At 44.2% G+C, this 50609-nt stretch carries 58 protein-coding genes; 49 read left to right on the top strand and 9 right to left on the bottom strand.

Annotated features, from left to right (window positions below; all coding sequences use genetic code 11):
• Positions 1 to 667: 667 nt before the first annotated feature.
• Entirely contained in the window at positions 668 to 1810 is a 1143-nt protein-coding gene (queG, locus tag ACED48_RS18400; protein WP_017055699.1) for a tRNA epoxyqueuosine(34) reductase QueG, read from the bottom strand.
• 247 nt (positions 1811 to 2057) lie between these two features.
• Here queG and tsaE point away from each other — a divergent pair, with 247 nt between their 5' ends.
• From tsaE to hflC, 8 genes are all read left to right on the top strand, one after another.
• Entirely contained in the window at positions 2058 to 2522 is a 465-nt protein-coding gene (gene tsaE, locus ACED48_RS18405; RefSeq protein WP_017055700.1) for a tRNA (adenosine(37)-N6)-threonylcarbamoyltransferase complex ATPase subunit type 1 TsaE, read from the top strand.
• On the top strand, positions 2516 to 4231 hold the full coding sequence (locus ACED48_RS18410; RefSeq protein ID WP_017055701.1) for an N-acetylmuramoyl-L-alanine amidase: 1716 nt from the start codon (positions 2516 to 2518) through the stop codon (positions 4229 to 4231). The genes tsaE and ACED48_RS18410 overlap by 7 nt, the downstream gene beginning before the upstream one ends.
• A gap of 51 nt (positions 4232 to 4282) precedes the next feature.
• Positions 4283 to 6511 carry a DNA mismatch repair endonuclease MutL gene (gene mutL / locus ACED48_RS18415; protein WP_017055702.1) on the top strand — a complete coding sequence of 743 codons (2229 nt, stop codon included), beginning with the start codon at positions 4283 to 4285 and terminating at the stop codon, positions 6509 to 6511.
• A 96-nt stretch (positions 6512 to 6607) separates the two neighbouring features.
• The gene (gene miaA / locus ACED48_RS18420) at positions 6608 to 7540 is read left to right on the top strand and encodes a tRNA (adenosine(37)-N6)-dimethylallyltransferase MiaA (protein WP_017055703.1); all 933 of its coding nucleotides are present in this window, start codon (positions 6608 to 6610) and stop codon (positions 7538 to 7540) included.
• A 193-nt stretch (positions 7541 to 7733) separates the two neighbouring features.
• Complete coding sequence (hfq, locus tag ACED48_RS18425; RefSeq protein ID WP_017055704.1) at positions 7734 to 7997, top strand: RNA chaperone Hfq; 264 nt, start codon at positions 7734 to 7736, stop codon at positions 7995 to 7997.
• 44 nt (positions 7998 to 8041) lie between these two features.
• Positions 8042 to 9349: a ribosome rescue GTPase HflX gene (gene hflX, locus ACED48_RS18430; RefSeq protein ID WP_017055705.1), complete on the top strand. Its 1308-nt coding sequence runs from the start codon at positions 8042 to 8044 to the stop codon at positions 9347 to 9349.
• Between the two features lie 27 nt (positions 9350 to 9376).
• The gene (hflK, locus tag ACED48_RS18435) at positions 9377 to 10579 is read left to right on the top strand and encodes an FtsH protease activity modulator HflK (RefSeq protein ID WP_017055706.1); all 1203 of its coding nucleotides are present in this window, start codon (positions 9377 to 9379) and stop codon (positions 10577 to 10579) included.
• A gap of 2 nt (positions 10580 to 10581) precedes the next feature.
• Entirely contained in the window at positions 10582 to 11562 is a 981-nt protein-coding gene (gene hflC, locus ACED48_RS18440) for a protease modulator HflC (RefSeq protein WP_017055707.1), read from the top strand.
• A 145-nt stretch (positions 11563 to 11707) separates the two neighbouring features.
• On the opposite strand, the gene ACED48_RS18445 is transcribed toward hflC, so the two are convergent.
• Positions 11708 to 11896 (bottom strand): DUF2065 domain-containing protein, encoded by a 189-nt coding sequence (locus ACED48_RS18445; RefSeq protein ID WP_017055708.1) that lies wholly within the window; start codon positions 11894 to 11896, stop codon positions 11708 to 11710.
• 172 nt (positions 11897 to 12068) lie between these two features.
• Between ACED48_RS18445 and ACED48_RS18450 the strand changes: the two genes are divergently transcribed.
• Together ACED48_RS18450 and ACED48_RS18455 are read left to right on the top strand one after the other, a co-directional pair.
• Positions 12069 to 13385 carry an adenylosuccinate synthase gene (locus ACED48_RS18450; RefSeq protein ID WP_017055709.1) on the top strand — a complete coding sequence of 439 codons (1317 nt, stop codon included), beginning with the start codon at positions 12069 to 12071 and terminating at the stop codon, positions 13383 to 13385.
• Between the two features lie 460 nt (positions 13386 to 13845).
• Entirely contained in the window at positions 13846 to 14481 is a 636-nt protein-coding gene (locus ACED48_RS18455) for a tetratricopeptide repeat protein (RefSeq protein ID WP_017055710.1), read from the top strand.
• A 161-nt stretch (positions 14482 to 14642) separates the two neighbouring features.
• Here the strand turns inward: ACED48_RS18455 and ACED48_RS18460 are convergent, their stop codons facing one another.
• Positions 14643 to 16052, bottom strand: a complete 1410-nt coding sequence (locus ACED48_RS18460; protein WP_017055711.1) for an amidohydrolase — start codon at positions 16050 to 16052, stop codon at positions 14643 to 14645.
• A 247-nt stretch (positions 16053 to 16299) separates the two neighbouring features.
• Between ACED48_RS18460 and rnr the strand changes: the two genes are divergently transcribed.
• The 5 genes from rnr (at position 16300) to rplI (ending at position 21280) form a co-directional block, all read left to right on the top strand.
• Positions 16300 to 18798, top strand: coding sequence for a ribonuclease R (gene rnr, locus ACED48_RS18465; protein ID WP_017055712.1), 2499 nt, complete (start codon positions 16300 to 16302; stop codon positions 18796 to 18798).
• Between the two features lie 155 nt (positions 18799 to 18953).
• A complete protein-coding gene (gene rlmB / locus ACED48_RS18470; protein WP_017055713.1) occupies positions 18954 to 19694 on the top strand; it encodes a 23S rRNA (guanosine(2251)-2'-O)-methyltransferase RlmB in 741 nt (246 codons plus the stop codon).
• 321 nt (positions 19695 to 20015) lie between these two features.
• On the top strand, positions 20016 to 20429 hold the full coding sequence (gene rpsF, locus ACED48_RS18475) for a 30S ribosomal protein S6 (RefSeq protein ID WP_004735855.1): 414 nt from the start codon (positions 20016 to 20018) through the stop codon (positions 20427 to 20429).
• Positions 20430 to 20561: 132 nt separating this feature from the next.
• Positions 20562 to 20789 carry a 30S ribosomal protein S18 gene (rpsR, locus tag ACED48_RS18480; RefSeq protein WP_000090472.1) on the top strand — a complete coding sequence of 76 codons (228 nt, stop codon included), beginning with the start codon at positions 20562 to 20564 and terminating at the stop codon, positions 20787 to 20789.
• Positions 20790 to 20827: 38 nt separating this feature from the next.
• Complete coding sequence (gene rplI, locus ACED48_RS18485) at positions 20828 to 21280, top strand: 50S ribosomal protein L9 (RefSeq protein ID WP_017055714.1); 453 nt, start codon at positions 20828 to 20830, stop codon at positions 21278 to 21280.
• A gap of 162 nt (positions 21281 to 21442) precedes the next feature.
• Here rplI and ACED48_RS18490 read toward each other — a convergent pair whose 3' ends face one another.
• On the bottom strand, positions 21443 to 22384 hold the full coding sequence (locus tag ACED48_RS18490) for a DUF481 domain-containing protein (protein ID WP_077679893.1): 942 nt from the start codon (positions 22382 to 22384) through the stop codon (positions 21443 to 21445).
• A gap of 106 nt (positions 22385 to 22490) precedes the next feature.
• Between ACED48_RS18490 and ACED48_RS18495 the strand changes: the two genes are divergently transcribed.
• Complete coding sequence (locus ACED48_RS18495; protein WP_017055716.1) at positions 22491 to 23882, top strand: replicative DNA helicase; 1392 nt, start codon at positions 22491 to 22493, stop codon at positions 23880 to 23882.
• Between the two features lie 6 nt (positions 23883 to 23888).
• Positions 23889 to 24974 (top strand): alanine racemase, encoded by a 1086-nt coding sequence (gene alr, locus ACED48_RS18500; protein WP_017055717.1) that lies wholly within the window; start codon positions 23889 to 23891, stop codon positions 24972 to 24974.
• 111 nt (positions 24975 to 25085) lie between these two features.
• On the opposite strand, the gene ACED48_RS18505 is transcribed toward alr, so the two are convergent.
• Complete coding sequence (locus tag ACED48_RS18505) at positions 25086 to 25505, bottom strand: secondary thiamine-phosphate synthase enzyme YjbQ (protein WP_017055718.1); 420 nt, start codon at positions 25503 to 25505, stop codon at positions 25086 to 25088.
• Between the two features lie 326 nt (positions 25506 to 25831).
• On the opposite strand from ACED48_RS18505, the gene pgi reads away from it, so the two are divergent.
• Positions 25832 to 27484: a glucose-6-phosphate isomerase gene (pgi, locus tag ACED48_RS18510; RefSeq protein WP_017055719.1), complete on the top strand. Its 1653-nt coding sequence runs from the start codon at positions 25832 to 25834 to the stop codon at positions 27482 to 27484.
• A gap of 148 nt (positions 27485 to 27632) precedes the next feature.
• Here the strand turns inward: pgi and ACED48_RS18515 are convergent, their stop codons facing one another.
• From ACED48_RS18515 to ACED48_RS18525, 3 genes are all read right to left on the bottom strand, one after another.
• The gene (locus ACED48_RS18515; RefSeq protein WP_017055720.1) at positions 27633 to 28094 is read right to left on the bottom strand and encodes a chemotaxis protein CheX; all 462 of its coding nucleotides are present in this window, start codon (positions 28092 to 28094) and stop codon (positions 27633 to 27635) included.
• 17 nt (positions 28095 to 28111) lie between these two features.
• Positions 28112 to 28570 (bottom strand): zinc uptake transcriptional repressor Zur, encoded by a 459-nt coding sequence (gene zur, locus ACED48_RS18520; protein WP_029626897.1) that lies wholly within the window; start codon positions 28568 to 28570, stop codon positions 28112 to 28114.
• 441 nt (positions 28571 to 29011) lie between these two features.
• Positions 29012 to 29617 carry a S24 family peptidase gene (locus ACED48_RS18525; RefSeq protein ID WP_017055722.1) on the bottom strand — a complete coding sequence of 202 codons (606 nt, stop codon included), beginning with the start codon at positions 29615 to 29617 and terminating at the stop codon, positions 29012 to 29014.
• A gap of 134 nt (positions 29618 to 29751) precedes the next feature.
• Here ACED48_RS18525 and ACED48_RS18530 point away from each other — a divergent pair, with 134 nt between their 5' ends.
• From ACED48_RS18530 to ACED48_RS18645, 24 genes are all read left to right on the top strand, one after another.
• Positions 29752 to 30006 carry a pyocin activator PrtN family protein gene (locus ACED48_RS18530; protein ID WP_017055723.1) on the top strand — a complete coding sequence of 85 codons (255 nt, stop codon included), beginning with the start codon at positions 29752 to 29754 and terminating at the stop codon, positions 30004 to 30006.
• Positions 30007 to 30017: 11 nt separating this feature from the next.
• A complete protein-coding gene (locus ACED48_RS18535) occupies positions 30018 to 30212 on the top strand; it encodes a hypothetical protein (RefSeq protein WP_017055724.1) in 195 nt (64 codons plus the stop codon).
• A 2-nt stretch (positions 30213 to 30214) separates the two neighbouring features.
• Positions 30215 to 30391, top strand: coding sequence for a hypothetical protein (locus tag ACED48_RS18540; protein ID WP_017055725.1), 177 nt, complete (start codon positions 30215 to 30217; stop codon positions 30389 to 30391).
• Complete coding sequence (locus ACED48_RS18545; RefSeq protein WP_017055726.1) at positions 30388 to 30579, top strand: hypothetical protein; 192 nt, start codon at positions 30388 to 30390, stop codon at positions 30577 to 30579. Before ACED48_RS18540 ends, ACED48_RS18545 begins: the two co-directional genes overlap by 4 nt.
• 18 nt (positions 30580 to 30597) lie before the next feature.
• A complete protein-coding gene (locus ACED48_RS18550; RefSeq protein WP_017055727.1) occupies positions 30598 to 30792 on the top strand; it encodes a hypothetical protein in 195 nt (64 codons plus the stop codon).
• Between the two features lie 46 nt (positions 30793 to 30838).
• On the top strand, positions 30839 to 32704 hold the full coding sequence (locus ACED48_RS18555; protein ID WP_017055728.1) for a replication endonuclease: 1866 nt from the start codon (positions 30839 to 30841) through the stop codon (positions 32702 to 32704).
• Between the two features lie 64 nt (positions 32705 to 32768).
• Positions 32769 to 33077, top strand: a complete 309-nt coding sequence (locus ACED48_RS18560) for a hypothetical protein (RefSeq protein WP_017055729.1) — start codon at positions 32769 to 32771, stop codon at positions 33075 to 33077.
• On the top strand, positions 33070 to 33579 hold the full coding sequence (locus ACED48_RS18565) for a hypothetical protein (protein WP_017055730.1): 510 nt from the start codon (positions 33070 to 33072) through the stop codon (positions 33577 to 33579). The genes ACED48_RS18560 and ACED48_RS18565 overlap by 8 nt, the downstream gene beginning before the upstream one ends.
• Positions 33572 to 34009 carry a hypothetical protein gene (locus tag ACED48_RS18570; RefSeq protein WP_017055731.1) on the top strand — a complete coding sequence of 146 codons (438 nt, stop codon included), beginning with the start codon at positions 33572 to 33574 and terminating at the stop codon, positions 34007 to 34009. The genes ACED48_RS18565 and ACED48_RS18570 overlap by 8 nt, the downstream gene beginning before the upstream one ends.
• A complete protein-coding gene (locus ACED48_RS18575) occupies positions 33984 to 34733 on the top strand; it encodes a hypothetical protein (protein ID WP_017055732.1) in 750 nt (249 codons plus the stop codon). Before ACED48_RS18570 ends, ACED48_RS18575 begins: the two co-directional genes overlap by 26 nt.
• A 139-nt stretch (positions 34734 to 34872) precedes the next feature.
• Complete coding sequence (locus ACED48_RS18580; protein WP_017055733.1) at positions 34873 to 35001, top strand: hypothetical protein; 129 nt, start codon at positions 34873 to 34875, stop codon at positions 34999 to 35001.
• 3 nt (positions 35002 to 35004) lie between these two features.
• Complete coding sequence (locus ACED48_RS18585; RefSeq protein WP_017055734.1) at positions 35005 to 35835, top strand: major capsid protein P2; 831 nt, start codon at positions 35005 to 35007, stop codon at positions 35833 to 35835.
• 11 nt (positions 35836 to 35846) lie between these two features.
• Positions 35847 to 36179, top strand: a complete 333-nt coding sequence (locus ACED48_RS18590) for a hypothetical protein (protein WP_017055735.1) — start codon at positions 35847 to 35849, stop codon at positions 36177 to 36179.
• Positions 36179 to 36304: a hypothetical protein gene (locus tag ACED48_RS18595; RefSeq protein ID WP_017055736.1), complete on the top strand. Its 126-nt coding sequence runs from the start codon at positions 36179 to 36181 to the stop codon at positions 36302 to 36304. The genes ACED48_RS18590 and ACED48_RS18595 overlap by 1 nt, the downstream gene beginning before the upstream one ends.
• Position 36305: 1 nt before the next feature.
• Positions 36306 to 36497, top strand: a complete 192-nt coding sequence (locus ACED48_RS18600; RefSeq protein ID WP_017055737.1) for a hypothetical protein — start codon at positions 36306 to 36308, stop codon at positions 36495 to 36497.
• On the top strand, positions 36494 to 36868 hold the full coding sequence (locus tag ACED48_RS18605) for a hypothetical protein (protein WP_017055738.1): 375 nt from the start codon (positions 36494 to 36496) through the stop codon (positions 36866 to 36868). The genes ACED48_RS18600 and ACED48_RS18605 overlap by 4 nt, the downstream gene beginning before the upstream one ends.
• Positions 36869 to 36871: 3 nt before the next feature.
• A complete protein-coding gene (locus tag ACED48_RS18610) occupies positions 36872 to 37303 on the top strand; it encodes a hypothetical protein (RefSeq protein WP_017055739.1) in 432 nt (143 codons plus the stop codon).
• Positions 37300 to 37905 (top strand): hypothetical protein, encoded by a 606-nt coding sequence (locus ACED48_RS18615; RefSeq protein WP_017055740.1) that lies wholly within the window; start codon positions 37300 to 37302, stop codon positions 37903 to 37905. Before ACED48_RS18610 ends, ACED48_RS18615 begins: the two co-directional genes overlap by 4 nt.
• A 1-nt stretch (position 37906) precedes the next feature.
• Positions 37907 to 38548, top strand: coding sequence for a hypothetical protein (locus ACED48_RS18620; protein WP_017055741.1), 642 nt, complete (start codon positions 37907 to 37909; stop codon positions 38546 to 38548).
• Positions 38549 to 38568: 20 nt separating this feature from the next.
• The gene (locus ACED48_RS18625) at positions 38569 to 39039 is read left to right on the top strand and encodes a hypothetical protein (protein WP_017055742.1); all 471 of its coding nucleotides are present in this window, start codon (positions 38569 to 38571) and stop codon (positions 39037 to 39039) included.
• A 95-nt stretch (positions 39040 to 39134) separates the two neighbouring features.
• Complete coding sequence (locus tag ACED48_RS18630) at positions 39135 to 39338, top strand: hypothetical protein (RefSeq protein WP_017055744.1); 204 nt, start codon at positions 39135 to 39137, stop codon at positions 39336 to 39338.
• A 2-nt stretch (positions 39339 to 39340) separates the two neighbouring features.
• Entirely contained in the window at positions 39341 to 39517 is a 177-nt protein-coding gene (locus tag ACED48_RS18635; RefSeq protein WP_017055745.1) for a hypothetical protein, read from the top strand.
• 104 nt (positions 39518 to 39621) lie between these two features.
• Positions 39622 to 40884 carry a hypothetical protein gene (locus ACED48_RS18640; protein ID WP_017055746.1) on the top strand — a complete coding sequence of 421 codons (1263 nt, stop codon included), beginning with the start codon at positions 39622 to 39624 and terminating at the stop codon, positions 40882 to 40884.
• Positions 40885 to 40910: 26 nt separating this feature from the next.
• Positions 40911 to 41960 (top strand): hypothetical protein, encoded by a 1050-nt coding sequence (locus ACED48_RS18645; RefSeq protein WP_198928334.1) that lies wholly within the window; start codon positions 40911 to 40913, stop codon positions 41958 to 41960.
• A gap of 43 nt (positions 41961 to 42003) precedes the next feature.
• Here ACED48_RS18645 and ACED48_RS18650 read toward each other — a convergent pair whose 3' ends face one another.
• Complete coding sequence (locus ACED48_RS18650) at positions 42004 to 43077, bottom strand: site-specific integrase (protein WP_017055748.1); 1074 nt, start codon at positions 43075 to 43077, stop codon at positions 42004 to 42006.
• Between the two features lie 104 nt (positions 43078 to 43181).
• Here ACED48_RS18650 and dusA point away from each other — a divergent pair, with 104 nt between their 5' ends.
• From dusA to ACED48_RS18685, 7 genes are all read left to right on the top strand, one after another.
• Positions 43182 to 44186: a tRNA dihydrouridine(20/20a) synthase DusA gene (dusA, locus tag ACED48_RS18655; protein ID WP_017055749.1), complete on the top strand. Its 1005-nt coding sequence runs from the start codon at positions 43182 to 43184 to the stop codon at positions 44184 to 44186.
• 237 nt (positions 44187 to 44423) lie between these two features.
• Complete coding sequence (gene pspG / locus ACED48_RS18660; RefSeq protein WP_017055750.1) at positions 44424 to 44645, top strand: envelope stress response protein PspG; 222 nt, start codon at positions 44424 to 44426, stop codon at positions 44643 to 44645.
• Positions 44646 to 44779: 134 nt separating this feature from the next.
• Positions 44780 to 45448 (top strand): TIGR04219 family outer membrane beta-barrel protein, encoded by a 669-nt coding sequence (locus ACED48_RS18665; RefSeq protein WP_017055751.1) that lies wholly within the window; start codon positions 44780 to 44782, stop codon positions 45446 to 45448.
• A gap of 190 nt (positions 45449 to 45638) precedes the next feature.
• Positions 45639 to 45869: a hypothetical protein gene (locus ACED48_RS18670; protein WP_017055752.1), complete on the top strand. Its 231-nt coding sequence runs from the start codon at positions 45639 to 45641 to the stop codon at positions 45867 to 45869.
• A 122-nt stretch (positions 45870 to 45991) separates the two neighbouring features.
• Positions 45992 to 47857 carry an assimilatory sulfite reductase (NADPH) flavoprotein subunit gene (locus ACED48_RS18675; RefSeq protein WP_017055753.1) on the top strand — a complete coding sequence of 622 codons (1866 nt, stop codon included), beginning with the start codon at positions 45992 to 45994 and terminating at the stop codon, positions 47855 to 47857.
• On the top strand, positions 47857 to 49584 hold the full coding sequence (cysI, locus tag ACED48_RS18680; protein ID WP_017055754.1) for an assimilatory sulfite reductase (NADPH) hemoprotein subunit: 1728 nt from the start codon (positions 47857 to 47859) through the stop codon (positions 49582 to 49584). The genes ACED48_RS18675 and cysI overlap by 1 nt, the downstream gene beginning before the upstream one ends.
• Entirely contained in the window at positions 49577 to 50353 is a 777-nt protein-coding gene (locus ACED48_RS18685; protein ID WP_017055755.1) for a phosphoadenylyl-sulfate reductase, read from the top strand. The genes cysI and ACED48_RS18685 overlap by 8 nt, the downstream gene beginning before the upstream one ends.
• Positions 50354 to 50609 lie beyond the last annotated feature (256 nt).

Consider the following 50609-nt stretch of genomic DNA (forward strand, 5'->3'; position numbering starts at 1 on the left):
GAGCGCAACCTTGCCAAGGTTGAGGTCATCGGTTCGAACCCGATGTATCGCTCCAGCTTTCTTCTAAAAAAGCTAATAATATTCTTTGAACCACTGCGTTTAAAGGCGACCTTGAAGGTCACGCTCTTTCTTTAATGCTGCGAAGCATAATTCCCCAAAAAAGCAAATAATCCTCCATCACGGTGGATATTTTTTTGTCTTAAATTTTCCTTAGCAACTGGAATGCTAGTAAACATCAGGTCTCTGAAGCAGCTACTTGAGGTTTTTCATATCTATAAACAGACTTATCCACAAATTCTTCCATGTGGATAACTTGGTTGATAAAGTTATTTCAGGCTTGATTCTTTATATATATCAAAAAGATCTTTCTTGTTTTTAAGACAATGCTCAAATTGAATATCTATTAAGCTATTGTTTTATATGGATTTTCTAGTGTTTGTTTGAATTTATAAAAGATCGTTAACTTGTTGTTTTTTGATCTTAATCATTTATCGGTACTGTGTTTAACTTTGTGTAGGTGTCGGATGTTTACGAGAGATCTGAATTTTTTCCACATTGTTAAATTGAGAACAAGGTCAAACATTGTTCGAAAATTATGTGCAACTAGTTGTGTCGAATATTGGACTATTGATATGAGTTTGTTTGTTAAGTGTTGATGCACAAAGGGCTAGGCGTCTCTTGGTAAGCCTTTTTCAACAATACGAATAAGTCGGTGCTTTTTGGTAGACACTTTGTTGTGACCTTCTTGTTCCCTGTTAGCGTTCGGTAACTGTTGTAGTTGTTTTCCCAAAGCCCACTCAATATGAACATCCAATAATTCACTTTGACCGCGATACGATTCTAATGATTCAACAATGCGTTGTTGAAAAGGCGCATTGCCCATGGCGACAAAAATGTTTCGCAGCCATTGGGTGTGTCCAATACGTCTGATCGCTGAACCTTCCATTCTTTTGAGAAAAGTAGCCTCATCCCAGCTTGAAAGAGCAACCAGATCGGACTCTTCGAAATCTTCTCGACGGTGGAAATCTTTTTGGTCGGTAATATCGGCATGACGATTCCAAGGACATACGAGTTGGCAATCATCACAACCGTAGATACGGTTACCAATCGCTTCTCTGTACTCTTCCGGAATAATACCGTCGAACTCGATGGTTAAGTAAGAGATACACTTGCGAGCATCCACTATGCCATCATCAATAATGGCACCGGTTGGGCAGGAGGTGATACAGGCGGTACATTTTCCGCATTCATCGACACTGGGTTCATCGACCGGAAGAGGGATGTTAACTAACAGTTCTCCTAAGAAAAACCAAGAACCGGCCTCTTTATCTAGGATTAGTGAGTGTTTGCCTGTCCAACCCAGCCCAGCCTTTTGAGCAAGAGGCCTTTCTAAAATTGGTGCAGAGTCGACAAATGGGCGTGAATCTAAACCTTCGACTTCTTTCTCAATTTTTTGGCCCAGCTTTTTCAATTGGTTACGGAACAATTTGTGATAGTCACGGCCCAATGAATAACGACTGATATAGCCTTGAGTGGTATCGCTGAGATTAGAAGCAAACTGCGCTTCTGGTGGTAGGTAGTTCATTCGGGCGCTGATCACTCGAATCGTTCCAGGATGAAGCTCATCAGGACGTGCTCGCATCATTCCATGCCGAGCCATCCAATCCATTTCGCCGTGATTACCCGCATCTAGCCATGCTTGAAGAGGAGCTTCGTGTTCACTTAAATCAACATCGCAGATGCCAACTTTTTGAAAGCCTAACTCTTTTCCCCAAATTTTAATTTTTTCAGCAAGATGGTCTAGGTTCATGGCTTGATTCTTAATTCTTATTTTCTCTGTTTTACAATTAGAGATAAGGCTAATTAAAATTAGGTTCGGCAAAAATGGGGGCGGATCTTAACGGATCTTAGCGGTATTGACCAGAACAGACGTATTTTCGTCAGTATTTTTCACAGAACTTACACTTGAGTGCTTGTTTCCTAAAAGCATCACGGTTTACTATTCTTGTTCTTTTGATTTTTATATAGTCAACGATCGATTTTTAGAGAACGTATTCATGAGCATTAAGCAATTTACTTTGAAAGATGAACAAGCAACGATTCAATTAGGAACGGAGCTTTCTAATCTTTGCTCACAGCAGACGACTATTTATCTGCACGGTGATCTTGGCGCCGGTAAAACGACTTTCAGTCGCGGTTTTGTAAAAGCACTTGGCCATCAAGGAAATGTAAAGAGCCCAACGTATACTCTAGTTGAACCTTATCAACTTGCAGACTGGCAGGTGTATCACTTTGATCTCTATCGCTTAGCCGATCCTGAAGAGTTAGAGTTCATGGGAATTCGTGACTACTTTACTCCAGATGCTATCTGTTTGGTGGAGTGGCCAGAGAAAGGCTACGGGATGCTACCGGAAGCTGATTTGGATATTGAGATTCGTTACCAAGACGATCACCGTATTGTTTCTTTAACCGCTAACAGTGAATACGGACAGCGCTTACTTAATCAGTTGGATTTATGTTGATTTCTAAACGCCTTTTTTCTACAGCAGCCATGATGGCTGCTATTTTATCTTTACTGTTTTCTTCACTTTCTTTTGCTAATTCACTTAAAGGTTTGCGGGTTTGGCCTTCTCCTGAAGAAACTCGTGTGGTGATCGATCTGCAATCGGAAGCTGATTTTAGTTATTTCACTCTGAGTAGCCCGAGTCGTTTAGTTGTCGATTTAAAAAATACCAACCTTGCGACCCAGTTGCCTGTCGTGGTGAAAGATAGCCCTATTCTGTCGAAAGTCCGTAAGAGTTCCCCACCAGAGAAAAACACTTATCGCTTGGTGTTTGAGTTGAAAAGGTCGTCTGAAGCCGATTTGTTTAAACTCAGCCCAACGCCAGGTGGTCAATATGGTCACCGTTTGGTGATTGACCTCCCTCATGGTGCTATCAGTAAAGATAAGTCCACGCCGAGTAAGTCAACGATAAGTAAAAACATTAATCAGGTTAAGCGCCAGAAAGATATTCTGATCGTGATAGATCCTGGCCACGGTGGTGAAGATCCAGGCTCGATTGGCCCAACTCGTAAGTACGAAAAGAATGCGACTTTGAGTATATCTCGTAAGCTTGCAGCCCAGTTGAATGCGGTGCCAGGAATCACGACGCGCTTAACACGCAATGCCGACTACTTTGTGAACTTGAACCGACGTGTTGCGATTGCTCGTGAGAATGAAGCTCACCTGCTGATCTCTATTCACGCGGATGCCTTTACGACACCTCAACCCAGAGGGGGATCGGTGTTTGTGTTGAATACTCGACGTGCGAATACCGAAATATCACGTTGGATTGAAAACAAAGAGAAACAATCCGAATTATTGGGTGGTAGCGGCGCGGCTTTCACTAGCAATATGTATGATAAGAATGTCAACCAAACCTTGCTTGACCTGCAGTTTAGTCACTCTCAAAAAGAAGGCTATAAATTGGCAGCGGCGATTCTGTCGGAAATGGGTAAGGTCGCAAGGCTGCATAATAGGAAGCCGATTAATACTAGTTTGGCAGTATTGCGTTCCCCACAAATTCCATCGGTATTGGTCGAGACAGGCTTTATTTCTAATCCGACGGAAGAGAAGCTTCTTTTCCAACGTTCGCACCAAGATAAACTTGCGCGTGCTGTGACCAAAGCGGTCGTTAAGTATTTGAAAGCGAATCCGCCTGAAGGGATTATCTTGTCGAATGCCACATCCTCAACGGGTAGCGTTAGTCAACACAAGGTGTCTCGTGGCGAGTCGCTATCTGTGATTGCCAGCAAATATGGCACGTCGACGCAGGCCTTGATGAAACTCAATAACCTGAAATCGAGTAGCCTAGCAATCGGCCAAGTGCTTAAGATCCCAAGCAGCGCTTCAGGCTCATCATCTAGCAGTGTAGTCAAAACCAAGACCATAACGCACACGGTTAAGTCTGGAGAATACCTCGGCAAGATAGCCAGCCGTTATAAAGTTTTGGTCGCGGACATTAAGCGCGAGAACCGTTTGAAGTCTGAAACCCTGAGAGTGGGCCAAAAGTTACGTATTACGGTTGAGGTGAAAGATGTACCCTTACGTAAGCATAAAGTCGTACGAGGGGATTATCTTGGCAAGATTGCTTCTAAGTATGGCGTGAGCGTTAACAGTATTCGCCAAGCGAACAATCTACGATCCGATGGTTTAGCCGTCGGCCAAGTGCTGATTATTCCGCACAAATAAGCTTTTTAACGCAGACATGTTTCCAACAATGGCAGTAAGGTAGCTATGAATATGACGATCAAAATACTGCCAGCTCGGTTAGCTAACCAAATCGCAGCGGGTGAAGTGGTAGAAAGGCCTGCCTCTGTTGTCAAAGAGTTGGTAGAGAACAGTTTGGATTCAGGTGCCACACGTATCGATATCGATATCGAGAAAGGTGGCGCCAAGATGATCCGCGTTCGTGACAATGGCAAGGGGATCGTTAAAGATGAGCTTGCGTTGGCATTGAGCCGTCATGCTACCTCCAAAATCCATACCCTTGATGACCTTGAGGCGATCGTCAGCCTTGGTTTTCGTGGTGAAGCGTTGGCGAGTATTAGCTCTGTCGCACGCTTAACCATGACCTCTCGCCCTGCAACTCAAGATCAAGCTTGGGCTGCACACAGTGAAGGGCGAGAGATGCAGGTTAAACTACAGCCTGCTGCGCACCCTATTGGTACCTCGGTTGAGGTGTTGGATCTGTTCTTCAATACACCAGCACGGCGCAAGTTCTTACGTACCGAGAAAACCGAATTTACTCATATTGATGAACTGCTTAAGCGAATTGCGCTAAGCCGCTTTGATGTGACGATCAACCTGCGTCACAACGGCAAGATGATTCGTCAGTACCGTGCGGCCAAAACCGATGTTCAGGCTGAAAAGCGTATTGCAGCCGTGTGTGGTAATGCTTTTGTCCGTCATATGCTTAAGATTGAGCTCGAACATCAAGGGTTGAAACTTCATGGCTGGATCACCACGCCTGAAGGAGCAAGGCAGCAAAGCGATCTGCAATACTGCTATGTGAACGGCCGTATGATGCGCGACAAATTGATTAACCATGCAATCCGTCAAAGCTATGAAACTAGCCTTCGACCAGACCAATTTGCGACGTATGTGTTGTTCATTGAGCTAGACCCGCATCAAGTCGACGTCAATGTGCACCCTGCCAAGCATGAAGTGCGTTTCCATCAAGCACGTCTTGTGCATGATTTTATTTACCAAGCATTGAGTGATGGTCTTGCGCAAAGCAAACAGATCGACGCTGCGCCAATTAATCAGTCGGCTTTTCATCAATTAGACGTCGATCATTATCAGCAAGACGGTGCTGTTTCTGAATCTAGCGATGCGTCCAATGTTTCCGAACAAGAAGACACTGTGCCTGCCGATTCAGAGCAAAACTTAGTGTCAGAAAGGGTGCGACAGGCTATTGAGCAAACGCCAGCTTACCCAAGAAAATCAGAACCTGAACGAGCTTCTAACCGGTCTCAAGATCGTGTTAATGACGGCGGGCAAGACTATGCTTCATCAACTAACTCCAGTTCATCAACCAGCCCAAATTCATCAACTAACGTAAGCTCGTCCACTCACCTCAGCTCGCTTGAGCGTGAAACCAATTTTACCGGCTCTCCTCGTCAAGAATGGATAGAGTCTCGCCCTGCACCGCAGAAAGAAAAAGAGTCGCACCAACACCATGCTGATCCCGCGCCTTCTAAGCGCGAAGTGAAAGCTTACAAAGAGCTTCTAAAAACCCCTGATTTTGATGAACAAGCCGTTGTGGATAGGCAAGTCGTTGTGGATAGATCAGAGGCAAACGTTGCGCCTTTGCAGAGGAATTCGATTTCGAATACTCCTGACGATATTAAGCCCGTTGATACGAAACCAAGAGCTCCGGTAACTGACTTGGGGAAGGCGGTTACCGTTGTAGAGCGTCAGTACCTCGTGATGGGCAATAAAAATGGCTGTGTATTGGTTTCTTTAGCCAAGGCTGAGTTGTTGCGTGTTATTGGTCAGATGGATACTCAAAGTGGACCGTTGAAAAGCCAACCGTTGTTAGTGCCTTTATCTATTAAGCTTGGTAGTGAACTTGTCGAGGTAGCGAAAGCATTAAGCCAAACACTGACGCTACTTGGTATTGAGCTTAAGGCTCGCAACAGTGAGACGGTGATGGTGATGGGCGTGCCTTCGCCCTTGAGACAGCAAAACTTACAAATTTTGATCCCAGATCTGTTATCTTACGCGGCTTCAATAAACGGCCAGATTGTAGAGCATCACGCGGCTAATGTTGCTAACGACCTGTTGCCATCACTGGCTTCCTGGATCGGGATTCAAACCGCGCAAGTAAAAAGCGACTACACTTTATCTGAAGCGGTTCAGCTCGTTGGGGAACTTGAACAGCTTTGGCATGGTCTACTTCCATTAGATGATCCTGAGTTTGTTCATCCTATCGATTTTTCAGCGACCATAGCCGCGTTTTCGGTTTAACTTTTTCGCGACCACATTTATCTTTTCAGCTGAATGTATCGCGACATAAAGCCCTTTGCTATAAAGGCTCTAACAGAGAAAATTATACTAAATATCATGACTGAAAAATTACCTTTAGCGTTGTTTTTAATGGGCCCAACGGCATCAGGAAAAACAGATTTAGCTATCCGCTTACGTCAGAAGTTCCCAGTAGAGATCATCAGTGTCGATTCGGCATTGATCTACAAAGATATGGATATTGGCACCGCTAAACCGGATGCGGAAGAGCTCGCGCTTGCGCCTCATCGCTTGATTGATATTCTGGATCCCAGCGAAGCGTATTCGGCGGCAGATTTTCGTCGTGATGCGATCAATGAAATGAATAAGATTGTAGCGGAAGGCAAAATCCCGCTACTGGTCGGTGGCACAATGCTGTATTACAAGGCCTTGTTGGAAGGTTTATCGCCATTACCTGCCGCGGATCAAGAGATTCGTAAGCAAATTGAAGCGGAATCTATCGAGCAAGGTTGGCAAGCACTGCACGATCAATTAAGAGAGATAGATCCCGTCTCAGCTGAAAGAATACACCGAAATGATCCACAAAGGCTTTCAAGGGCATTGGAAGTTTATCGAATTTCGGGTAAAACATTAACTGAGCTCACTCAAACGAAAGGCGATAGCCTGCCATTTCGTGTAAAACAATTTGCTATAGCTCCCAAGGAAAGGACAGAACTCCATCGCCGTATTGAGCTGCGCTTCGAGAAGATGATAGAAGCGGGTTTTGAAGAGGAAATGAAGGCGTTGTACGCCAGAAAAGATCTTCACCCAGAGCTCCCATCGATCCGATGCGTTGGCTATAGGCAGATGTGGGATTATTTAGACGGGAATTGTGATTTAGACGAAGCGGTTTTCCGTGGTGTCTGTGCAACCCGTCAGTTGGCCAAGCGACAAATCACCTGGTTGCGCAGTTGGGATGATTTAACTTGGTTAGATAGCGAAAACATTGAACAAGCGTTAGAAACTCTTTCAGATGCAATAGCATCTGATTAGTATTGCTGTGTATAATGTGATCGCTTTTGCGTGAATATACTCTGGAAAGGATCCGTTATTGAGGCTTTTAAAAAATCACAGCCTTTCAATAACAACGGAGTTTTTTTATTCATTTAGCTCAGATGCAAAGGCCGCACCTTTTTGTGCACCACTAGCTAAATAATTACAACAAAATACAAATAAGGAAAATAAAATGGCTAAGGGGCAATCGCTACAAGACCCATTCCTAAATGCACTCCGTCGTGAGCGCATTCCAGTCTCTATCTATCTTGTTAACGGCATTAAGCTGCAAGGTCAGATCGAGTCTTTCGATCAATTTGTGATCTTATTGAAGAACACAGTAAACCAGATGGTTTATAAGCATGCGATTTCTACTGTGGTTCCTGCTCGTGCGGTTAGTCACCACAACGGCGAGCAACGTGCGCCATCTGATCGTCCAGAGAAGACTGAAGATTAATTATTTAACGAATACAGCACATGCTGTAATAAGGAGTTGGTTGCTTGTTTGACCGTTATGAATCCGGCGAGCGAGCCGTACTTGTTCATATCAACTTCACGCAAGAGGGAGAATGGGAAGACCTAAGCGAATGTGAAATGCTGGTCTCCTCTGCGGGGGTAGAAACGCTACAAGTGATTACTGGTAGCCGCCAATCCCCACTCCCTAAATACTACGTTGGAGAAGGTAAAGCCCTAGAAATCGCTCAAGCCGTTCAGCTGACCGGTGCTGAAATTGTGATTTTTAACCACTCTCTCTCTCCTGCCCAAGAGCGAAACCTCGAGCAATTGTGTAAATGTCGTGTGATTGATCGCACGGGCTTGATCTTAGATATCTTTGCACAACGTGCGCGAACTCATGAAGGTAAGCTACAAGTTGAGCTCGCTCAACTTCGTCATATCTCTACTCGACTGATTCGTGGTTGGACTCACCTTGAAAGGCAGAAAGGTGGTATTGGTCTTCGTGGTCCAGGTGAAACTCAGCTGGAAACTGATCGACGTTTGTTGCGTGACCGTATAAAGGCAATACTGCGTCGTTTAGCAAAAGTAGCTAAACAACGTGAACAAGGACGACGTGCTCGTCATCGAGCTGAAATCCCAACAATTTCTTTGGTTGGTTATACCAACGCAGGGAAATCAACACTTTTCAATCGTATTACTAGTGCAGGTGTTTATGCGGCAGACCAACTGTTTGCAACCTTAGACCCAACACTACGTAAGATTGATTTGGCAGATGTCGGGCCTGCAATTCTCGCAGATACCGTAGGTTTTATCCGTCATTTACCACACGACTTGGTCGCTGCGTTCAAGGCTACGTTACAAGAGACGCAGGAAGCTGACATTTTGTTACATGTTGTTGATGCCAGTGATGACCGCTTTCGTGAGAACATTCAGGCGGTTCATGAAGTATTAGAAGAAATTGATGCTCATGAAGTGCCAACCCTTGTAGTCATGAATAAAATTGACTGCATGGAAGACCAAAAACCTCGAATTGAAAGAGACGAAGAGGGCGCACCTCGCGCTGTTTGGGTTTCTGCAATGGAAGGAGAAGGTATTGAACTGCTGTTTGAAGCTTTAACTGAGCGTTTAGCTAGCCAGATGGTTCAATTCCGGTTGTGTATTCCACATCAACATCAGGGCCGTATTCGCAGCTTATTCTTTGAGATGAAATGTATTCAACAAGAAGAGTATGATGAAAATGGTAACTTGTTGATAGATATCCGAATGCAACAAATAGATTGGTCTAAACTTGAAAAAAGAGAAGGGGCGCTCTTAGGTGACTTTATCGTTACCAAAGAGACTGCTACAGTATAACGTCATATCAAATGATGGAGCTTTCTAATGGCGTGGAATGAGCCTGGAAATAATAACAACGGTGATAATAACGGCCGCGATAATGACCCTTGGGGTAATAAAAATAATCGCGGCGGCCGAGATCAAGGACCGCCAGATCTAGACGAAGTGTTTAATAAACTAAGTCAAAAGTTAGGTGGCAAGTTTGGTAAAAAAGGTGGTGGCGGTAACGGACCATCTATTGGTGGAGGCGGTGCAATTGGCTTTGGTGTCATTGCCGTTATTGCCATTGCTATCTGGTTCTTCGCTGGTTTCTACACGGTTGGTGAGGCAGAAAGAGCCGTCGTGCTTCGACTGGGTCAGTTTGATCGTATCGAAGAACCTGGCCTTAACTGGCACCCACGTTTCATCGATGAAGTTAAAGCGGAACAACTGGTAAACGTTCAAGCGATTCGTTCGCTACGTGCTTCAGGCACTATGCTGACAAAAGACGAAAACGTTGTGACCGTTGAGATGGGCGTTCAATACCGTGTTTCTGACCCATACAAATACTTGTATCGTGTAACGAATGCGGACGATAGTTTACGTCAAGCAACCGATTCTGCGCTTCGTGCGGTAATTGGTGATTCACTGATGGATAGTATCCTAACGAGTGGCCGTCAACAGATTCGTCAAAGCACTCAAGAAACGCTAAATCGTATTATCGATAGCTACGACATGGGTATTCTGATTGTTGATGTGAACTTCCAATCAGCACGTCCACCAGAGCAAGTGAAAGATGCATTTGATGATGCAATCGCGGCTCGTGAGGATGAAGAGCGTTTCGAACGTGAAGCTGAAGCATACCGAAATGACATTCTTCCAAAAGCAACAGGTCGTGCTGAGCGTTTGAAGAAAGAAGCGGTTGGTTATTCAGAGCGCATCGTAAATGGTGCTCTAGGTCAAGTGGCTCAGTTCGAGAAATTGCTACCGGAATACCAAGCAGCGCCTGAAGTAACACGTAACCGTATGTACTTAGATACAATGGAAAAAGTGTACTCAAGCACATCGAAAGTGCTGATTGATTCAGAATCAAGCGGTAACTTGCTATACCTACCAATTGATAAGCTAGGTGCTCAAGGTGAAGGTCAGTCGGGTAAGCGCTCGACAAAAGCCCCATCGACTTACGATCAAATTGAGTTAGAAACTCAAGCGGATCCAAAGTCTAGCACTCAAACTCGTTCAGATAGTTCACGTCAAGGGAGATACTAATAATGCGTAAGTTAATGATCCCTGTATTGGTTGTGACGTTGGCTTTACTACTAATGTCAGTATTTGTGATTCCTGAAGGCGAGCGCGGTATCGTGATTCGTTTTGGTCGTGTATTGAAAGATAACAATGATATCTCTCAGATCCACGAACCGGGTCTGCACTTTAAGTTGCCATTGTTCGACCGTGTGAAAACACTTGATGCGCGTATTCAGACAATGGATGGTCGTTCAGACCGTTTCGTAACGTCAGAGAAAAAAGACGTCATCATTGATTCATACGTTAAGTGGCGTATCCAAGACTTCGGTCAATACTACTTGGCAACAGGTGGCGGTAATGCATTGACGGCTGAAGCGCTACTTGAGCGTAAAGTGACGGATGTATTACGTTCTGAGATCGGTTCGCGTGAAATTAAGCAAATCGTGTCAGGTCCTCGTAATGAGGATATTCTGCCAGACTCTGCTGATAGCGAAGTGGTGACAACGGTAGCGGCTGCAGAAGCGCTAGAGGTTGATGGTGAACGCGATAAGATCATGGCAAACGTATTGTCTGATACTCGTGAGAGTGCGTTTAAAGATCTTGGGGTTGAAGTTGTTGATTTCCGAATGAAGAAAATCAACCTTCCAGACAACATCAGTGACTCTATCTATAAGCGTATGCGTGCCGAGCGTGAATCGGTTGCCCGTAAGCACCGTTCACAAGGTCGTGAGAAAGCAGAAGTTATTCGCGCTCAAGCTGAGCTAGAAGTAGCGACTGTGCTTGCTGAAGCGGATCGTACCGCTCGAATCACGCGCGGTGATGCCGATGCAGAAGCAGCGAAGATCTACTCAGATGCTTTCAACAAAGATCCTGAGTTCTATGGTTTCATGCGTTCACTGCAAGCTTATGAGACATCATTTAGCGATAAGAGCGACATTCTAGTACTGGATCCGAAGACAGACTTCTTCCGTTACATGAATCAAGCAAGCGGTATTCAAGCAAAATAAGCGGATTCGTGAGTTAATGACTAGCAGAATGCGTTAAAAATCAAAAGGCTCCCATCATGGGAGCCTTTTTGTTTTCTGGCAGCTGAGAATTCACTGTTTTGGAACTTCAGGGAGGCAGCTCAACCGCGTTGTGCTTTGAGAAAGCCTAACGATAAGTCATGAACGCGATAACTGCTCCGGCGACAACAAGACAGCCTCCAATGCGACGTAGCTGGGTGTCTGGTTGCTGGCTAAGTTGGGCAACCATATTTCTCCACCCGTTTGGTGCCACTAAGGGCCCAAGCCCCTCGACGATAAGAACAAGCCCAATAGCGAGCCAAATTGAATGGGACATCATGCTGCCTTATATTTATAAAAAGATAATGATATCAGCATCTTTAAAGCTACGCCCTGAGTTATCGCAGATTTGTTTTTGAATGGCCTTGATGATTATGAACAAAAAGTGACTGCAAGAAGCGTGATTCAGTGCTAGAATCCATTTTTAATTAGCAACAGAAATTGGAAAGATGGGAAATAACGTAGTCGTTCTAGGCACCCAATGGGGTGATGAAGGTAAAGGTAAAATCGTTGACCTTTTAACTGAAGATGCAAAATATGTGGTTCGCTACCAAGGCGGTCACAATGCAGGTCATACACTTGTAATTGACGGTGAAAAAACCGTTCTTCACTTAATTCCATCAGGCATCCTACGCAATAACGTTAAATGTGTTATCGGTAACGGTGTAGTTTTATCGCCTGACGCACTTCTAAAAGAAATGAAGCCTCTTGAAGATCGCGGTATCCCTGTACGTGAACGTCTTTTCATTTCTGAAGCTTGTCCTCTAATTCTTCCGTACCACATTGCTATCGACAACGCGCGTGAAGTCGCTCGTGGCGCGAAAGCTATCGGTACAACGGGTCGTGGTATCGGTCCAGCTTACGAAGATAAAGTTGCTCGTCGCGGTCTACGCGTTGGTGACCTTTTCGATAAAGAAGCCTTTGCTGAAAAGCTAAAAGAAGTCATGGAATTCCATAACTTCCAACTAGAGCATTTCTACAAAGCCGAAACAGTAAGCTACGAAGAAGTACTTGAGCAAGCGATGAGCTACGCAGACATGCTAACTGCGATGGTTATCGATGTAACTGACGAACTAGACGCAGCACGTAAGCGCGGCGACAAGATCATGTTCGAAGGTGCTCAAGGTACGCTACTTGATATCGACCACGGTACTTACCCATACGTAACGTCTTCTAACACGACGGCTGGTGGTGTTGCTGCAGGTTCTGGTTTCGGTCCTCGTCACATCGGTTACATCCTTGGTATCACTAAGGCTTACTGTACTCGTGTTGGTTCAGGTCCATTCCCAACTGAGCTATACGATGGCCTTGAGAAGCAAGATCCAATTGGTAAGCACTTAGGCGATGTTGGTCACGAGTTTGGCGCAACAACAGGTCGTCTACGTCGTACAGGTTGGTTCGATGCGGTTGCTATGCGTCGTGCAATTCAAATCAACTCTCTATCTGGTATCTGTCTAACAAAACTAGACGTTCTAGATGGCCTAGAAGAACTGAAAATCTGTACTGGTTACAAGATGAAAGATGGTTCTATCCTAGAGGTTTCTCCAATGGCTGCTGAGTCATTTGAAGAAGCAACGCCAATCTACGAAACTATGCCTGGTTGGACTGAGAACACATTTGGTGCTAAATCAATTGATGCGCTTCCACAAGCTGCTCTTGATTACATCAAACGTATCGAAGACCTAACTGGCGTGCCAATTGATATTATATCAACTGGCCCAGATCGTAACGAAACTATCATCAAGGTTCACCCATACAGCGCGTAATGCCTGTCTGAGTGATTCAGCACATAAAGTGTTGTGATAATTAAATCGTTTCTAAAAGCCGACTTTGTTAAGTCGGCTTTTTAATACCTGCAATTTGAGAGTCGAATACCAATCACAGTAAGTAAGTGATCAAAAATAGCGCCGGAAAAATGCTTGAGAACAAGGCAGAATTTTTCGATAAGTAGTTATTCTACAATCAAAAATTCTAACGAAGTTATCGAGTATTTTAACAAGCTAGAGTGAGCAGTTATTTACTACGATTGGTATATAGCTTTGGGTGGTGATATTTTGCACGCCATCTGGCAAAATATTGCCCGTTAGCGGCAAGTTTTGTCTAAAGCCGTCAAGGTTATTGCCGATACAGATATCATGGAAAGTGAAGTTCACCCTATTTTGTGCGCGTAGAAATCCTCTGTCGCCCTCAATAGATAACTTTAACGACAGATAATAGAGTGCAGGTATGAGGCTACGAATTGTAGCAGCTTCATTGATAATGGCGCTGAGCTCACCCTTGAGTCATGCAAATTTGGCTGATGTGGGAGAGCCCGTTCCAATATATACAGAAGCTGAATTGATTAAATTAATTGAGAATAATCAACACCTAGAGCGCGTGAAAGCTGATAAGTGCCAGTTAGTTGAAGATATCGTTGCGCGTGCGACGCGTATTAGCTTGCCTTCTTATGAGTTTTTATATGGTGATATGTTGGCGTGGGGTGTGTGTGTTCCTCAAGACGTAGAGCTTGGTTTGTATTATATGGAAAACGCAGCACATCAAGGTTTACCCACCGCGTTAGAGCAACTGGGACGTTATTATTCTCGTGGTACTTTGGTTCAACAAGACAAAGAACGTGCGATTCCGTATCTACGTGAAGCGGCTGCTATGGGGAACCTAAGTGCGAGTATTCATTTAGCTGAGCTGTTGCTACGTGACTATGGTAGCCCGCTAGATTACGAAGATGCTTATCGCTGGTTATATAACTCGGTAACGGCAGACCAAAGGCAACACAAGCGCATTACTGTGCTTAGAAGTGGGTTAGAGCAGAGGATGCCTGAAAACATTATCGCTCGAGCCAAGCGCCGAGATGTATTCTGGTAACCACGAATACTATTTTAGGTTGATGATTAACTCCTGCACTCGTTACTCATCAATATTAAGGTAGATAGAAACAGAAAGGCCTCGCCGGTGAATACCCGCGAGGCCTTTTTGATCTGCACTGTTTTTTATTTTTAAAAACCGTAGCGAGCTAGTGTTCGTCGTTACTGCACAACCTCACCAGACTCAATGACCGTTTCACGAACCACTTTGGTGAAATCGAGCGCTTCTTGGCGAATCTTATCTTCGTCTACTGTCAGCATGTTGCGGTCTTGCATGATGATCTTGCCATCCACGATGGTGTGGCGAACGTTCCCCGAGTTTGCAGAGTACACTAAGGCTGAATATGGGTTGTACACAGGAACCATGTTTGGTGCCTTGGTATCGATCACTATGATGTCGGCGAGCTTACCTGCTTCAAGAGAACCAATTTTATCTTCCATGTGCAATGCTTTGGCTGCGCCCATTGTTGCCATGTCGATCACTTTGAGCGGCGGCATTGCGGCACGATCTTTATTAACCAGCTTGTGAACCTTAGCCACTTGGTTGAACTCATCAATTGTGCTCAATGTGTTACCAGACATCGGCCCGTCAGTACCTAAACCGATACGTATGTTCTCGTCATACATCTTAAGGGCAGGGGATACGCCTTTTGCTGATTTGATATTGGCACTCATGTTATGAGCAACGCCCATGTCTGACTTTTTCACGAGTTCGATATCTTGATCATCCACTAAGATCATGTGTGCGCCAACGAGGTTTTTGTTGAGTGCACCAATGCTGTCCATGTATTGAACTGGTGATAGTCCATTTGAACGTTCTGCGATTTTCTCTTCTTCACGGTGTGATTCTGCAAGGTGAATCATCACTGGCACATCTAGCTCTATAGAGAGTTTAGAAATTTTATGCAGGATCTCAGTCGTATTTGTGTAAGGCGCATGTGGGGCAAACGCTGGAGTAATTCGAGGATGATCTTTGTATTCTTCGATGAAGTTCAGTGCGTACTTAATCCCTTCTTCGGCATTGGCCGCATCGGCGACTGGGAACTTAATCACGCTTTCACCTAAAATGGCACGCATCCCGATCTGGTCGACAGTTTTCGCGACTTCATCCTCAAAGTAGTACATATCGGCGTAAGTGGTTACACCGCCTTTCACCATTTCAACGTTACCTAGGTTAGCACCAATGCGGACCATGTCTCGCGAAACCAGTTTCTTTTCTAGTGGGAAGATGTAGCGATGGAGGCGATCGGGCACATCATCGGCGAGTGAACGGAAAACCGTCATCGATACGTGAGTATGAGTATTAATGAGACCGGGCATGACGATATCGCCATCCACATCGAGTACTTGCTTAGCTTGGTATTGCTTCTCTAATGAAGCATCGCCTACCGCAATGATTTTGTTGTTTTTTACGACAACAGTACCGTTCTCATAAACCGTTTTGTCTTGGTTCATCGTGAGAACCATAGCGTCGGTAATCATCAGATCTGCTTTTTCCATCGCTGAACTGGCGAATGAAAATAGGGCTAGGCTTGTCATTGCAGAAGCCAATAAAGTGCGTTTAAGTTTCATATCAATACTCGAAACAGAAGTGGGAAAAGTATCAGAATCATAGAGTATTTCATTTATCGAGCAAACGTTTGTTTTATCGTTTGCTTGAGGTTCTGATGATAGATAATGGCGATGAAGTCATTTTTAACAAAGGGAAATATGCATCAATTTGAGGTTATTTTAGGCTTTTCCAAAGCATATCTGTAGGTTACCTCTAGCATCAGATATACTAGGGGTATATACATTCCTTGCTTAAGCAGGCCCGCCTATGTCAAAAAAAACACCGATGCCAGAAAATACCACCACGACAACCAATATTGATCCCTTTGCAGACCGAGAGTCTAAAAATTACGACAACCCAGTACCAAGCCGAGAGTTCATTTTATCGTTTCTAACAAAAGCGAATATTCCAATGAACCGTAACGATCTATTCGAAGCTTTGGGTCTTGAGGGTGAGGAGCAATACGAAGGCTTGCGTCGTCGTTTACGTGCAATGGAGCGTGATGGACAGCTCATCTTTACTCGTCGTCAGTGCTATGCATTGCCTGAGAAGATGGAACTGATTAAAGGCTACGTGATTGGTCATAAAGACGGTCATGGTTGGGTTCGCCCAGATGGCAGTGTCGGTAAAGATAACGATATCTTGTTGCCGCATCACCAGATGAAAACCATCATGCACGGTGATTACGTGCTGGCTCAGCCGACTGATAATAGTAAGCGCGGTCGTCGTGAAGGACGTTTGGTTCGTGTTCTTGAAGAGCGCAAAACGCCACTTGTTGGTCGTTTTTTCCTAGAGTATGGCCACTCTTATGTGGTCGCCGATGATTCACGGATTAGCCATGACATCCAGATCCCTACTGAGCATAAAGGCGGTGCTCGAATGGGTAATGTGGTTGTGGTTGAAATTACGGATCGCGGTGGTCGTTCTCGTAACATGATGGGTAAAGTCACCGAAGTTCTCGGTGAGAACATGGCACCGGGTATGGAAACGCAGATCGCGATCCGCACTCACCAGATCCCAAATGAGTGGCCTGAAGCGGTTGATAAGCAAATCGCAAACCTAGGCGAGCATGTGCCTGAAGAAGCAAAAGAAGGACGTGTTGATCTACGTAAACTGCCATTGGTCACGATTGATGGTGAAGATGCTCGTGACTTTGATGATGCGGTTTATTGTGAAGCGAAAAAAGGCGGGGGCTGGCGCCTATGGGTGGCCATTGCAGACGTAAGTTACTACGTTCGTCCAGATACAGCGCTAGATAAAGAAGCGATTAACCGAGGTAACTCGGTGTACTTCCCATCGCAAGTCGTACCAATGTTGCCAGAGATATTGTCCAATGGCCTATGTTCATTGAACCCTCAAGTCGACCGCTTATGTATGGTGTGTGAGATGACTATCTCAGACAAAGGCACACTATCAGGCTACAAACATTACGAAGCTGTCATGAACTCTCATGCTCGTCTGACTTACAACAAAGTAGGCGCGATCTTAGATGGCAATGAAGAGCTTCGCGAGCGTTACGAGCCAGAAGTACCGCATCTTGAAGAACTGCACAAGATGTACAAAGTGCTTAAGAAAACGCGTGATGAGCGTGGTGCGATTGAGTTTGAAACGGTAGAAACGAAGTTTATCTTCAATGCGGATCGTAAGATCGACCGTATTGAGCCGGTAGTCCGTAACGATGCACACAAGATCATTGAAGAGTGTATGATTCTCGCGAACATCGCATCGGCGTCTTACGTAGAAAAAGCGAAGGAGCCTGCTCTATACCGTGTTCACGAAACACCGGGAGAAGAGCGTTTAGTTGGTTTTAAAAGCTTCTTAAGTGAGTTAGGTCTAACGTTGGAAGGAGGGTTATCTCCATCACCAACAGATTACGCCGAATTAATGCAGAAAATTCATGAGCGTGAAGATCGTGAGCTAATTCAGACCATGTTGTTACGCTCGATGAAGCAAGCGGTATACAACGCAGATAATGCGGGTCACTTTGGTTTGGCACTGGAGCGTTATGCGCACTTTACTTCACCAATTCGTCGTTACCCTGATCTATTGTTACACCGCGCAATTAAGTACTTAATCGCTAAAGAAGAAGGTCGCAGCAGCGAACGTTGGACACCAACGGGTGGATACCACTACACGTTCGATGACATGGATTTCTACGGTGATCAGTGTTCAATGACTGAGCGTCGTGCGGATGATGCAACACGTGAAGTGAACGACTGGCTGAAATGTGAATACATGCAAGATCATGTCGGCGAAGTGATGGATGGTGTTATTGCCAACGTGACTGGCTTCGGTTTCTTTGTTCGTCTAACTGAACTGCACATTGATGGCCTAGTTCATATCTCTGCGCTAGCGAATGATTACTACCAATTTGATGCTGTTGGTCAGCGCCTAGTGGGTGAGAGCTCTGGTAATATCTACCGCTTGGGTGATTCGGTTAAAGTGAAGGTTTCTGCGGTTAACTTAGAAACTCGTCAAATTGACTTTGATTTGGAAGACACTGAGCGGCAGCCGCGTGGTAAGGGCAAAACGGCCAAGAAACGCGCAGCAGATGCGATGAAAAAGGCAAAGAGCAAGAAACGCTCGGCAGTAAAGAGCAATCAACCAGGAACGTCTGCGAAGCCTTTGGTTGAGCCAACTAAGCGACCAGACGGTAGTACTCAAGAGTCTGATAAGAAGAAGTCGGCGAATAAAACCGGTGCTGCTAAAGCTCGCGCTAAGAAAAAACGGGCAGCAAGTCGTAAGCCAAAAGCGGATAAGTCTTAATATTTAGGTTTACAAGGACCAGCACGGTTTAGCGTTTCACTAATTGAATGCGAGAGTAACAGGCGAAAGACGCATACTCTCGAAATAAACAACACAGAGAGGGAGGTGTCGGAATGGATGCACTCTTCTCTGAGCAATATGAGTAACTTGAGATAATGAGTAACGAATTTATTTACGGTATTCACGCGGTGAAAGCCGTACTAGAAAAAGATCCAGTACGTTTTATTGAAGCGTATGTACTGAAAGGTCGCCAAGACGAGCGTCTTCTTCCATTGCTGAACCAACTGCAGCAGTTTGGTGTATCGATCCAACAGATGGGCCGTAAGCCGCTTGATGAAAAAGCACAAGGTGCGAATCACCAAGGTATTATCGCGAAGGTAAAGCCTGCTAAGCCGCTTAATGAAACGCACCTAGACGATATTCTAGCGCAACATGAACAGCCATTACTGTTGGTTTTAGATGGCGTAACAGACCCTCACAACCTAGGTGCTTGCCTTCGTAATGCCGATGCGGCTGGTGTGGCTGCGGTTATCGTTCCGAAAGACCGCTCTTCGCCGTTAACGGCAACGGTAAGCAAGGTAGCATGTGGTGCGGCTGAAACGGTTCCTCTAGTACGTGTAACCAACTTGGCTCGCACAATGCGTGCATTGCAAGAGCAGGGCGTATGGTTTGTGGGAACGGCGGGTGAAGCAACGCATGATATTTACCAAGCGAAGCTAACTGGCCCATTGGCTGTAGTGATGGGCGCGGAAGGTGATGGTATGCGCCGTTTAACGCGTGAAACTTGCGATGATTTGATTAAGATTCCAATGGCAGGCAGCGTGTCTAGCCTGAATGTTTCTGTAGCGTCAGGTATCTGCCTATTCGAAGCGGTAAGACAGCGTTTAGCTCAATAACGCCTACTCAGTAATACTGGGGGTAGTGATGCTTTACGACATAAAGCATTAGAACTATTCTAAGTCTATGAATTTATTAACGCTCACCCGAGTTGGTGAGCGTTTCTTTTTCTGGCTCAAGAGAGAGAATATTTCACTTTCTTGGATGGCTAGATGGCGGAAGGAAAACTGTTTCATTATTAGCCAAATACCGCTTGCTAATACCGGGTTCTTTCTATAATATTTGCCGTCCTTAAAACTCGGTCATTTTTCTTTAGTTCCTTGCTTCCCTTGGACGACCGAGCCTTTCGTGGAAGCTAATAATCCGTAAGGAGCAACCAAATGCGTCATTATGAAATCGTATTCATGGTTCACCCTGATCAAAGCGAGCAAGTTGCTGGCATGATCGAGCGTTACACTGGTTCAATCACTGAAGCTGGTGGTACTATCCACCGTCTAGAAGACTGGGGCCGCCGTCAAATGGCTTACCCAATCAACAAACTTCACAAAGCTCACTACGTTCTTATGAACGTTGAAGCTGGCCAAGAAGTGATGGACGAGCTAGAAACTGCTTTCCGTTTTAACGATGCAGTTCTACGTAACATGATCATGCGCACAAAAGGCGCTGTGACTGAGCAATCTATCATGCTTAAGCAAAAAGAAGAGCGTGCAGAGCGTGCTCCTCGTCGTGATGACCGTGAAGAACGTGCACCACGTCGTGAAGAAGAAGCTAAGCCAGAAGCTGCTGCTGAGTAATTCTTTTTTGACCCTTTAGGTCATTAAATTTTATTCAACTCGTTTAGGTATTTTCACTTCAAGCATTTGCTTACGCTTATTTATAAGCTTGTGTCAATACCGCATTATTAAATTTAGATCAGGAGATAGCCCATGGCTCGTTTCTTCCGTCGTCGTAAATTCTGCCGTTTTACTGCAGAAGGCGTACAAGAGATTGACTACAAAGACGTAGCAACTCTAAAAAACTACATCACTGAAGCTGGTAAAATTGTACCTAGCCGTATCACTGGTACAAGTGCTAAATACCAACGTCAGCTAGCTCGCGCTATCAAGCGTTCTCGCTACCTAGCACTACTACCGTACACTGATAAGCATCAGTAATCGGTAATAGTTAACAATAGTTTAAGAGGACAAAGATAATGCAAGTTATTCTACTTGATAAGATCGGTAACCTAGGTGGCCTTGGCGACCAAGTAAACGTTAAATCTGGTTACGCTCGTAACTTCCTTATCCCACAGGGTAAAGCAGTTATGGCAACTAAAGACAACGTTGCTATGTTCGAAACTCGCCGTGCTGAACTAGAAGCTAAAGTTGCTGAGCAACTAGCTGCTGCTCAAGCTCGCGCTGAGAAAGTTAACACTCTAGAAGGCGTTACAATCGCTTCTAAAGCTGGTGACGAAGGTAAACTATTCGGTTCTATCGGTACTCGTGACATCGCTGACGCTATTACAGCGGCAGGTGTTGCAGTAGCTAAGAGCGAAGTACGCCTACCTGAAGGCGCTCTACGTAACATTGGTGAATTCGAAGTAAGCATCCAACTTCAATCTGAAGTTTTTGCTACTGCGAAAATCACTATCGTTGCAGCTGAGTAATTTCAGTACCAAGACGAATTCTTTCTTTTGAAAGTTTTAAACACCAGCTACGGCTGGTGTTTTTTTATGTCTGGGATATAGGAAATATAAGGAAGGGTTGTGGTAAGTAAAAAGCTTACGGTGATCTAAATGCTCTTATTGCTGAACAAGCAGTTGTTCAGATTAGAATTGGAATAACAGGTTAACAGACAGCACTGAGTCTTCTTTGCTCAACCCATTAGGCACCTTGTCGTGGTATTGACGAGAGTGAGCGATCTTCAACGCAATATTATCAGTGATATCGTTGATCGCTTCTAATTCAGTATCAAAGTTTAGGTTGCTGTGTCCTGACACAACAGTCACATTCGCTTTGAATTGTAAGTTCGGCAAAACTTGCCATGACGTATTCACGTTGCCACGGAAAATCGCTTCCTCAACAATGTCGGGGAAGATGATGTCATCATCGTCTATCTCATCAAGGTTAGGTTCTTGGTAACGAAAACCAGGCCCTATTTCCACTTCTAATATAAACTCTTCTGTATTTGAAAATTGATAACCAAGGCCACTCGAAACGGTGTAGTCTTTAAAGTACGCGCTGTATCGAGAGTCGACGCCTTTAAAGCTGCCGTAAAGATAGGTTTTAGGGCTTAATTTGTAGTCGCTTTGAGCTGAGTACGTCGATTGCCTTTTATCCTCTTCACCATCTTTGTAGAGGTTGTAGTATTTCCATTCACCACTGGTTCTATGGCGCCCGGAGGTGTACTCACCATTAAGGCGAGCATTAAGCGAGCGGGATTCTGAGTTACCATTATGTGATTGGTAACCAAATTCAACTTCGGTTTTCAGTGGATTAGGCAGTTCTGTATCACTCGGTACGATATCCATATCTTCTTCGGGTGCCGGTGCAACGACAAGCGGTTCAGTGGTAGCTTCTGGTACTACTATAGAGTCGAGTATTGCATCAACAGAGGGTTTAGCATCATCAGCTAAAGCCAACGGAGTGCTCAAGAGACCTGTGCTCAGAAGGCCAGTGCTCAGAGCCAATAATTTGGACACGCATACCCCAGTTATACAGTGAATTAATGGAAAGATCGTAATGCTACCCTTGGTGGTTTCAGTCAGCAATAGGTAAATTTTTCTGGAAGAATAAAACAAACCTGTAGGATCGGATTACAAATGAATGTTCTTGGGTATAATGAGCGATCATTATTAGTTATTGAGTGTAGTCATAGTGGATAGCAAAAGTCAGAAATCAGCCAACGATCCGGTGGATGCCATCAAAGTCCCACCACATTCATTAGAAGCTGAGCAATCTGTTATTGGCGGCTTGTTACTGGACAACGAGCGCTGGGACACGGTTGCTGAAAAAGTGGTGAGTAAGGACTTTTATAGTCGTCCTCACCGTCTGATCTTTGAGGCAGTAAAAGATATCCTTGAAGAAAGTTCTCCTTTGGATCTTATTACACTCTCTGAACATTTAGAGTTGCGTGAGCAACTGGAAGATGTCGGTGGCTTCGCTTACTTAGCTGACCTTGCTAAAAATACACCAAGTGCAGCAAACATTAATGCTTATGCTGATATCGTGGCACAGCGTGCTCTGGTGCGCAGCCTGATTGGTGTGGCGAATGAGATTGCTGATTCGGGTTATGACCCACAAGGGCGTACATCAGAAGAGCTAGTAGATCTAGCTGAGAGTAAAGTTTTTGCTATTGCCGAAGGTCGTACAAGCGAAAATGAAGGCCCACAAAACGTTGATAACATTCTAGAGAAGACGCTAGAACGTATCGAGATTCTATATAAAACGCCACAAGATGGTGTGACGGGTGTCGATACTGGTTTTAACGACCTCAATAAGAAGACGGCAGGCCTACAGGGTTCTGACTTAATTATTGTCGCTGCACGTCCATCGATGGGTAAAACCACGTTTGCGATGAACTTGTGTGAAAACGCGGCGATGAAGCAAGACAAACCTGTTTTAATCTTCTCGCTAGAGATGCCAGCAGAACAGCTGATGATGCGTATGTTAGCGTCACTTTCTCGCGTAGACCAAACTAAGATCCGTACTGGTCAGTTAGATGATGAAGACTGGGCGCGTATTTCATCGAGTATGGGTATTCTGATGGACAAAAAGAATATGTATATCGATGATAGCTCGGGCCTAACCCCAACAGAAGTGCGTTCGCGTGCTCGACGTATCGCTCGTGAGCATGATGGTCTCTCTATGATCATGATAGATTACCTGCAATTAATGCGTGTACCTTCATTATCTGATAATCGTACTCTTGAAATCGCCGAGATTTCGCGTTCATTGAAAGCGCTCGCGAAGGAATTGAACGTTCCGGTTGTGGCTCTTTCTCAGCTTAACCGTTCCCTAGAGCAACGTGCTGATAAGCGCCCTGTAAACTCGGATTTGCGTGAATCAGGTTCGATTGAGCAAGATGCCGATTTGATCATGTTTATCTATCGTGATGAGGTTTATAACCCAGACAGTTCACTAAAAGGCATCGCTGAGATTATCCTTGGTAAGCAACGTAACGGTCCGATCGGTTCCGTGCGTCTGACCTTCCAAGGGCAACACTCTCGTTTTGATAACTATGCAGGCCCTGCATTTGATGATGAGTAATCGTTAATGACTTATATGAAAGCAGCGACAGCGAGTATTGACCTAGGTGCATTAGAGCACAATCTCCAACTGATTAAGTCTAAAGCACCTAACTGTAAAGTGATGTCAGTGGTAAAGGCTAATGGTTATGGGCATGGCTTATTGAACATCGCTAAACACTCTAAGAACTCTGATGCTTTCGGGGTCGCTCGTATTGAAGAAGCCTTACAACTTCGTGCTGGTGGTATTGTTCGGCCTGTGCTGTTACTTGAGGGCTTTTACTCTTCGGGTGATTTACCGGTATTGGTGGCCAATAACATCCAAACAGTGGTGCATTGTGAAGAGCAACTCAGCGCTTTAGAAAACACAGCGTTAGAATCACCTGTTGTGGTATGGCTTAAAGTCGATAGCGGTATGCATCGCTTGGGGGTTCGTTCTGAACAATATCAAGATTTCGTTGATCGCCTGCATCAATGTCCGAATGTGGCTAAGCCGTTGCGTTATATGAGCCACTTTGGTTGTGCTGACGAGTTAGACAAAGCCACGACACAGCAACAGACTCAATTATTCCTGTCTTTGACTGAAGGCTGTGAGGGCGAACGCTCTCTTGCGAACTCTGCAGGTTTATTAGCCTGGCCAGATAGCCACTTAGATTGGGTGCGTCCTGGAATAATCTCTTACGGCGTATCACCGTTCGCAGATAAGTCTGCACAAGAGCTTGGTTTTCAGCCTGTGATGACTCTGACGTCGCACTTGATCGCTGTTCGTGATGTTAAAACCGGGGAAAGTGTTGGTTATGGCGGCAACTGGATCAGTGAACGAGACACTAAAGTAGGGGTTATCGCGATAGGTTACGGTGATGGTTACCCTCGCACTGCACCTAACGGTACTCCGGTGTTTGTGAACGGTAGAAAAGTACCGATTGCAGGTCGAGTGTCAATGGACATGCTAACGGTTGATCTTGGCCCAGATGCTACTGATAAAGTGGGTGACGAAGCAACGCTATGGGGGAAAGGCTTACCTTCAGAAGAGGTGGCAGAACATATTGGTACCATTGCTTACGAGCTGGTCACAAAGCTGACCCCGCGTGTCGCAATGGAATACGTAAAGTAAAGATGTTCAAGCCTTTCTGATTATTTAAGGGTGGCACATAACTGTGCCACCCTTTTTATTTACTGGTAATTCTCTGGTTATCAATCGATCTTTATGGCTGAACGCTTACGGTTATTCGCCTTGGATTGTAGCAATGACAGTGCGGCTCCCACCACAATCTCGATGTTCACCTAAGTAAATACCCTGCCATATTCCTAAAGCTAAACGACCGTTGGTGATGGGAATTGTCACACTGGTGCCAAGTGTCGATGCTTTAATGTGGGCAGGCATATCATCATCGCCTTCATAAGTGTGTCTATAGTAGGGCGCGCGCTCGGGAACAAACTTATTGAAATGCGATTCCATATCGCCACGCACCATTGGGTCTTCGTTTTCGTTTAGCGTGAGGCTGGCAGAGGTATGTTGAATAAAGAGATGTAATAAACCAACGGATAGAGAGCCAATATCGTGTATCTGTTGTTCAATTTCATCAGTAATGAGATGAAATCCACGCTTTCGCGCATTTAGGTGTATAGTCTTCTGAATCCACATACGCCATCCTTTATAATGTATTTGGAAAAAAAGTGGTTTAACGCTATCTTTTGAACTTGAATTTATCAGGTATCGCTCACATTTAATTATGTTAGAGCTAGAGTTTGTACCGATCTTTCTATCAGGAATTCGAATCCTGATTTATCTCAAGGTACCGCTCTTCATATACGGCATAATACGTCGTGAAAAAAAATTACAAAGAATCTTTCGGTGGTGATGCGGTTCGGTCATCACTGAAAAATATAAACTTTCGCCTAACCGGGGATTCTATTCATCACTTAAGTGACGTTTAGAATAAAACCTACAGTAACATCGGGATAGATACCATGTTGAAAAATATCAACCCAACGCAAACACAAGCGTGGAAAGCGCTAACGGCACATTTTGAGTCAGCTCAAGATATGGATATGAAAGAGCTGTTTGCTCAAGATGCAAAGCGTTTCGAGAACTTTTCTACTCGTTTCGGTTCTGACATCTTAGTGGACTACTCTAAGAACCTAATCGATGCTGAGACTATGCAGCACCTATTTGCTCTTGCAAACGAGACTGAAGTAAAGTCTGCAATTGAAGCGATGTTTGGCGGTGATGCAATCAACAAGACTGAAGGTCGTTCAGTACTTCACACTGCTCTACGTAACCGCAGTGATAAGCCAGTAATGGTTGATGGCAAAGACGTAATGCCAGCAGTGAACGCAGTACTAGCAAAAATGGAGCTGTTCACACACCGCATCGTTTCTGGTGAGTGGAAAGGTTACACAGGTAAAGAGATCACGGATGTTGTCAACATCGGTATCGGCGGTTCGGACCTTGGCCCGTACATGGTGACTGAAGCGCTAACGCCATACAAAACTCGTCTAAACATGCACTTTGTTTCTAACGTAGATGGCACTCACATTGTTGAGACGCTTAAGCCGTTGAACCCAGAAACAACGCTATTCCTAGTAGCATCTAAAACATTCACCACTCAAGAAACCATGACGAACGCACACTCTGCACGTGATTGGTTCTTGGCTGAAGCGGGCGACAACGCACACGTTGCTAAACACTTCGCAGCACTATCAACTAACGCAACTGCGGTCGCTGAGTTTGGTATTGATACTGACAACATGTTCGAATTCTGGGACTGGGTTGGTGGTCGTTACTCACTATGGTCTGCAATCGGTCTTTCTATCTCACTATCTGTTGGCTTCGATAACTTCGTTGAGCTACTAGAAGGTGCTCACGAGATGGATAACCACTTTGCTTCAACTGAGTTTGAAAGTAACATTCCAGTCATCCTTGCTCTTATCGGTATTTGGTACAACAACTTCCACGGCGCTGAGTCAGAAGCTATCCTACCTTACGATCAATACATGCACCGTTTTGCTGCTTACTTCCAGCAAGGTAACATGGAATCGAACGGTAAGTTTGTAGACCGCGAAGGCAACCCGGTAGAGTACCAAACAGGTCCTATCATCTGGGGTGAACCGGGTACAAACGGCCAGCACGCGTTCTACCAACTGATACACCAAGGCACTAAGCTGATCCCATCAGACTTTATCGCGCCTGCTATCAGCCACAATCCAGCCTCTGATCACCATCAGAAGTTGATGTCTAACTTCTTTGCTCAAACTGAAGCACTAGCATTCGGTAAGACAAAAGAGACAGTAGAAACTGAATTCCTAGCGGCGGGCAAAACAGCTGAAGAAGTTGCTGAGCTAGTACCTTTCAAAGTATTTGAAGGTAACCGCCCAACAAACTCAATTCTTGTTAAACAAATCAACCCTCGCTCTTTAGGTAACCTAATTGCGATGTACGAGCACAAGATCTTTGTTCAAGGCGTTATCTGGAATATCTTCAGCTTCGACCAATGGGGTGTAGAGCTTGGTAAGCAACTAGCAAACCAAATTCTTCCAGAGCTTGCTGACGATGCTCAAGTAACGTCTCACGACAGCTCAACGAACGGCCTAATCAACGCATTTAAAGCGCTTAAAGCTTAATTGAGTTGATAGCCTAAAAAGAAACGCCAACCTTCGGGTTGGCGTTTTTGTATCTGTCGTTCTAACAATGGCTAAATCGCAGGTAACAAAAAAGGCTGCCATATCTGTCAGCCTTTTAAATACAGCGTCAGCCTTCTAAATATTGTCTCTATTCGAAACAGATCTCGATGAAGGCATTACCCCATTGAGACGTGAAAGGCATGATGATGATTGCGCCTTCACATTTGTGACGAATAGTATGACCTTTACCTGCAACCACGATTGGCGTTGCCATGTCGAAGTCGAAGCCGCTTTCTGCAAGAATTCGTTTTGCGCCGCCCGTAACCATATTAGTGATTTCACCGACCATATCGGTTACTTCTTCATTTAGGCCGTTTGGTCGTTCACCCAACATGTTTTCCATGATTTCTAGGGCAAGGCCTTCATCAAAGGTGATCGACATTGAGCCTCGAGATTGTGGGCCAACCATACCGATTAAACCAGAGACATCACCACGAGCGATTTCATCTTTTTTAACTCTTGGCTTTTGTGGTTTCAATTCTAGAGAAGCCATCGTTTTTAGTACATTCATTAGAGAAGCTAAAAACGGGTTTACAAATTCAGCGCGCATAATGTTCTTCTATAATCTTATTGTTTCATATCAGAGGAGCAAGTTTGGCAAATGCCATGAGATTCAATAACGTGATTCGTTAATTGAAAGCCATGCTTCTCAGCGTTATTAGCGAGTTGATTGATAAGAGCATCGTCTTGTAGCTCAATCACAGTGCCACATTTGTCGCAGATTAATAGCTGTGAGAAATGCTTGTTGGCATTACAAGAGCAACAACATATAAAGCTATTGGTAGACTCAACTCGGTGAATGAAACCTTGTTCCAACAAAAAATCTAAAGCGCGGTAAACTGTGGGCGGTTTGGCTTGTGGTTCGCTCACCTTTAATTGCTCTAACAATTCGTATGCACTGGAGGCTTTTTTATTAGAGAGGATGAGCTCAAACACTCGCTTTCTTTGCGGAGTTAATCTAACTCCTCGAGATGCGCATAGCCCTTCAACTTGCTCTATTAATGTGTGGTCCAAATTTTTCACCATTCAATCGGACATTCCTGTTCAAATTCTATTTCTAGATAACTTTACTTGGGAGCCAATGATTTCTATTAAAGTCAGGTACAGAGCGTATTGTGACCCACGACTTTGAATAAGACAAGGTAACTCAAAATGACTGTGTGACTCAAGGTATAACTGATTAGTGAGGCTGAATTAGAGGCCTGGTGAATAGGTTTAAATAAGAAAGTGTGAAGTAAAGTTCATATAGCACAATTAGGACATAGCATTTACAATAGCCGACTTTGCTTTTTGCTGGGTGTTCCAGCAGATTTTTTGACTCGCTATCAGGTTACTTTGCCATGACACACTCATGTAAGTTGTCTGTCGCTCCAATGCTCGATTGGATTGATTAAGCAGCCTTAGCAAGGGCTGAGCTAGTTTGAGGGGTACTATAGGAGTACCGCACTCAATAAATGCTTCTACGCGTTACATTCTTTGTCCTGTCCAAACCACCTCACCGATGATCTCGAAGTCGGCACTTTTAATCTCTTCTTTGCCTAGTTCCCATGCTTCATACGCACTATTGTCACTGACTACCTTGATACCGTTTGGTAAAAATTGAAGTCTTTTCACCATTAGTCGATTGTCATATCTGAATACGTAAATCCCGTCAGTAGAAAAACCATCAACTCGGTTCACCATTACGATGCTTTGATTTTTGAGAGTAGGGATCATGCTGTCACCACGAACAGGCATTAAGAAAATGTTGTTTGGGTTAAAGCCAAGCTCTTGCCTAATGAATCGCTCACTGAAAACCATTGCGCTAGATTCTTCTTCTTTTTCAACAAGCGTACCTTGTCCAGCACTCACCTCAATATCGAAGAACTTCAATTCCAAATAACCTTTTGGTGCAATTGAGCCTGTTTTTGCGATCTCTTTCGCTTTTAAGAAAATATCTTCGGGGATGTGATCACGGTGTTTCCAGTTGGAAATGGTCTTAGGTGACTTCCCTAAAACTCTTGCTAAATCAACATTCTTAGACGTGTTAGTAAGTTCTTTAAGTTCCTTTAATTGTTCCTCAAAAGTTCCCATTAAGAAATCTCCGTGTACATTTGGGGTTGCTAATTGAAATTAGATCCTCAATAATTCCCCATGAAATGATTAGGGAGGTTTGAGGGATATTTAAGTTTCCTCGAATGACTTCAAGTGTACTACACGGAGGAAGTATGAACACAAAATTTGCACTACTCGCTAGGTTTGAAAATCCAACCGTAGAACTAAAACAAATCAGCCAAGAGTTTTTTGGTATCACCCCTAAGACGGCAGAGCAAAGAGCGAAAGCTTGTGACTTTCCCGTTCCTACCTTCAAGTTGCGTGATTCAGAGCGCAGCCCGTCGTTAATCAAGATAGAAGACCTAGCTGCTTACATTGATAAGCGTCACTCAGAAGCCACGCAAGATTGGCTATCAGTAAACGGGTAAGAGGATTGAACATGAATAATGTAACGACTCCGATTCACAGCGTTAGCGTAGACCTTTCTCATTCGAGTGAAGCCAAAGAGCTTTTAACGATAGTTAAAGGCCGTTTGTCTTGGTTAAGCCCGTCCTCACCTGAGTTTGAATTTTTATCTCCGATTTATAAGCAGTTGGTCGAAGCAGCAAGTTTATTGGAAAGCTTGGAGGAATAGACATGCCAACAACAAAGGGGCTTGAAATTCTTGCAAACCTAAAAGCCAAGCACTTTCCAAATGGCTATAGCTCAAAGCAACGAGGCGGTAAAGATTACCGCTTCAGCTCCAAAGGGCAGGCGGAATATAAGCGTGCGCTAAAGCTTCAAATTATTAGGCTTCGAGAGGTAGTTTCATGAGCCGCAATAGTAAATATGAAGCAGCAAGGAAAGAGGAAGGACTCAAGAAGGTTACGTTATGGGTGCCGCAAGACAGAGAAAGCGAGTTTCACATGTTAGCAAAAGCATGTTGTGAATTTCGTCATTTAACTTTTAACACTCTGCGCGATACCCAATCAGGTAAGTACATTTCTTTAGAGCGTTTATAACCCGTCACTGGTGACAAGATGAATAAACACGAAGTTCAACAAAAGGCGGCGGGAGAATTGCAAAAGCGTTTGTCTCGCTCTTGGCAAGGTGAGTTTTTACGCCGTAACAAGATTAATGCTTCACAAGCTACTTTGTCGCGTTGGGCGTCTGGTAAGCAAGCGATTCCACTCCACATTCTAGTTCAACTAGAAATTATCGAATTCAAGAGTTAGCCAGGGCGGCATACGTTCTGTGTATGTTGTCCAGGGGAGAGAGATAGTGAGTACCTACAAGCGATTTTATCAACCTAACGTAAATCAATCTTTTGGTCAGTTCGTTTCAAATGTTACTGCGCATCTGCCGATGATGTTGCGCCAAGACATCGACCTCAAGATTGGCATTCGTAAAAAACGAGATAACCCTACTGATCGCAATCTATCCGCGTTCGTTAAAGATCGCGTGTCTTACGTTGATAAAGTCGCTCATCACTTTTCAAGCAAGTTTCCTTTTGGTTTTGCCTGTCATGAGCCTAAGCCTTTAGAGCTCACCCATGACATTCTTATGAGTGACGACTTAATCAAAGACTTTGCTGTCAAGCTGACAGTAGCCTTTGCCGATATCATTAACGATATTGCCATTGTCGAAACTGAAAAGCGTATTGATGGCATTCCTGATAGCTCTCTGGACTACTACGAGGCGTTGCATTACGGCTTTGAACAAATCCGTGACGTGATGTTAAAAGCGTTCGTTGAACCGCCTAACGCTGATACCAGTGATATAGGTAAGAAGCTCACCATTCAAGACGCTGAAACCATTTTAGAGTGCGCTATTCGTCGTTGTATCGATCCGAAATATTTAACGCGCAAACTTAAACGTCTGCGTAAGCAATACATTGAGCACGCTCAAGTGACTCTAGGTAATGTCGGTAAGAAGCAAGGACAAACGCATTACGTCTCGCGTCTAACTCTCTCTAATTTCAAGCAGAAGATGCGTGAGTCAGAAGACTTCATGCAAAATATGGTTGTGATTAGTCATGAGACCATGCAGGAGTTCAACCTTGCCGAAGTAGCCTCACGTACAACCGCTAACCTTGAGAACCGACGAGTTGAACTTGTTGTTCGTAGTCGTGGCGATGAAGAGCGAGCCATTGATATGGGCTTCGAAGGTATATTTATTACATGGACGCTACCGTCTCAATATCACCGTAATTCTCCCAAGTGGAATGGTTGCACCGTAAAAGAGGCGCACCAAAACCTAATGGAGCAGTGGAAGCTTGCTCGTGCTCACTTTGCAAAAATTGATTTACCTTGGTTTGGCCTACGGGTAGCCGAACCCCACAAAGATGGAACTCCTCACCTCCATGCATTTGTCTATTGTGCCTCTGAGCATAAAGCGGAATTCATGCGTATTTGCGCCACGATTGCCCGAAATGAAGATGCTGACGAGCTTCATACCAAGCAGCAGCGTAAGGCTCGTTTTTACGCAAAACCTTGCGACCCAGCGAAGGGGAGCGCAACGGGTTACATCATCAAATACATATCAAAGAACATTAACGGGGCGCACATGCCAGAAGGTGATGCCGGTGATATTGCTGTATCGGTTAGAGCGTGGGCAAGTGCATGGGGCATTAAGCAGTTTTCACAATCGGGTGCTCCTGCCGTGGGATTGTGGCGACAGCTGAGACGCGCCAATAAATTGGACGTGGCCATTGATGAGGATTTAGCGAATCTACATGACCATGCAGATAAATCACGTTGGAAAGAATTTACTCAACACATTGGGGATTTGCGTCTTGCTCATGAAGAGCAATTTAATCAGTACGGTGAAACAACCAAGCGGGTAATTGGCCTCAAGTGGTTGGGTAATGTGATCGAAACGTGCAGCGAGCGTTTTTCTATTGTGGCGAAGTGCGATGTGGATGCGTGGAAAGATGAGCGAAGCGAATTAACCCAAAGAAGCGGAGCTTCGTCTTGGAGCACTGAAAATAACTGTAACTCTCCCTTAGTTGAACATCTTCAACGCGTGACCGGATGGAGCGTGGAGGGAGTCCAATGTCTAATCTCACCGCTAATGCGGGGGGCAAAAGTTCAAATAGATAAATACACGAATATCAGTTTCAAAAACAATCGTCTGATTGTGTATTAAACCATTGCCAACGATGTGAATCAGGGGCTAAACACTAAACAACGTCGTGAGACAGAGGAACACCATGAACACACTTTCTAAAGAAGAATGCCAAGCAGAACTAAAACGCCTAGATACTATTGATGGATTAGAGAAAGAGCTTGAAATCGCCTTCGATAAAGTCAAAGACCTATCACCAAGTGACCTACTGACGCTTGCACCCAAACTTTTGATGGGAAATGCCAACCCTCTGACTGAGCTTGGCCTTGACCCCCAATTGGTAGACAAAGCAAAGCTTGTCGCTAAAGCCAACCGCATCATTCGTTCAGAACGTAAAAAGCAGCTTCAAAAGCAGATGGGTAATGTGATTGAAGAGGTGCAAACCAATGAGTAAAACACCAAATCCAACGCGGGGTTATGTCTCTTGCCCAGTGTGTAGTCGAGCGTCAACCGTTCACATGGTTGGCGAGGGCAAACTGATTGATACAGGCGAAACCGTTAAGAACGGGCGCAACCTTGGATTGCTTTATTACAAGTGTCCAAGTTGCGGTAATAGTTCAATGAGTAAAACGGTGAGTGATTATTGTAGTGAGCACATGAAAGAGTCGGTTGCCCAGCTGCCAGTGCTAAACGAAGTCGTTGAGCTTGAGCTAACCGAAGATGAGCCAACGGTCATTGAAGCGCAAACCAATACCGATTCAACTGAAATGACTACGGTAGAGCAAGCGCTCCCAACCGAAGAAATCCAAGACGAAGTGCAACCACCAAAACCAAGCCTTAAACCGCAATTGCTCAAGGTTGGAGCATGTTTGGGTTTGATTCTCGTGTTGCTCTTCACCATTAAACGTTTATTGGCAACGCCAAAATCAACGCAAGAGGGTAACGCCAATGGATGAATCAACCGTTGAAATGAGTGCTGACAACCTTGCTGAGCTTGATATGTACGTTGCGGAGCTGCAATCGAGCGCTTCAACCGAAAACCAATCGAGTGGCAGCACTGAACAAGACCCCGAAGTCGATGTTAGTGAAGCATTGGATGCGTTGGTTACAACGGGGTTAGTGGTTGTTGAGCAAGCCGTGTCGATTATGAAAGACATTGATTTTGAATTTGATGATCGCGCTAAACAAAGCGTCATCAATGCAGCTCGACCTGTTGCTAAACAATACGGTGGCGCATTGCTTGAACATTGTGGTGATTACATGAACTTGATGACGCTCACCTTGGCGATTTTAGGTTTGTGGTGGGCTTCTAAGAAACAAATCACCGTACTAGAAATGCAGAAAGAAGAGGAGGCGAAGCATGTCGCTAATCGTAAATCCGATTAACTCTAATCCCTCTCATGATGCCGAGCACACCGTTTATTTAGGTGGTACGGGTAGCGGGAAAACCAGTGCCGTGAAATTCATGGGGCTAGTACCCAAAAAAGGACAAGTCCTGTTCTTTGACCCGTACCGAAATTATGCGGGGCAAAAGTTTCACGGCCAGATGTGTCATGGCTTTGATGACCTTGCCAAGTTTATCAAAGCGGCAGTGCATGGTCGTCGTGTTGGTTGTTCGTTTAAGCTTGCCTATGTCCCGCCCAAAGGAGCGTGCATGTCAGAACTTGAAGCTTTTAGCGCGATTGCTTGGGCGTTGGGGGATGGTCATAAAACTAAGCTGAATGTGGTGATTGAAGAACTCGCAAGTTGCGCGGAAACCTCTGGAAAGCTAGAAGGTAAAACAGGTGAGCTTTTACGTGGTGGCCGTCAGTTTGGTCATGTGGTGCACACCATCTTTCAGCGTGGGCAAGAAGTACCTAAAACCGTGACTAATCAATCTTCGGTTTGGTGGTTGGGCGCGGTGAACTCTGGCGTGGATGCGGATTGGGTTGCCAAACAAAAAGGCATTCACTCAAACGAAGTTGCTGATCTTAAAAGTGCCAAGGTTAATAAGCGTCTTATCGGCAAGGCGATCGCGGAATACCTAATTGTTCGTGATGGGATTGGCAACATAGAACGTGGTGCACTGAACTGTGAAAGTGGGAAGCTCCTATCTCGCAATTACCGTTAAACCCTTCGTGATGCCTCTCTCATTTCAACCTATAGGTTAAAAGTTCTACCTATAGGTTGAAACCTCATGACCTTGTTTCGGTTGTCTGATTTGATAATGACTCTTAAAAACTTTCCAACGTTGTGAAACAGGGGAAACCATGAAAGCAAGTCATAAAGCCATGCTAATCACAGTCGTCTTAGTGCTGTTGGCATTAGCGGTAATCAACAATGTAGGCGCGCTCAAGCCTCTCAAAGAGCAAATCAATGGTAATTCGGGGTGGTTTTAAATTATGGAACTACTGAATACACCATTTAACCCACGTCCACTCGATTTAGACCCTGTTGAAGGAGCTAATTGGGGCAACCAAGCAAGCTTACGTTTGGTTAGTGGTCCAACATACCAATCCATAGAACTGGTAACGAACATTACTAACCCTGCTGATATTGAGCGTGTACGTATCACGTTAAACGGCAAGGAAACGTACAACCTAACAGGTCAAGATTTAGTAGACCTTCAGGAGCATCGCAAACAGTTCACACAAGCGGGTCGCTATGTCATCCCATTTGCAGATTTAACGCTTCGCACCAAAGGCGGTGTTCGCACTGGTGAGCTTGTTACCCTGCAAGGTGAAATCTGGTTTGTGTATATCCAGTTAGCTCCAAAATCGGGTGGTACAGCTGCGCCAAGCATCCGTGCACGTTCTCATACGACACAAGCTCAATCACAGCGTGTTTACTTACCGCGTATTTACTCTTTGTCTTGGTTTGCCAGTGCATCGGGTCGTACTCCGTTTGATTTTTCTGAGCGTTCTCCGCTTCTGTCCTTAAAGCGTATTCACTTCAAAGACTCGTCGATTGATCGCGTTCGTGTTCTTCGCGATAGCGTTGAAGAAATCAACGTCAACAAAGCAGACAACGCATTCGACCTCGCTATCTGTGGTTTAGAACAAAATCCAGATTGGTTCAGTCTTGATTTTGTTCGTACTGGCTTTGGTGTGGAAGGTCGCTTGCCGACTAATGCCATGAAGCAGCTTCAATTCGAGCTTGATAAGTCTCAAACGGGCAGCGTGTCTGTGTTGATTGAAGCTATTGAGCAAGTAGGCGTTATCACAGCGAACTAAGGGGGTGGGCCATGTCCTTACCTGACCAACCGAAAGCCACCGCCAGTTCTGGCGGTTGGTTTGACAGCATCCTCGAAGGTGCGGGTGAACTTGTTGGTGGCGCTGTCGACGTGGTGGGTGACTTTGGCGGCAATATGCTTGGTATCAAAATGGATAACGAGCTAGAACGCGCTAAGTCGGCCAGTCCAGACGAGAATCGCGCCAACAATAACGACTATCAGCAACCCAATGGACAGCCCGTGAATACGAGTAGCGGTGTTCAATGGCAGACCATCGCCATTGTTGTGGTGTTGTTGCTTGTGGTGTTTGGCGGATTGGCGTTCGCGCTCAAAGGGGGCAAGTAATGCCAATCCTCTATCTCGGTGTGGCGGGCTTAACTCTTGGGTTTTTGACCGCCAAGGAAATCAACAAATCAGCGTGGATCATTGTGGTGATACTGGCGCTGATTATCTGGCTGAAAATGGGTTGATATGTTTGGAGCAATGACCAGTTTAACGGGCGGTGGTGGTTTAACGGGCGGTAGCGCTGGACCATCTACAGCCACAAGTAGTAACCAGTCGGGGCAATCAATTGGTGGAATCAACATGGGTGGTGGGGTGAGTCCTTGGCTCATTCTTGCTATCGCAGTGTTGGTCATCGTAGCCCTAAAGGTACTCAAATGATCCAAGTGGTAACGCATTCAAAAAGTACACAAGAGCGATTGCGAGTTGCTTTTCGCGCTTGTCCTGATGACTTCGAGTTAATGGAGCAAGCTATAAGCGATGGCCTTGTTAGCATCTATCTGATTCAAGGTGATAACTATGACCTTGCTGTTGCAGGTGAGGTGTTTGGCAATAGCTATTTTGTGTGGGCGGTACAGGGAACTGGCGCAGTGAAAGCGACCCGTGAACTGGCAGCTTATGTCAAAAGCAGCGGTTTGAAAGCGATTACCACGAAAACGTATTTTCCTTTGGTGGCGCGCTTATTAAAGCGGCTTGGAAAAGTCTCAAGCATAGAGCGAGACAGTCACCAATTATTACGATGGGAGGTGTAGTGCATGGGTGGTAAATCCAGTTCAAGCAATAGCACCAGTACAAAGAATACCAGTAGTCAAAATGCTATCAGCGGTGACAACCTCGGCGTTGCACTGAGTGGTATTGAAGGTTCAACGATTAATGCCACGTCCACCGATTATGGCAGTGTGGCTAAGTCGTTTGATTTTGCAGGTGACGCGCTCGATGAATCATTAGCGCTCGCCAATGGTGCGCTCAAAGAATACAGCTCAAGTAATAGCGAAAACCTTCAAATGATAGCAGGGCTTGCGGGTAATCAAGCGGCTCAAAATACACAGAACCTCGACAAGCTAACTGAGCTTGCCAAGTTCAAGCAAGACAACGGACAAAGCGCTCTCAACAAACAGCAATTAGTTCTTATGGCCGTGATTGTATTTGTGTTTGGTTTTGTTTTGTTTAAGGCGGTGAAAACATGAACCTCACTCTAATAAAAGGGCAAGTCGTTCCCTTAACCGTAGAGTCTAGTTGGCTTTTTATTGAGTCGTATAAAGGCAAATTGTCAGTTCGATTAGATGATGCTGGAGAGGAATTTACTTTGCCTAGTGGCTCGGTTCTTCGTTATGGAAAACCAATGGGGCGCATTTTACTTAGTGGTGAAGGTAGCCTTTCACTTGAGCATGGCCGTGGGGATTTTACCCCACCAGTTGAAGGGCAAAAGCTAGAAATTCAAACCATGCCACAAATCGAATTGGTTCCTGGTCAAAGTATGAAAGTCAGCGAGCTGCCAGAAGTACGTCTTGAACCTAATCAGAGCGTACGCCTTGAACCCAATCAGGTTGTAGGCGTAGAAGTTAGTAACGAATTAATGGGTCGTTCAGGTGAATTGCCAATGCCTGTTCCCGCTAATGCCAATCGTAAAGGGATAATTATCAAAGCGCCTGCAAGTAATGTAGGGGTGTTGAGTCTCAAAGGTTTTGAGTTAGTCGCGGGTGAGACGGTCACGATTGAAACTACAGCGGGGTTCACTTTGTCAGGAACAGAGCCTGATACAGATACAGCGCATATATTGGAGTATTAACATGCTATTACCACCGCTACCTACGGGTAACAGTCGAAATAAAATCGAATTTCTGTATGAGCACATGAACTCTGGCGAACCCAGTTCTGATGCACCATTAGCGATACCGATTATTCAAGGTGATTTTTATCGAAGTGGCCGAGATGGTTGGAACGAAGACCTAGACGGATTTTTGCTTACATACAGTGTCTCTGAGTTCTCCGAATTTGGAGACATGGATATCTTGCCATTGATCTCTTTAGCACCTGAAAGTGATGAGCCCTTTGTTAAGTTTTTCTTCAACCTTTCAACCATGCTTCGCCTATCCAATTTTGAGGGGGAATTGGGCTTTGCTGTTGTTTTAGCTGATGAGCAAGGCAACGTCATCAAATCCCCCGATGGTTACGCTACAAAGTTAGACCTAAAAAGTACTACGGTTCACGGCACTCCTTCAGAGCTAGGGCAGCGAGTCACGGCTAATGAAACGGCTGTCTTATGGGTTGATAAGGAACTTATCAAAGGAAAACAAAAAGTTATTCTACATCTGATGATCAGAGGCGATGCAGCTTACACCTCCGATAGTGGAAGAACGGACAAAGAAATTTTGTCGAGAGTGTTCCTGCATGGTGGTGATGTGACTTTGGTTGGTTTGGGCGTGTCGTAAGTCTAATCGTAGGAGGCTGCATGATTCGCGCACTTATTGTTATTGCCTTAATCCTTTCTCTATATCAGGGGCAAAAAGTTATGAAATCACAACTTAATCGCGGGGTTCGTAATAACAACCCGCTCAACATTCGCATTAGTGGCAACGCTTGGACGGGTAAGGTTACACCATCGAAAGATAAGGCTTTTGAAACTTTCTCTGATTCGAAGTATGGCTTTCGAGCTGCGACCAAACTCATCCGTAACTATCAGAACCTTTATGGACTCAATACGCTCTCGGGCATTATTCATCGTTGGGCACCAGAGAGTGATAACAACGATACCGAGAATTACATTCAGTTTGTGGCTAGCAAGGTTGGCGTAAATCCTAGTGCTGCTTTAAATCTCTATGACGATCATTTCATGACTCGTCTTGTTCATGCCATGTCCATCATGGAAGTTGGGCGATATTACTCAGTGAGTGATGCAGCTGCAGGGGTCGCGCTTGTATGACCAAACAAGAAGCAATGCAACGTTTGGCGGTTGGGATTCTGACCGCTTTAATCAGCGCTTATATTTGGAAGCGCATCAACAGCTAGGGGTTAACAATGAAAGTGGATTTTAAACAGCTATCGACTAAGAAAGGGCTTGCGTTAATTGGGGCGGGTATTGCTCTTGCTGCGGGGCATCCTGAACTACTTACTGCGAGCGTTTCAGAAACGGGCGTTCAGTATGGAGGGCTTTTGGGTACCTTAGTTCCATTAGCAATTGGCCTGTGGGAAACCCTACGCAATGAGTTCAAAGGCCTGTAAGTATGAATGAATTCCCTTTTGTGCAATTACTCACTGAGTTTGGATTAAAGCCTGCTGAAGTGTTGGTCTTAATTATGCTCTGGCAAAATATAAAGGGTAATAGAGTCTTGTTAGATAAGTTGGTTGAAAAAGTGCATCGGTTAGAAGTGAAATTAGGAGACCGTCAATGCTCTGAATAGTCCTGAGTTTATCCTAGTTACCATATTTTGAAATTTTAAGCTGATGTGCACAGCATTCGTATGTATATTCGGTGGTAGATAATTAATTTGGTAACGGAAAAGTGATGGATAAGAAAACTAAAGGGTCATGGTTAATTCACCATACCAACAAAATTCAATGTGTTAGGAATGTTCGAGGGTACAACAAAACTGTTAAAGCAGGGAAGGCTGGTCTTCTATTGTCAGCAATGAGTGCCTCGGATAAAGAGTTAAAAGTTAATCGCAGTCGGTTAGAGGTTTTAGCTGACAGCGTTGGTGTTAGTGACCTTGAAATTGATCCATTACTAGAGCTGCTAAAGAAGAAAGATTTAGTTGATTATGTACAGTCAGAAGTTGTTGTTCTTGGTGTTACGACTACGACCGCTCTTGAGCATACTGCTGATATTTTTGACACTCATGAGCCCACAGATAAAGAGAGGGCGTCTCTAGAAATCTCCGAGTTGGCATCAGAACGACCGCAAAGTGATGAATTTTTGATAGATACATTATCTACAAATTTTAAAACGCTAGCAGGTGACATGAATGATGTATTGAAGCAATCCGAGCAGATTGGTTTCACTGATGCTGAAAGGATTGGTCAAAACAATACGCTTTACTTCAATGGTAATCTCTTTCGCAAAGATGATACGCAGAAAATTAATAAAGTGCTTGAGTCTCTATCTTCTGCAGAGCAAAGCCGTCTGATTGAACTGAATTCACTTTTGGATAGCCATGCGTGTATATCTGTAGATTGGGCTAAAAGAATACTGACTGAACCACTATATAATAAGACGATCCCGATTGGGCTGTATGACTTGAATGTTGTATCAAACAATCAAGAAGATGCAGGTTTTATAACAAAACCTTCAGCGTTTTCTAAGTATAACAGTGCGGCAGTTGATGATGCATTTGACTTGGTTAAAGCATTTGTCTGCTCTCTGACTTACGGGATGACGAGAAGCGGAAATTCTAGAGGTCGTATTACTTGGATTGAAAGGCTATTAGAAGTGCTAGTCAATGGCGGCTGTGTTGGACCAGCTCCAGCTATTGCATATGACTACAAAATATTAGAGCACAAGAACGTCGTACAAGTTAGTCAAGGGCACAATAAAGGAAGCTACGGTTGGGTTATGAGGCTCTTGAAAAAAGAAGTTGGAGAACTAGCTCTGGCTGCGATTAAGAACGGTAATATCAATGAGCATTCTTTAGATAATTTACCTTCTGCCAGAATTAGTAGTTACAAGAAGCCAGAAACCATGCGTGAGATATCTCGAAAAGAACAGGTAGATAACTCTCCAAAAGAAACGCATGATATGTTAATGGTCTTGAGAACTAATAAGGTTGTATGATGATAAAACTACCTAAAGGCTTTCAAATGGAAGAGCTCCTGAGGAATTATTTAATTAATGCGGGGTATTTTGTAGTCAGAGGCGTGCCATATAACTACAGAGGAACTAGCGTTACTGATATTGACCTTTGGTTGTATTCAAGAACTTCAGTTCTTTCGAGAGAAATCTCTATTGTGGATGTTAAAAACAAAAAAACACCGCAAGCGATGGAGAGAATATTTTGGGTCAAAGGTTTGAAAGATGCCGTAGGCGCAGATAGGGCTTTGATTGCGACTACTGATCGACGTGAAGAAGTTAAGTCTTTCGGGAAAAAGTTGGATGTGTTGGTCTTGGATGGGGATTTTCTTTCAAAGTTAAGCTCATCACATAAGGAATCTGATAGACGACTTTCTGAGGAAGATTTAACAGCTCTAATTAAAAAGTATGAATATCAAAAGATTGATGGTGATTGGCAAAACAAACTGATTGAGAGTAAATCACTTCTAATTGAAGGTTTGAACTTTAGTTCTTGTATCCAGTGGTTAAGCTATTCGAAATTTTTTGCCGACCAAGTGATCATAAAACCTACTCACCAAGAGGCGTCTTCACGGTGTTTTTATCTTTTGTGTTCTTACATTGCTTTGGGGGTCGATTTTATTTTGAAAGAATGTTCATTTTTGGCTGCCGATGAGCGAAAAAGAATACTAACAGAAGGCTTTACTTATGGAGATGGAGGGTTGGCTAGTATTAAAAAGACCCTTAATTTATCTTCAGCATTAATCGAGACTTATATTGATAATAGCTCGGCTATCAACAACCAAATTGCAGGTAAAGTTCAAGAAGAAATGTCTCAGTTAGAAGCATCTTCTTTGGGTGAATATTTTAGTCGAGTTGATGTTGGTAAAAAGCTGTTTTCGATATCTATTGAATTAGAGAAGGCTGCAATGAGCACTGTTCTGTTGAGTCAAAGGGAGCTTTCTTTTGAAGCTCGGTCATTTTTGGGCTGTATACTTGATTATCTCTCAGTAGATCGAGAAAAGTTCAATAAGAGCCAAAGCGAGAATATAATACCTACTCAGACAGAATTACCTATCTAGAAGCTAATGGCATGCACAAATAGGGCATGCCTTTTAGCATATCTTACGGGGTGTTTTTATTATGGAGGTTCTGCGGAAACAACTGCGTATAAACCTGCCACAAAATATTCAAGTTTCTATGCCCAGTCACTTGGGCTACTTCCTCGATAGAGTATCCCTTTTCAAATAGCCTACTAGCTCCCTCTCTTCGCAAATCGTGATACCTCAAGTCTTCAATACCTAATTCATTCCTAACTCGTTGAAAGCCTGCGCTGACACTTCGTGAGTTATACGGGAAAATAAGCTCACCTTTGTCTGGTTGTTTTAGTGCGATCTCAAATGACTCACCAAGCAAAGGCACAATCATGTGATTACCTTCTTTTTTCCTTGGGTCTTTTCTATCTCTAACCAGTATCGTTTTATGCTCTTGGTTGAGATCTTCCCAACGCAGCTTGCAGACTTCACCAATTCGCATACAAGTAAGAATGCTGAACTCAAGAATATCGGTGAATGGAATTCTAGTTGTGCCGTTTGGCCGGAAAGATTCACGTTGTTCTAACCCAAGCTTTAAGAGCTTCAGTTCTTCAGAAGTTGGGCGACGTGTTCGTTTCTGACTCTTACCAACTAACCCCATATCAATCAGAACTGGTACGGCTTCATCAAATATTTGGTGATTGGTATCGATGTTGAAGACAGGCTTAGACTTTTTCATTACAGAACGTAGGTAAGCAATATCATGATAAATCGTTGCGGGTTTGGCTCCTGCACCTCTTCTATTTTTACAGTGCTCGATTAAGTCGCTAGTTCGTAGCTGATTACTCTCAACTTGGGCGATGTCGCAATCCCTAAGCATTTTAATAACGTAGCGTTTGGTGCGGCCTGTATTGTCCCAGAGATCACGCTCAGCCATGAACAAATCGAGGAGTACCGAAAGGGGGACTGTTTTTGGCTGATTGAGTACCCCTTGAGCCTCTAGTTCAGCTACCCTTTTTTTACCCAAAGCTTTAGCGAGTGCTTTCTTTTTTAGAGTTTTGCTTTCCCTGTGTATAATGCGCGAATTCTTTTTAACGATGATTGTTACCTTGAACCTTGGTTCACCGCTTTTTAGCTTTCTGGTCTCGATGGTATAACTTGCCATTGTCCAACTCCTAAAGGGGTACTTGAGGGGTACTACAGGAAGTAATTCCGTTTAATTCTAGGTAATTCACTGTATGTTTGTACAGTATTAATTGAGACTGAATCATGACAAACACTAATAAAACCAGTAAATACGCTAGTAACCGACTTTCTGTTGCACCAATGCTCGATTGGACCGACCGCCACTGCCGTTATTTTCACCGTTTGCTTTCTCAGCAGACTCTTTTGTACACGGAAATGGTAACAACAGGCGCGATCTTACATGGTAAGGGCGACTTTCTAGAATATAACGAGCAAGAGCATCCTCTTGCGCTTCAACTGGGTGGTTCTAACCCGGTTGATTTAGCGGCTTGTGCCAAGCTTGCTGGTGATCGCGGCTATGATGAGGTTAATCTCAACGTAGGTTGTCCTTCAGACCGAGTTCAAAATGGCCGCTTTGGTGCTTGCTTGATGGCTGAGCCAGAGCTGGTGGCAGATTGTGTGTCGGCGATGAAAGAAGTCACTGATATTCCAATCACGGTGAAAACGCGTATTGGTATCGATGACCAAGACTCTTATGAGTTTCTCACTAAGTTTGTGTCGACCGTTTCTGAAAAAGGCGGCTGTGAGCAATTTACTATCCATGCACGTAAAGCGTGGTTGAGTGGTCTTAGCCCGAAAGAAAACCGTGAGATCCCACCTCTAGATTACGATCGTGCATACCAAATTAAGAAAGATTTCTCGGATCTAGTGATTGCTGTGAATGGTGGTATTACGACTCTTGAGCAAACGAAAGAGCACTTGCAGCACCTTGATGGTGTGATGATTGGCCGTGAGGCATACCATAGTCCGTTTATCTTGGCCGAAGTCGACCAACAGATCTTTGGTTTAGATACGCCAATTAAAAAGCGCTCACAAGTGGTTGAAGAGATGTATCCGTACATCGAGCGTGAACTTTCAAACGGCGCAAGTCTAGGGCACATTTCTCGTCATATGCTTGGTTTGTTCCAAAGCATGCCGGGTGCAAGACAATGGCGTCGATACATCAGTGAGAACGCGCATAAGAAAGGCGCGGGTATTGAGGTGATGCAAACGGCATTGGCTAAGATCCCCAAAGAACTGAATGTATAAGCTTCCCCTAAGGTTAAAAACCGAAGTTTAAAAGTAGAGTTAAGGTTAAAAAATTAAGGTTAAATTCGCCATTAGAGGCTAAATTTACCATTAAAAATCCCTCAAAAGCCACGCATGAAGATGTGTGGTTTTTTATTTTATTGATTAATAAAGATTTTTTGGTTTTTTAAACTTGGTATAGAAGCTGCAATATTCAAAAGTAAGAAAGATAGGTCATCAATTCAATAGGAGACCATTATGTTTGAATTAATCTTTGTTCTTATTTTTGCCGCAACATTACTCGTTACTGGTATTACGTTTATGACGGTCTTAGCGGCAACGGGGGTTGCATTACTCGTTATGTTGGTACTCGGTATGATAGGTGTCGTGTTTAAACTCTTGCCTTGGTTGATTGTGATTGCAATCGGTGTGTGGTTTTTCAAAAACTTTGTACACAGTTCTAGTCAAAGGCGTTACTAAAGTCATGGTGCCGTCAAACTTTTGCTCGCCAGCGGTTTATCGTTTTAGTCTTTAGGATGTGTGGTAAAATTTCTCCAATAATCGATGAATGTGCATACAATTAGCACAATGATATGAAATTGGAGCTATCTCAAATGAATAAAATGCCATTAATTGCTTTAGTGGGGATGCTACCTCTAAGTTCGGCAGTGCTTGCTGAAGAAGGGTTTTCTTACACGGCTAAAGTCGGTGCCGATATGTGGTGGGGAAGTACCAAGCTAAACGAAGTTAGACAAAATGATGATGTTCATTCTCCTTCGTTATATTTAGCATTTGAGCACAATGCTCCAATGCTACCAAACGCGAGTTTCCGCTATACTTCTGTCGATGCGGATTTATTGGCCTTCGATAAGTACGACTATACCTTCTATTACACATTGTTAGATCACAAACTGATGAACTTTGATGCAGGTGTGACGTTTACTCAGTATTCAAACTCGAATTACATCGAACCGAAAACAGGTAGCGCTCAAACAAGCTTTGATGAGTTGACTTGGAGTTTCTACGGTAACGCAGAGATCAACGTTCCTGACACCAACTTCGATATCATTGGTACGATGGAGTTCGGTGATAGCAGTGGCATCAAGAGTACTGATTTGATGGCTGGCGGTCAGTACCGAATCTCAGTGGCAGAAACTGAGATAGCACTGCGTGGTGGTTACCGTGTTATCGATTTAGACTCGGATGAGTTCTTTAGCTCTCAACTAGGCAAGAGCTTTGTCATGGTCGATGGTTGGTTCGCTGGTGCAGAAGTGCGCTTCTAGGTTATTTAAGCGCATTTAAAACAAATTTTAAGAACGTCACTTTATTAAGTGGCGTTTTTTTATATATATTGATTATATCTTTCTGGAATTAGTTAGCACATTCATCACTTTCGACCATCCTTATACAGAGACCTAATTAGCGTCTATTCTCATAAGGTCTATGTTGTGAGGTCAAAGCAAGGGATAGAATATGACACTCAATGAATTACGAAATTTATATCGAGAGAACCTGTTAGTCGAAGCGGTCATAGAGCCCTCGATTCAAGAGGGGGCTTGGGTTGTGGAGTTTCGCCATATGGGAGGTGGCTTTGTTTTGCTTACCGATGTTCATGGTGAGGAGTGCCATTATGCTGATTTAGATTTAGCATCAAAGTCGGCAATGGCCGTTGGTTTTCAGCAAGTTCGTATTGAAAACCAGTAGCGAATTTACGGTTCAATCGCTTTTTACTTCCAAAAAGTTATAAAACATACTTTTCTATTCTTTCTTGTTATTAAAGGGAGTGGTTAATCTATCGTCACGCAATGATTAGGGATGTCGTGACCATGTCTTTAAATAAGAAAGAGTCTTCACAAAATAATAATGCACAGTCTGGGGCTAATGAGCTACCTGGGCTAGCTGCACCACTTAATGACCAACAATTGGGTCATCTTCAGCAAACTGTTTCTGAACTGTCTTCACAGCAACTGGCATGGGTCAGTGGCTATCTTTGGGGGGTGAGCCAAGCACAGCCTGTGGGCGCCGCTGCACCTATTGCTCAAGCAGCCGCAGCTGTGGCCGCAAAACCTGCGGGTAAGTTAAGTGTTATCTTTGCTTCTCAAACGGGTAATGCGAAAGGTGTTGCTGAATCGCTTGAGGCTGAAGCGAAAGCGTTAGGTATTGCTGTCGAGCTTTTCGATGCCAGTGACTATAAAGGTAAAAACCTAGCCAAAGAGACACACGTGATTTTTGTGGCTTCCACTAATGGTGAAGGTGAAGCCCCTGATAACGCGATTGAGTTGCATGAATTCCTTCAATCGAAGAAAGCACCCAAATTATCGAATCTACAATACGGTGTGATTGGTTTAGGTGATTCAAGCTATGAGTTCTTCTGCCAAACCGGGAAAGATTTCGATAACTTCCTCGCTAAGCTTGGTGCTAAATCATTTGTTGACCGTCTTGATTGTGATGTTGATTACGAAGAGTCAGCAACGGAATGGCGCGCTAAAGCATTAGAGCAAGTAAAAGAGACATTATCGACAGGCACAGAAGCCGATGTCGTTCAATTACCAGTTGGTCAAGTGGCCGCGGGTCATTCGCAATACACCAAACAAAACCCATACACAGCGACATTGCTGACGAGTCAAAAGATCACGGGTCGCGACTCGGGTAAAGATGTTCGTCATATCGAGATTGATCTTGATGAGTCAGGTATCACTTACCAGCCGGGTGATGCGCTGGGAGTGTGGTACGAAAACAGTTCAGAGCTTGCGAATCAGATCCTTTCTAAGGTTGGGTTGTCGGGTATTGAAAGTGTTGATGTCGATGGTGAAAACTTATCTGTCCATAGCGCACTCGTCAGTAAATTCGAGATTACGACGTCAAACCCTCAACTTGTGACTCAGTTTGCTGAGCTGTCGGGTAGTAAGAAGTTAATCAAGCTGGTGGAAGATAAAGACAAGCTTCGCGAATACTCTGGTAACACTCAAATCGTCGATGTATTAGCAGAAAAAAGAACCAATCTATCAGCTAATGAGTTGATCGGCCTTTTACGTAAGTTAACGCCACGTCTCTATTCTATTGCATCAAGCCAAGCAGAAGTGGATGAAGAAGTTCACTTGACGGTTGGCCTGGTTGAATACCAAAAAGGTGAAGAGTCTCGTCTGGGGGGCGCCTCTAGTTTCCTAGCTCAGCGCTTGGAAGAAGGCGGTGAAGTGAAGGTGTTTGTTGAGAACAACAATAACTTTAAGCTGCCACAAGACGACAGCACACCTATCATCATGGTCGGCCCAGGTACTGGTATCGCGCCATTCCGCAGTTTCGTTCAAGAGCGTGAAAACAATGATGCTGAAGGCAAAAGCTGGTTGTTCTTCGGTGACCGTACTTTTACTCAAGATTTCTTATACCAAGTTGAATGGCAGAAGTACCTTAAATCTGGTGCGTTAACCAAATTGGATGTTGCTTTTAGCCGTGACCAAAAAGAAAAGGTTTACGTTCAAGACCGTTTAATCGAACAAGCAGAGCAGGTTTGGCAATGGCTTCAAGAGGGCGCATACCTTTATGTTTGTGGTGATGCGACCCGAATGGCGAAAGATGTTCATGAAGCACTAGTCACGATTGCTGAAAAACATGGCAACCAGAGCCGAGAACAAGCTGAACAATATATTAATGACTTACGTAAAGCGAAACGTTACCAAAGGGATGTGTACTAATGAGCAAGCAAGTAATAGAGCAAGAAGTGCTAGGTCAAGTACTTGGTCCTTTGGCTGACAATGAACGTCTGAAGCGTGAAAGTAATAATCTTCGCGGTACTATTGAACAAGATCTTCAAGACCGCATCACTGGTGGTTTTACCGCAGATAACTTTCAGTTGATCCGTTTCCACGGTATGTATCAGCAAGATGACCGTGATATTCGTAATGAACGTGCTAAGCAAAAGTTAGAGCCTTTGCATAATGTCATGCTGCGTGCGCGTATGCCTGGCGGCATCATCACTCCAAAGCAATGGTTGGCGATAGATAAGTTCGCAGATGAAAGTACCTCTTATGGGTCTATCCGTCTAACGACACGTCAAACCTTTCAGTTTCATGGCGTGTTGAAGCCAAACATTAAACTGATGCACCAAACGCTAAACAGCATTGGTATTGATTCAATCGCTACCGCGGGTGATGTAAACCGAAATGTTCTGTGTACCACAAACCCTGTTGAATCTGAGTTGCACCAAGAAGCGTATGAATGGGCGAAAAAGATCAGTGAACATCTATTACCGAAGACTCGTGCTTATGCAGAAATATGGTTAGATGGTGAAAAACTAGAAACAACGGATGAAGAACCTATCCTAGGTAGTAACTACCTACCGCGTAAGTTCAAGACGACTGTTGTCATTCCTCCACAGAATGACGTAGATGTTCATGCTAACGATCTTAACTTTGTTGCTATTGCTGAAGACGGAAAGCTGGTGGGCTTTAACGTGTTAGTCGGTGGCGGCCTTGCTATGACACACGGCGATACCTCGACTTATGCACGTAAAGCTGACGATTTTGGTTTTGTGGCATTAGATAAAACGTTAGACGTAGCAGCGGCGGTGGTAACGACTCAGCGTGACTGGGGTAACCGTTCAAACCGTAAGAATGCCAAAACCAAATACACACTAGACCGTGTTGGTATTGATGTATTCAAAGCGGAAGTAGAAAAGCGTGCCGGCGTTGAGTTTTCTGAAAGCCGTCCTTATGAGTTTACTGGCCGTGGCGACCGTATCGGTTGGGCCGAAGGCATTGATGGTAAGCACCACTTAGCGTTATTCATCGAAAATGGTCGTTTACTTGATTTCCCTGGGAAAGCTCTGAAAACAGGTGTTGCTGAAATTGCGAAGATTCACAAAGGTGACTTCCGCATGACAGCGAATCAGAACTTGATTATTGCGGGTGTAGCGACTAACCAAAAAGCCAAGATTGAAAAACTGGCGCGTCAATATGGTTTGATGGATGATGCTGTTTCTGAGCAACGTAAAAACTCTATGGCGTGTGTGGCTTTCCCTACGTGTCCTTTAGCAATGGCGGAAGCTGAGCGCTTTCTTCCAGAGTTCGTGACAGATGTTGAAGATATTCTGAAGAAACATGGATTACCAGAAGAAGATAACATCATTCTTCGTGTCACTGGTTGTCCAAACGGTTGTGGTCGCGCGATGTTGGCTGAACTTGGTTTAGTGGGTAAAGCACCAGGTCGCTACAATATGCACTTAGGCGGCAACAAAGCCGGTACTCGTATTCCTAAGATGTATAAAGAGAACATTACATCAGCTCAGATCTTAGAAGAGATTGATTCACTAGTGGGACGTTGGGCTACTGAACGTAAAGACAATGAAGGGTTCGGCGATTTTACAATCCGAACTGGTATCATCGAAGAGGTGATCATTTCAAAGAGGGATTTACATGCATAATTCTGTCGCTTCAAAACTGAAGTTAGCAGAGCTGATCGCATTGACTAAGACGGAGCAGATACTTCGTCTTGGACAAATAAATGCTGAGTTAGAACAGCTAACCGCCTTAGAAAGAGTTAAGTGGGCTCTAGCAAATTTAGAAGGGACGCATGTGGTGTCTTCTAGTTTCGGAATCCAAGCTGCGTTGATGCTGCACTTAGTCACTCAAGCAAAGCCAGATATTCCGGTTATTCTGACGGACACTGGCTATCTATTCCCTGAAACGTATCGCTTTATAGATGAGTTAAGCAAGAATTTGACACTAAACCTTCAAGTCTTTCGCGCACAACAGAGCCCTAATTGGCAAGAAGCGCAATATGGCAAACTTTGGGATCAAGGTATAGAAGGGATAGAGAAGTACAACAAACTTAATAAAGTTGAACCGATGAGGCGGGCGTTAGATGAGCTTGAGGCGGGGACTTGGTTTTCAGGGTTAAGAAGAGAGCAATCTCAATCGCGCGCAAACTTGCCAATCTTATCTATCCAAAATGGTGTGTTTAAATTCTTGCCAGTCATTGATTGGACAAATAAAGATGTTCACTATTACCTAGAACAAAATGGTCTCAGCTATCACCCGCTTCGAGAGCAGGGGTACCTTTCTGTTGGAGATACACATACGACTAAGAAATGGGAGCCGGGTATGACTGAAGAGGAAACCCGTTTTAATGGTCTAAAACGAGAATGTGGTCTTCATGAAGATGATGGAGAGCAATATGGCTCTGGGATTTAAACTCATTGTCATTTGAAAAGCTGCCATAAGGCAGCTTTTTTAGTTTCTAGGGGATGAAATTAGAGCGATTGTGGATAAGTCTGTGGTTATTGTGTAGTTATTTTGTAGTTAAAGTTATAAAAATAAGGGTTTGAGTGTTTATTCGTCATGTGATGGTTGTTTTTGCATTTTTCTTTAATAAACACTTGCCAATGTGATGAACATCTCTATAATGCCGCCTCACTGACACGGTAGACGCCACAAGGCTTCAACGAAG

This window comes from Vibrio sp. 5S239 (assembly GCF_041439575.1).
Classification (GTDB): domain Bacteria; phylum Pseudomonadota; class Gammaproteobacteria; order Enterobacterales; family Vibrionaceae; genus Vibrio; species Vibrio kanaloae.

Coding starts and splice junctions, on each gene's coding strand:
- ACED48_RS18580 (WP_017055733.1), top strand. CDS start 34,873: ATGAAAGCAAGTCATAAAGCCATGCTAATCACAGTCGTCTTAGTGCTG.
- hfq (WP_017055704.1), top strand. CDS start 7,734: ATGGCTAAGGGGCAATCGCTACAAGACCCATTCCTAAATGCACTCCGT.
- ACED48_RS18410 (WP_017055701.1), top strand. CDS start 2,516: ATGTTGATTTCTAAACGCCTTTTTTCTACAGCAGCCATGATGGCTGCT.
- ACED48_RS18530 (WP_017055723.1), top strand. CDS start 29,752: ATGAACACAAAATTTGCACTACTCGCTAGGTTTGAAAATCCAACCGTA.
- tsaE (WP_017055700.1), top strand. CDS start 2,058: ATGAGCATTAAGCAATTTACTTTGAAAGATGAACAAGCAACGATTCAA.
- ACED48_RS18600 (WP_017055737.1), top strand. CDS start 36,306: ATGTTTGGAGCAATGACCAGTTTAACGGGCGGTGGTGGTTTAACGGGC.
- ACED48_RS18550 (WP_017055727.1), top strand. CDS start 30,598: ATGAATAAACACGAAGTTCAACAAAAGGCGGCGGGAGAATTGCAAAAG.
- alr (WP_017055717.1), top strand. CDS start 23,889: ATGACTTATATGAAAGCAGCGACAGCGAGTATTGACCTAGGTGCATTA.
- hflC (WP_017055707.1), top strand. CDS start 10,582: ATGCGTAAGTTAATGATCCCTGTATTGGTTGTGACGTTGGCTTTACTA.
- ACED48_RS18505 (WP_017055718.1), bottom strand. CDS start 25,505: ATGTGGATTCAGAAGACTATACACCTAAATGCGCGAAAGCGTGGATTT.
- mutL (WP_017055702.1), top strand. CDS start 4,283: ATGACGATCAAAATACTGCCAGCTCGGTTAGCTAACCAAATCGCAGCG.
- ACED48_RS18590 (WP_017055735.1), top strand. CDS start 35,847: ATGTCCTTACCTGACCAACCGAAAGCCACCGCCAGTTCTGGCGGTTGG.
- rpsR (WP_000090472.1), top strand. CDS start 20,562: ATGGCTCGTTTCTTCCGTCGTCGTAAATTCTGCCGTTTTACTGCAGAA.
- pgi (WP_017055719.1), top strand. CDS start 25,832: ATGTTGAAAAATATCAACCCAACGCAAACACAAGCGTGGAAAGCGCTA.
- ACED48_RS18670 (WP_017055752.1), top strand. CDS start 45,639: ATGACACTCAATGAATTACGAAATTTATATCGAGAGAACCTGTTAGTC.
- dusA (WP_017055749.1), top strand. CDS start 43,182: ATGACAAACACTAATAAAACCAGTAAATACGCTAGTAACCGACTTTCT.
- ACED48_RS18605 (WP_017055738.1), top strand. CDS start 36,494: ATGATCCAAGTGGTAACGCATTCAAAAAGTACACAAGAGCGATTGCGA.
- ACED48_RS18565 (WP_017055730.1), top strand. CDS start 33,070: ATGAGTAAAACACCAAATCCAACGCGGGGTTATGTCTCTTGCCCAGTG.
- zur (WP_029626897.1), bottom strand. CDS start 28,570: ATGGTGAAAAATTTGGACCACACATTAATAGAGCAAGTTGAAGGGCTA.
- pspG (WP_017055750.1), top strand. CDS start 44,424: ATGTTTGAATTAATCTTTGTTCTTATTTTTGCCGCAACATTACTCGTT.
- rlmB (WP_017055713.1), top strand. CDS start 18,954: ATGAGTAACGAATTTATTTACGGTATTCACGCGGTGAAAGCCGTACTA.
- ACED48_RS18685 (WP_017055755.1), top strand. CDS start 49,577: ATGCATAATTCTGTCGCTTCAAAACTGAAGTTAGCAGAGCTGATCGCA.
- ACED48_RS18445 (WP_017055708.1), bottom strand. CDS start 11,896: ATGTCCCATTCAATTTGGCTCGCTATTGGGCTTGTTCTTATCGTCGAG.
- ACED48_RS18560 (WP_017055729.1), top strand. CDS start 32,769: ATGAACACACTTTCTAAAGAAGAATGCCAAGCAGAACTAAAACGCCTA.
- ACED48_RS18460 (WP_017055711.1), bottom strand. CDS start 16,052: ATGAAACTTAAACGCACTTTATTGGCTTCTGCAATGACAAGCCTAGCC.
- rplI (WP_017055714.1), top strand. CDS start 20,828: ATGCAAGTTATTCTACTTGATAAGATCGGTAACCTAGGTGGCCTTGGC.
- ACED48_RS18625 (WP_017055742.1), top strand. CDS start 38,569: ATGATTCGCGCACTTATTGTTATTGCCTTAATCCTTTCTCTATATCAG.
- ACED48_RS18620 (WP_017055741.1), top strand. CDS start 37,907: ATGCTATTACCACCGCTACCTACGGGTAACAGTCGAAATAAAATCGAA.
- ACED48_RS18645 (WP_198928334.1), top strand. CDS start 40,911: ATGGAAGAGCTCCTGAGGAATTATTTAATTAATGCGGGGTATTTTGTA.
- ACED48_RS18650 (WP_017055748.1), bottom strand. CDS start 43,077: ATGGCAAGTTATACCATCGAGACCAGAAAGCTAAAAAGCGGTGAACCA.
- ACED48_RS18675 (WP_017055753.1), top strand. CDS start 45,992: ATGTCTTTAAATAAGAAAGAGTCTTCACAAAATAATAATGCACAGTCT.
- ACED48_RS18525 (WP_017055722.1), bottom strand. CDS start 29,617: ATGGGAACTTTTGAGGAACAATTAAAGGAACTTAAAGAACTTACTAAC.
- ACED48_RS18635 (WP_017055745.1), top strand. CDS start 39,341: ATGAATGAATTCCCTTTTGTGCAATTACTCACTGAGTTTGGATTAAAG.
- ACED48_RS18610 (WP_017055739.1), top strand. CDS start 36,872: ATGGGTGGTAAATCCAGTTCAAGCAATAGCACCAGTACAAAGAATACC.
- ACED48_RS18615 (WP_017055740.1), top strand. CDS start 37,300: ATGAACCTCACTCTAATAAAAGGGCAAGTCGTTCCCTTAACCGTAGAG.
- ACED48_RS18545 (WP_017055726.1), top strand. CDS start 30,388: ATGAGCCGCAATAGTAAATATGAAGCAGCAAGGAAAGAGGAAGGACTC.
- cysI (WP_017055754.1), top strand. CDS start 47,857: ATGAGCAAGCAAGTAATAGAGCAAGAAGTGCTAGGTCAAGTACTTGGT.
- queG (WP_017055699.1), bottom strand. CDS start 1,810: ATGAACCTAGACCATCTTGCTGAAAAAATTAAAATTTGGGGAAAAGAG.
- ACED48_RS18515 (WP_017055720.1), bottom strand. CDS start 28,094: ATGCGCGCTGAATTTGTAAACCCGTTTTTAGCTTCTCTAATGAATGTA.
- ACED48_RS18640 (WP_017055746.1), top strand. CDS start 39,622: ATGGATAAGAAAACTAAAGGGTCATGGTTAATTCACCATACCAACAAA.
- hflK (WP_017055706.1), top strand. CDS start 9,377: ATGGCGTGGAATGAGCCTGGAAATAATAACAACGGTGATAATAACGGC.
- ACED48_RS18665 (WP_017055751.1), top strand. CDS start 44,780: ATGAATAAAATGCCATTAATTGCTTTAGTGGGGATGCTACCTCTAAGT.
- ACED48_RS18450 (WP_017055709.1), top strand. CDS start 12,069: ATGGGAAATAACGTAGTCGTTCTAGGCACCCAATGGGGTGATGAAGGT.
- rpsF (WP_004735855.1), top strand. CDS start 20,016: ATGCGTCATTATGAAATCGTATTCATGGTTCACCCTGATCAAAGCGAG.
- ACED48_RS18630 (WP_017055744.1), top strand. CDS start 39,135: ATGAAAGTGGATTTTAAACAGCTATCGACTAAGAAAGGGCTTGCGTTA.
- ACED48_RS18535 (WP_017055724.1), top strand. CDS start 30,018: ATGAATAATGTAACGACTCCGATTCACAGCGTTAGCGTAGACCTTTCT.
- ACED48_RS18585 (WP_017055734.1), top strand. CDS start 35,005: ATGGAACTACTGAATACACCATTTAACCCACGTCCACTCGATTTAGAC.
- ACED48_RS18575 (WP_017055732.1), top strand. CDS start 33,984: ATGTCGCTAATCGTAAATCCGATTAACTCTAATCCCTCTCATGATGCC.
- miaA (WP_017055703.1), top strand. CDS start 6,608: ATGACTGAAAAATTACCTTTAGCGTTGTTTTTAATGGGCCCAACGGCA.
- ACED48_RS18595 (WP_017055736.1), top strand. CDS start 36,179: ATGCCAATCCTCTATCTCGGTGTGGCGGGCTTAACTCTTGGGTTTTTG.
- rnr (WP_017055712.1), top strand. CDS start 16,300: ATGTCAAAAAAAACACCGATGCCAGAAAATACCACCACGACAACCAAT.
- ACED48_RS18570 (WP_017055731.1), top strand. CDS start 33,572: ATGGATGAATCAACCGTTGAAATGAGTGCTGACAACCTTGCTGAGCTT.
- ACED48_RS18455 (WP_017055710.1), top strand. CDS start 13,846: ATGAGGCTACGAATTGTAGCAGCTTCATTGATAATGGCGCTGAGCTCA.
- ACED48_RS18540 (WP_017055725.1), top strand. CDS start 30,215: ATGCCAACAACAAAGGGGCTTGAAATTCTTGCAAACCTAAAAGCCAAG.